Genomic DNA, 54,238 nt, shown 5'->3' on the forward strand with positions numbered 1-54,238 from the left:
AAGACCATCGCAATGGAAGACGGTCTGCGCTTCGCTATCCGTGAAGGCGGTCGTACCGTCGGCGCCGGCGTCGTAGCCAAAATCATCGAGTAATCACTCGACCGATTGAAAAAAACCCCCGCTCAGCGGGGGTTTTTTTTATTGGGTTGACACTAAATAGGGGCGTCTATAGAATCACGCCTCCTTTTAGCGGGCGTAGTGCGTCCGTTGGGAACAGCCTGGAGTCTGAAATCCAATGCAAAATCAGCAAATCCGAATCAGGTTGAAGGCTTTCGACCATCGCCTGATCGACCAATCCACCCAGGAAATCGTGGAAACCGCGAAACGTACTGGTGCACAAGTGCGTGGTCCAATTCCACTGCCTACCCGCAAAGAGCGTTTCACCGTTCTGGTCTCCCCGCACGTCAACAAAGACGCGCGTGACCAGTACGAGATTCGCACTCATAAGCGTGTTCTGGACATCGTCCAGCCGACGGATAAAACCGTTGACGCGCTGATGAAGCTTGATCTGGCGGCAGGTGTGGAAGTGCAGATCAGCCTCGGCTAAGACTTCGGTCTTGTCGTGTAACGCTCTGAAATGGGCGGCCATAGCGGGTGAAAGCCCCGTACACTCATGAGGTTTACAACATGACTATTGGTGTAGTCGGTCGCAAGTGCGGTATGACCCGCATTTTCACCGAAGAAGGTGTCTCCATTCCGGTCACGGTCATTGAGATCGAGCCGAATCGCGTCACCCAGTTCAAAACTGAAGAAACCGATGGCTACCGTGCAGTGCAAGTCACTGTCGGCGAGCGTCGTGCTTCGCGTGTGACTGCCGCTCAGGCAGGTCACTTCGCCAAGGCCAACGTTGCCGCTGGTCGCGGTGTCTGGGAGTTCCGCCTTGAAGAAGGCGAGTTCCAGGCTGGCGACTCGATCAAAGCTGAACTCTTCACTGCAGGCCAGCTGGTAGACGTTACTGGTCAGTCCAAAGGTAAAGGCTTTGCCGGTACCATCAAGCGCTGGAACTTCCGTGGCCAGGACAACACCCACGGTAACTCCGTGTCGCACCGTGTCCCAGGCTCCATCGGCCAGTGCCAGACTCCTGGTCGTGTGTTCAAGGGCAAGAAAATGTCCGGTCACATGGGCGCCGAGCGCGTGACTGTTCAGTCCCTGGAAGTAGTTCGCGTAGACGCTGAGCGCAACCTGCTGCTGGTCAAGGGTGCCGTTCCTGGCGCTACTGGCGGCGACGTGGTTGTACGTCCAGCTGTCAAGGCTCGCGGTTAAGGGGAAACTGACATGCAACTTAATGTAAATGACGCTCAGGCGATCGAAGTTTCCGAACTGACTTTCGGTGGCGAATTCAACGAGACGCTGGTACACCAAGCAGTCGTGGCCTACATGGCTGGCGGCCGTCAGGGCACCAAGCAGCAAAAGACCCGTTCCGACGTGGCTGGTGGCGGTAAGCGCCCATGGCGTCAGAAGGGTACTGGCCGTGCTCGTGCTGGTACCACTCGTGGTCCGATCTGGCGTGGCGGTGGTGTAACCTTCGCAGCTCGTCCTCAGGATCACTCGCAGAAGCTCAACAAGAAGATGTATCGCGCAGCTCTGCGCTCCATCCTCGCTGAGCTGGTGCGTAGCGACCGTCTGGTCGTGGTTCAGGACTTCGCTGTTGAAGCACCGAAAACCAAAGATCTGCTGAACAAGCTGAACGGCATGGGTCTGAGCGACGTTCTGATCGTTTCGGACGCTGTTGATCAGAACCTGTACCTGGCTGCTCGTAACCTGCCGCACGTCGATGTACGTGACGTTCAAGGTTCCGACCCGGTCAGTCTGATCGCATACGAGAAAGTGTTGATCACTGTCTCGGCCGTGAAGAAATTCGAGGAGCTGCTGGGATGAACCAGGAACGCGTATTTAAAGTCCTCCTTGGCCCGCACGTTTCCGAGAAGGCTACCGTTCTGGCTGAGAAAAAAGGCCAGTTCGTATTCAAGGTTGCTACTGACGCAACCAAGCTGGAAATCAAGAAAGCTGTCGAAGGCCTGTTCAACGTAAAAGTTGAAAACGTGTCGACTGTTAACGTTCTGGGTAAAACCAAGCGTACCGCACGTGGTCTGGGCAAGCGTAATGACTGGAAGAAGGCGATCGTCTCCCTTCAGCCAGGCCAAGATCTCGATTTCAGCAGCAGTGCTGAGTAAGGAAGGGGTGCATCATGGCAATCGTTAAATGCAAACCGACTTCCCCTGGCCGCCGTTTCGTGGTCAAGGTGGTCAACCAGGAGCTGCATAAAGGCGCTCCTCACGCACCGCTGCTCGAGAAGAAATCGAAGTCTGGTGGTCGTAACAACAATGGCCGCATCACCACTCGTCACGTTGGTGGTGGTCATAAGCAGCATTACCGTCTGGTCGACTTCCGTCGCAACGACAAAGATGGCATCCCAGCCACTGTCGAGCGTATCGAATACGATCCAAACCGTACTGCTCACATCGCCCTGCTGTGCTACGCAGACGGTGAGCGTCGCTACATCATCGCCCCTAAAGGCGTAAGTGCTGGCGACCAGCTGATCGCAGGTGCTCTGGCCCCAATCAAGGCCGGTAACTCCCTGCAGCTGCGCAACATCCCAGTAGGTAGCACCATTCACGGCATCGAACTGAAGCCGGGTAAAGGTGCTCAGATCGCTCGTTCCGCTGGTGCTTCGGCTCAGCTGATCGCTCGTGAAGGCGTCTACGTGACTCTGCGTCTGCGTTCCGGTGAGATGCGTAAAGTACTGGCTGAGTGCCGTGCGACCCTGGGCGAAGTCTCGAACTCCGAGCACAGCCTGCGCTCGCTGGGTAAAGCTGGTGCCAAACGCTGGCGCGGCGTTCGCCCAACCGTTCGTGGTGTTGCCATGAACCCGGTTGACCACCCACATGGTGGTGGTGAAGGTCGTACCTCCGGTGGTCGTCATCCGGTATCGCCATGGGGCTTCCCAACCAAGGGTGCTAAAACCCGTGGTAATAAGCGTACCGACAACATGATCGTCCGTCGTCGCAAGTAACTAGAGGGATACGACAGTGCCACGTTCTCTGAAAAAAGGTCCTTTTATCGATCTTCACCTGCTGAAGAAGGTCGAAGTGGCGGTGGAGAAGAATGATCGCAAGCCAGTTAAAACCTGGTCGCGTCGTTCGATGATCCTGCCACAAATGGTCGGTCTGACCATCGCGGTTCACAACGGTCGCCAGCATGTTCCAGTTCTCGTGAACGAAGACATGGTCGGCCACAAACTGGGCGAGTTCGCCGGTACCCGCACCTATCGCGGGCACGTGGCTGACAAGAAAGCCAAGCGTTAAGGGGTAAGGAAATGGAAGTAGCCGCTAAGTTGTCGGGCGCTCGCATCTCCGCCCAGAAAGCCCGCTTGGTCGCCGACCAGATCCGCGGGAAGAAGGTGGGCGAAGCGCTCAACCTGTTGGCCTTCAGCAGCAAAAAAGCCGCTGAAATCATGAAGAAAGTCCTCGAGTCGGCCGTTGCCAACGCCGAACACAACGAAGGCGCAGACGTTGATGACCTGAAGGTCTCCACCGTCTTCGTCAACGAAGGGCGTTCGCTGAAGCGCATCATGCCACGTGCCAAAGGCCGTGCTGATCGCATCGTCAAGCGGTCTTGCCATATCACTGTCAAGGTTGCGGACAAGTAACGGAGTCGATCAGATGGGTCAGAAAGTACATCCCACTGGCATTCGCCTGGGAATCGTCAAGGAGCACACCTCCGTCTGGTACGCAGACGGTGCTACTTACGCAGATTACCTCTTGAAGGATCTGAAAACGCGTGAGTACCTCCAAGACAAACTAAAAAGCGCGTCCGTAAGCCGTATCGATATTCATCGTCCGGCTCAAACTGCACGCATCACCATCCACACCGCTCGTCCCGGTATCGTTATCGGTAAGAAAGGTGAGGATGTCGAGAAGCTGCGTCAGGACCTGACCAAGCAGATGGGTGTGCCTGTGCACATCAACATCGAAGAGATCCGCAAGCCGGAACTCGACGCTATGCTGGTTGCGCAGAGCGTAGCTCAGCAGCTGGAACGCCGCGTAATGTTCCGTCGCGCCATGAAGCGCGCCGTACAGAACGCCATGCGTATTGGTGCCAAGGGCATCAAGATCCAGGTGAGCGGTCGTCTCGGCGGTGCTGAGATTGCTCGTACCGAGTGGTATCGCGAAGGTCGTGTGCCTCTGCACACCCTGCGTGCCGATATCGACTACAACACCTACGAAGCTCACACCACTTACGGTGTGATCGGTGTGAAGGTTTGGATCTTCAAAGGCGAAGTTATTGGTGGTCGCCAAGAAGAACTGAAACCACAAGCACCAGCGCCTCGTAAAAAAGCTGCTAAGTAAGGGGTACGCCAAATGTTGCAACCAAAGCGTACAAAATTCCGCAAGCAGATGACCGGCCACAACCGTGGTCTGGCACTGCGCGGTAGCAAAGTCAGCTTCGGCGAATTCGCCCTGAAAGCTGTTGCTCGCGGTCGCCTCACCGCCCGCCAGATCGAGTCGGCACGTCGTGCTCTGACCCGTCACGTTAAGCGTGGCGGCAAGATCTGGATCCGTGTCTTCCCGGACAAGCCGATCTCCAAGAAGCCTCTCGAGGTTCGTATGGGTAAAGGTAAGGGTTCCGTGGAATACTGGGTTGCCCAGATCCAGCCAGGCAAAGTCCTGTACGAGATCGAGGGTGTTTCTGAAGAGCTGGCGCGCGAAGCTTTCGCCCTGGCTGCTGCAAAGCTGCCTCTCGCCACCTCCTTTGTTAAGCGGACGGTGATGTGATGAAAGCGAATGAACTTCGTGAAAAATCTGCACAGCAACTGAATGAGCAACTGCTCGGCTTGCTGCGCGACCAGTTCAATCTGCGTATGCAGAAGGCAACTGGCCAGTTGGGGCAGTCGCACCTGCTCTCGCAAGTTAAGCGTGACATCGCTCGCGTGAAAACTGTGCTTAACCAGCAGGCAGGTAAGTGATCATGGCTGAAGCTGAAAAAACCGTCCGTACGCTGACTGGCCGTGTCGTCAGCGACAAAATGGACAAGACCATCACCGTTCTGATCGAGCGTCGCGTCAAGCACCCGATCTACGGTAAATACGTTAAGCGTTCGACTAAGCTGCACGCGCACGACGAATCCAACCAGTGCAAAATCGGCGACAAGGTTTCCATCCGTGAAACCCGTCCGCTGGCCAAGACCAAGTCCTGGGCACTGGTTGAAGTCCTCGAACGCGCTGTTGAAGTCTAAGGGCTAGGGGTCGGAGAAATTTTATGATTCAGACTCAATCCATGCTCGATGTGGCCGATAACAGCGGCGCTCGTCGCGTCATGTGCATCAAGGTGCTCGGCGGTTCGCACCGCCGTTACGCCGGCATCGGTGACATCATCAAAGTAACCGTCAAGGAAGCAATTCCGCGCGGTAAGGTCAAAAAAGGCCAGGTGATGACCGCTGTTGTCGTCCGTACCCGTCACGGTGTACGTCGCGCTGACGGTTCCATCATTCGTTTCGACGGCAACGCTGCTGTTCTGCTGAACACCAAGCAAGAGCCGATCGGCACTCGCATCTTCGGGCCAGTGACCCGTGAGCTTCGTACTGAGAAGTTCATGAAGATCGTCTCGCTCGCCCCTGAAGTGCTGTAAGGAGATCCGACATGCAAAAGATTCGTCGTGACGACGAGATCATCGTGATCGCCGGCAAAGACAAAGGTAAGCGCGGTAAGGTGCTGAAGGTTCTCGCTGACGACCGTCTGGTCATCGGTGGTGTGAACCTGGTCAAGCGTCATACCAAGCCTAACCCGATGGCGGGCGTTCAGGGCGGTATCGTCGAAAAAGAAGCGCCTCTGCACGCTTCCAACGTTGCCATCTTCAATGGCGAAACCAACAAGGCTGACCGCGTTGGTTTCAAAGTAGAAGACGGTAAGAAAATTCGTGTCTTCAAGTCGACCCAAAAAGCGGTTGATGCTTGAACACTGCTAGGTAGAAGACCATGGCACGACTGAAAGAGATTTACCGGAACGAGATCGCTCCTAAGCTTAAGGAAGAACTTAAGCTGTCGAACGTGATGGAAGTTCCGCGCGTTACCAAGATCACCCTGAACATGGGTCTGGGCGAAGCGATCGGCGACAAGAAAGTCATCGAGCACGCTGTTGCTGACCTGGAAAAGATCACCGGTCAAAAGCCGGTTGTGACTTTCGCTCGTAAATCCATCGCGGGCTTCAAAGTCCGTGAAGGATGGCCGATCGGCGTCAAGGTGACCCTGCGTCGCGAAAAGATGTACGAATTCCTGGACCGCCTGCTGGCGATCTCCCTGCCTCGGGTCCGCGACTTCCGCGGCCTGAATGCCAAGTCCTTCGATGGTCGTGGCAACTACAGCATGGGCGTGAAAGAGCAGATCATCTTCCCGGAAATCGATTACGACAAGATCGATGCTCTGCGCGGTTTGGACATCACCCTGACCACCACTGCTCGTTCGGATGACGAAGGCCGCGCTCTGCTGCGTGCATTCAAATTCCCGTTCCGCAACTGATTGGAGTAGGAAAATGGCCAAGAAGAGCATGAAAAACCGCGAGCTGAAGCGTCAGCTCACGGTAGCCAAGTTCGCCAAAAAGCGTGCTGAGCTGAAAGCGACCATCGTCAACCTGAACGCCTCTCCTGAAGAGCGTTTCGCTGCCGTTGTCGCTCTGCAGAAGCAGCCACGTGATGCCAGCGCTGCGCGTCTGCGCAACCGTTGCCGCCTGACCGGTCGTCCTCACGGTGTATACCGTAAGTTCGGCTTGGGCCGTAACATGCTGCGTCAAGCTGCAATGCGCGGTGACGTACCGGGTCTGGTCAAGGCCTCCTGGTAATCGCTGCAGGTGTGACTCTGGCGGAAGGGGAGTAATCTTCCGACCGCCGGTGTTCTCGCCAACAAACAAGCCCCTTCATGGGGCTTGTTTCGTTTCTGTCTTGTGTCTAGAATGACCGGCTCACCTGAGCCCGGGTTTTTACCCTGCCCGCTTGGGTGGTTGTGATAGCCGCAAGGCTAATAATTCTTGTATCAGGAGCATCTAGCCCATGAGTATGCAGGACCCGTTAGCGGACATGCTAACTCGCATCCGTAATGCCCAGATGGCTGAAAAGTCCGTCGTAAGCATGCCTTCCTCCACTCTGAAGGTCGCGGTTGCCAAAGTTCTGAAAGACGAAGGTTACATCGCTGGCTACCAGGTTACTGGTGAGGCCAAGCCGTCCCTGTCGATCGAACTCAAGTACTTCGAAGGCCGTCCGGTCATCGAGGAACTGAAGCGTTCCAGCCGTCCTGGCCTGCGCCAGTACAAGTCCGTCACAGACCTGCCGAAAGTTCGTGGCGGCCTGGGCGTGTCTATCGTCTCCACCAACAAAGGTGTGATGACTGACCGCGCTGCGCGCGCTGCCGGTGTCGGCGGCGAAGTTCTGTGCACAGTGTTCTAAGGGGAGATAGGCATGTCTCGCGTCGCTAAGAACCCCGTTAAGCTGCCAGCTGGTGTCGAAGTCAAATTCGCCGGTCAGCAGCTTTCGGTGAAGGGTGCCAAAGGCACTCTCGAACTGAACGTTCACTCGTCTGTTGAAGTTACCGAAGAGTCCGGCGAACTGCGTTTCGTCGCTCGCAACGGTGATCAGCAAGCTCGCGCCATGGCCGGTACTACCCGTGCTCTGGTCAACAACATGGTCCAGGGCGTAAGCCAAGGCTTTGAGCGCAAGCTCCAGCTGGTCGGTGTTGGTTACAAGGCACAGGCTAAAGGCACCGTCCTGAACCTGGCTCTGGGCTTCTCGCATCCAGTAGACTACGAACTGCCAGCCGGTATCACTGCTGAAACTCCCAGCCAAACCGACATCCTGATCAAGGGTATCGACAAGCAGCTGGTAGGTCAGGTGGCCGCTGAAATCCGCGACTTCCGTCCGCCAGAGCCTTACAAAGGCAAGGGTGTGCGTTACGCGGACGAAGTAGTCCGTCGTAAAGAAGCCAAGAAGAAGTAGGGCCTAGCAAATGACCGACAAAAAAGTTACTCGACTGCGTCGCGCTCGCAAAGCACGTCTCAAGATGCACGAACTCGAAGTCGTGCGCCTGTGCGTGTTCCGCTCCTCGCAGCACATCTACGCCCAGGTCATTTCGGCCGACGGCAGCAAGGTTTTGGCAAGCGCCTCGACCTTGGACAAAGACCTGCGTGATGGCGCCACTGGCAACATCGACGCGGCCACTAAGGTTGGCAAGCTGGTAGCTGAGCGTGCGAAAGCCGCCGGTGTATCTCAAGTTGCCTTTGACCGTTCCGGCTTCAAGTACCATGGCCGCGTCAAAGCGCTGGCTGATGCTGCTCGTGAAGGCGGGCTGGAGTTCTAAGTTATGGCAAATAACGATCAAAAGCGCGACGAAGGCTACATCGAGAAGCTGGTTCAAGTTAACCGCGTAGCTAAAACCGTTAAAGGCGGCCGTATCTTCACCTTCACCGCGCTGACCGTGGTTGGTGACGGTAAAGGTCGCGTCGGCTTCGGCCGTGGCAAATCGCGCGAAGTACCTGCCGCGATTCAGAAAGCCATGGAAGCTGCTCGTCGCAACATGATCCAGGTTGACCTGAAGGGCACCACCCTGCAGTACGCCACCAAGGCCGCCCACGGCGCCTCGAAGGTTTACATGCAGCCTGCTTCGGAAGGTACCGGTATCATCGCCGGCGGCGCCATGCGTGCTGTCCTGGAAGTTGCTGGTGTTCAGAACGTCCTGGCCAAGTGCTACGGTTCGACCAACCCAGTGAACGTGGTTTACGCCACCTTCAAGGGTCTGAAAGCCATGCAATCTCCTGAGTCCATTGCTGCCAAGCGCGGCAAGAGCGTTGAGGAGATCTTCTGATCATGGCAACCGTAAAAGTAACGCTGATCAAGAGCGTCTCGGGCCGTATCCCTAACCACAAACTGTGCGTTAAAGGTCTGGGTCTGCGTCGCATCGGTCACACTGTAGAAGTCCAGGATACTCCCGAGAACCGCGGGATGATCAACAAGGCTTACTACATGCTGCGCGTCGAGGGTTAATCGATGAAACTCAATGATCTGAGTCCAGCGCCGGGTTCCCGTCGCGAAAAGCATCGTCCGGGTCGTGGTATCGGTAGCGGTCTGGGTAAGACCGGCGGCCGTGGCCACAAAGGTCAGACCTCCCGTTCGGGTGGTTCGATCGCTCCGGGCTTCGAAGGCGGTCAACAGCCGCTGCACCGTCGCCTGCCGAAATTCGGCTTCGTTTCTCTGAAAGCCATGGACCGCGCAGAAGTGCGTCTGTCCGAGCTGGCCAAAGTGGAAGGTGACGTGATCTCCGTGCAATCCCTGAAGGATGCCAACGTGATCAACCAGCACATTCAGCGTGTGAAAATCATGCTGTCTGGCGAAGTTACTCGCGCAGTCACCATCAAGGGTATCGCAGCCACCAAGGGTGCGCGTGCGGCTATCGAAGCAGCTGGCGGCAAATTCGAGGAATAAATGGCTAAGCAAGGTGCTCTCTCTTCGCTCGGTAAGGGCGGGATGTCGGAACTCTGGGCTCGTCTGCGCTTTCTGTTCATGGCGATCATCGTCTATCGGATAGGTGCGCATATCCCGGTTCCAGGCATCAATCCGGACCGTCTGGCGGATCTGTTTCGGCAGAATGAGGGGACCATTCTTAGCTTGTTCAACATGTTTTCCGGTGGCGCGCTTGAGCGCATGAGCATTTTTGCATTGGGGATCATGCCGTACATCTCGGCATCGATCATCATGCAGCTGATGACGGCGGTCAGCCCGCAACTGGAGCAGTTGAAGAAGGAAGGTGAAGCTGGCCGTCGCAAGATCAGCCAGTACACCCGCTACGGCACCGTTATTCTGGCGCTGGTTCAAGCTATTGGCATGTCCATTGGCCTGGCCAACCAGGGCGTGGCGTTTTCTGCGGGCCTTGGCTTCCATGTCGTCGCGGTTTCCACGTTCGTGGCAGGCGCGATGTTCATGATGTGGCTGGGTGAGCAGATCACCGAGCGCGGTGTGGGCAACGGTATCTCGATGTTGATCTTCGCAGGTATCGTTGCCGGTCTTCCGAGAGCAATCGGGCAGTCTTTCGAGTCTGCGCGCACAGGCGATATCAACATCTTCGCCCTGGTCGCTATCGGTTTGCTGGCAGTAGCGATTATCGGTTTTGTGGTGTTCATTGAGCGTGGTCAGCGTCGTATCGCCGTTCACTACGCCAAGCGTCAGCAGGGCCGCAAGGTCTTTGCAGCGCAGACCAGCCACTTGCCGCTGAAAGTGAACATGGCGGGGGTTATCCCGGCCATTTTCGCGAGCAGCATTCTGCTGTTCCCGGCTTCGCTGGGTGCCTGGGTCGATCAGTCCGAAGGTATGGGCTGGCTGCAGGACATCTCGCAGTCGATCGCTCCTGGTCAGCCGTTGAATATTCTGCTGTTTAGTGCAGGGATCATTTTCTTCTGCTTCTTCTACACAGCGTTGATGTTCAACCCGAAAGACGTAGCGGAAAACCTGAAGAAGTCCGGTGCCTTTATTCCGGGTATCCGTCCTGGTGAGCAGTCGGCGCGCTATATTGATGGCGTTCTGACTCGTCTGACCATGTTCGGTGCTCTTTACATGATGGCCGTCTGCCTTCTGCCCCAGTTCCTGGTGGTGGCAGCAAATGTGCCGTTCTACCTTGGCGGGACCTCGTTGCTGATTGTGGTAGTGGTTGTGATGGACTTCATGTCCCAAGTACAATCGCACCTCGTTTCGCACCAGTACGAATCCCTGATGAAGAAAGCCAACCTGAAAGGCTACGGTGGCAGCGGTTTGCTGCGCTGATACGCCCCTAAGGTTCGAGGAGTCGGTAATGAAAGTTCGTGCATCGGTGAAAAAGCTGTGCCGCAACTGCAAGATCATCCGTCGCGAAGGCGTCGTGCGAGTGATCTGCAGCGCGGAACCGCGTCACAAACAGCGCCAAGGCTGAGTGTGATCTGCGTTTCAAACCCAGCAGCTAGTGTGCTGCTGGGTTGATTATTCGTTTCTACAGCGATATTATCTCGCGCCCTATTTCTTGGCTTCCGGGGCGTAGGTAGCTGTCAATTGGAGTCCCACTGAATGGCCCGTATTGCAGGCGTCAACATTCCAGATAACAAGCATACTGTTATCTCGCTGACCTACATCTATGGTGTCGGTCGCACAACTGCACAGAAGATCTGTGCAGATGCTGGTGTAAATCCAGCCGCTAAGATCAAGGATCTGAGCGACGAGCAAATCGAAACCCTGCGTGGCGAAGTTGCGAAGTTCACCACCGAAGGTGACCTGCGTCGTGACGTCAACATGAAGATCAAGCGCTTGATGGACCTGGGTTGCTACCGCGGCCTGCGTCATCGTAAAGGTCTGCCGGTTCGCGGTCAGCGCACCAAGACCAACGCACGCACCCGTAAGGGCCCGCGTAAGCCGATCCGCAAGTAATCGCCCAGGAATATAGACATGGCAAAACCTGCTGCTCGTCCTCGTAAGAAAGTCAAAAAGACAGTGGTTGATGGCATCGCCCACATCCATGCGTCTTTCAACAACACCATCGTGACCATCACCGACCGTCAGGGCAATGCTTTGTCCTGGGCGACCTCCGGTGGCTCGGGTTTCCGTGGTTCGCGCAAATCCACCCCGTTCGCAGCTCAGATCGCTGCTGAGCGTGCTGGTCAAGCTGCGCTGGAATACGGTCTTAAGAACCTCGACGTAAACGTCAAGGGTCCAGGTCCAGGTCGTGAGTCCGCCGTTCGTGCATTGAACAGCTGCGGCTACAAGATCGCCAGCATCACCGACGTGACGCCAATCCCGCACAACGGGTGCCGTCCGCCGAAGAAGCGCCGCGTGTAATCAGGAGACAGAAGAATGGCACGTTACATTGGTCCAAAATGCAAACTGTCTCGTCGTGAAGGCACCGACCTGTTCCTGAAGAGCGGCGTTCGCGCTCTGGAATCGAAGTGCAACATCGAAGCAGCCCCAGGTATCCACGGCCAGCGCCGTGGCCGTCAGTCCGACTACGGTACCCAGCTGCGCGAGAAACAAAAAGTTCGTCGTATCTACGGTGTTCTGGAGCGTCAGTTCCGCGGTTACTACCAGGCTGCTGCCTCGAAAAAAGGCGCAACCGGTGAGAACCTGCTGCAACTGCTCGAGTGCCGTCTGGATAACGTCGTCTACCGTATGGGCTTCGGCTCGACTCGTTCCGAGTCCCGTCAGCTGGTTTCGCACAAAGCGATCAGCGTCAACGGTAAGACTGTAAACATTCCATCCTACCAAGTTCGTCCGGGTGACGTGGTCGCGGTTCGCGAGAAGTCGTCGAACCAGCTGCGCATTGTTCAAGCCCTTGAACTGTGCGCCCAGCGTGGCCGCGTTGAGTGGGTAGACGTAGATTCCGCTAAGAAGTCGGGCGTTTTCAAGAACGTTCCTGCTCGCGGCGACCTGTCTGCCGACATCAACGAAAACCTGATTGTCGAGCTCTACTCCAAGTAAGGGCTAGAAAATAGGTGCATCCATGCAGATTTCGGTAAATGAGTTCCTGACTCCCCGCCATATTGATGTGCAGGTAGTCAGTCCGACCCGCGCCAAGATCACGCTCGAGCCTCTCGAGCGTGGCTTCGGCCATACCCTGGGCAACGCGCTGCGCCGCATCTTGTTGTCCTCCATGCCTGGCTGTGCAGTAGTCGAGGCCGAGATCGATGGCGTACTCCATGAGTACTCCGCGATCGAAGGTGTACAGGAAGACGTAATTGAAATCCTGTTGAACCTTAAAGGTCTGGCTATCAAACTGCACGGTCGTGACGAAGTTACGCTGACCTTGTCGAAAAAGGGTTCGGGGGTGGTTACCGCTGCCGATATTCAGCTGGATCACGATGTCGAGATCGTCAACCCCGATCACGTAATCGCGAACCTGGCGTCCAACGGCGCCCTGAACATGAAGCTCACTGTAGCTCGTGGTCGCGGTTACGAGCCGGCTGACTCCCGTCAAACCGACGAAGACGAAAGCCGTAGCATTGGCCGTCTGCAGCTGGACGCTTCGTTCAGCCCGGTGCGTCGTATCGCCTATGTGGTCGAGAACGCCCGTGTTGAACAGCGTACCAACCTGGACAAGCTGGTCATTGATCTGGAAACCAACGGCACCCTGGACCCTGAAGAGGCTATCCGCCGCGCTGCGACCATCCTGCAACAGCAGCTGGCCGCGTTCGTCGACCTCAAAGGTGACAGCGAGCCTGTCGTAGTCGAGCAGGAAGACGAGATCGATCCGATCCTGCTACGTCCGGTTGACGACCTGGAACTGACTGTACGTTCGGCCAACTGCCTCAAGGCGGAGAACATCTACTACATCGGCGACCTGATTCAGCGTACCGAAGTAGAGCTGTTGAAGACTCCTAACCTGGGCAAGAAGTCCCTGACTGAAATCAAGGACGTGCTGGCCTCTCGTGGTCTGTCTCTCGGCATGCGCCTCGACAACTGGCCGCCTGCAAGTCTTAAGAAAGACGACAAGGCGACCGCCTGATCGTCGTAATCACCGAACGTAGTGTTTGGTAAGGAATGAATCATGCGTCATCGTAAAAGTGGACGTCACCTGAGCCGTACCAGCTCTCACCGCAAAGCTATGTTCCAGAACATGGCTGTGTCGCTGATCGAGCACGAGCTGATCAAAACCACCCTGCCGAAAGCCAAGGAACTGCGCCGCGTTGCCGAGCCGCTGATCACCCTGGCCAAGGAAGACAGCGTTGCTAACCGCCGTCTGGCCTTCGACCGTACCCGTTCGAAGTCTGCTGTTGGCAAACTGTTCAACGATCTGGGCAAGCGTTACGCCACCCGTCAGGGCGGCTACCTGCGCATCCTGAAGTGCGGTTTCCGCGCTGGCGACAACGCGCCTATGGCGTACGTCGAGCTGGTTGATCGTCCGGTCGGTGGTGCTGTAGAAGCTGCCGAGTAAGACGTTCCGTCTGCTACAAAAAACCGGGCCTAGTGCCCGGTTTTTTGTTTCTGCAGGTATTGTTTATTTCTATTGATACAAGTCATGTAATGAATTTGTTCTGAAAAAGCCGTTCGTCGATACTCCTATCCAAGCCGATTAGCCGGCAGTCCAAGACCGATATGGAGAGCCCATGAGCAAGATTCTCACCACCGCCAGCGGTGCACCCGTAGCTGACAATCAGAATTCCCGCTCTGCTGGCCCGCGCGGCCCGCTGTTGCTCGACGATTTCCACCTGATCGAGAAGCTCGCTCATTTCAATCGGGAGAACATCCCTGAGCGTCGTGTACACGCCAAGGGCTCGGGAGCCTACGGCACCTTTACTGTCACCCAGGACATCACTCGATATACCAAGGCCAAGCTGTTCGACACGATTGGTAAGCAGACTGAAACCTTCCTGCGCTTTTCCACCGTCGGTGGCGAGCGCGGTTCGGCAGACACCGAGCGTGATCCTCGTGGCTTTGCGGTAAAGTTTTACACCGAGGAAGGCAACTGGGACATCGTGGGTAACAACACCCCAGTTTTCTTCATCCGTGACCCGCTCAAGTTCCCGGACTTTATCCACACCCAGAAGCGCCAGCCGCAAACCAACCTGAAAGACGCCCAGATGATGTGGGACTTCTGGTCGCACTCGCCTGAGGCGCTGCACCAGGTCACCATTCTGTTCTCCGATCGCGGAATTCCGGATGGCTACCGTCACATGCACGGCTTCGGCAGCCACACCTACAGCCTGATCAGCGCTATTGGCGAGCGTACTTGGGTCAAATGGCACTTCAAGACCCAGCAAGGCATCAAGAACCTTACCCCCGCTGATGCTGCGCGCCTGGCCGGTACAGACCCTGACTACGCCCAACGCGACCTGTTCGAGGCGATCGAACGCGCAGACTACCCGCGTTGGACCGTGTGCATTCAGGTCATGACTGAAGAGGAGGCGGCCAGTCGCGACGAAAATCCGTTCGATGTGACCAAGACCTGGTCGCAGAAGGACTATCCGTTGATCGAGGTAGGTGTCCTGGAGCTCAATCGCAATCCGCTGAACTATTTCGCCGAAGTGGAGCAGGCAGCGTTTGGTCCGAGCAACATGGTGCCGGGGGTGGGGCTGTCGCCAGATCGCATGCTGCAGGGCCGCGTCTTCGCCTATGCCGATGCGCACCGTTACCGCGTGGGCACAAACCACCAGCAGTTGCCCGTCAACGCGCCACGCTGCCCGGTCAATAGTTACCAGCGTGATGGATCGATGGCTCTCGGTAGTTATGGCAGTGCGCCCAATTACGAGCCCAATAGCTATGGCGACGCGCCTAAGCAGTCGCCTGGCCATGGCGAACCTGCACTGGCTCTCAAGGGAGCGGCTGATCGCTACGATCACCGTGAGGACAACGACTACTACAGCCACGCCGGTGCACTGTTCCGTTTGATGAGCGATGAGCAAAAGGCACTGCTGATCAGCAACATCGCAGGAACAATGGCAGGCGTCACTCAAGATGTCATCCAACGTCAGTTGCAGTACTTCTTCAGGGCTGATCCAGCTTACGGTGAAGGCATCGCCAAGGCACTGGGCGTGAATCTCGCTTAACTCGAAGTGATAAGAAGAACCGCCCTCATTTGGGCGGTTTTTCAATGAATATCACTACTGTTTGCCCGATTTTTTGCTCCTGATTGCGCATTTTTCAGTGACCGCAAGCAATTCCTGGTTCAAACTATGTCTCATTAGACGTATCCACACGGAGAATCAGGGCGATGCAAGGTCACCCGGACGTAATCAATTATCTCGTCACGTTGCTGAAGGGCGAACTGGCCGCACGCGATCAGTACTTCATTCACTCGCGCATGTACGAAGACTGGGGCCTGTCCAAGCTCTACGAACGCATCAACCATGAGATGGAAGAGGAAACCCAGCACGCCGATGCGCTTATGCGGCGTATCCTCATGCTCGAAGGCACCCCCGATATGCGCGCGGATGATCTGGAAGTGGGCAGTACAGTGCCGGAAATGATCGAAGCGGACCTCAAGCTCGAGTACAAGGTTCGTGCGGCCCTGTGCAAGGGCATCGAGCTGTGCGAGCTTCACAAGGATTACATCAGTCGCGATATCCTGCGTGCCCAGCTGGCCGATACCGAAGAGGATCACACCTACTGGCTTGAGAAGCAGCAGGGCCTGATCAAGGCCATCGGTCTGGAAAACTACCTGCAGTCGCAGATGTAAGTTATCCACAGATAAAAAAGAGCCCCTGGCACCATCGGTACCAGGGGCTTTTTCATGCACAGGCAGATCAGGCCCGGTCACGCTCCAGAAGCGGTTTGAGATAGTGTCCTGTGTATGACTGCTTCATCTTGGCCAGCTCCTCCGGGGTGCCGCTGGCAATAATTTGCCCACCCTTTGAACCACCCTCCGGGCCCAGGTCAACCAACCAGTCCGCGGTCTTGATCACATCGAGGTTGTGTTCGATAACCACCACGGTATTGCCGTGGTCGCGCAGGCGGTGCAAAACATCCAGCAACTGCTGGATATCAGCGAAGTGCAGGCCCGTCGTTGGCTCGTCAAGGATGTACAGCGTTTTGCCGGTATCGCGCTTGGACAGCTCGCGTGAGAGCTTGACCCTTTGCGCTTCACCGCCCGACAGTGTGGTCGCCGACTGCCCCAGTTTGATGTAAGACAGGCCTACATCCATCAGGGTTTGCAGCTTGCGCGCCAGTGCCGGCACCGCATCGAAGAATTCGCGCGCATCCTCGATGGTCATTTCCAGGACCTCGTGGATATTCTTGCCCTTGTATTTGATCTCCAGGGTTTCGCGGTTGTAGCGCTTGCTCTTGCACACGTCGCACGGCACGTAGATATCCGGCAGGAAGTGCATTTCCACCTTGATCAGCCCATCGCCTTGGCACGCCTCGCAACGCCCGCCCTTGACGTTGAATGAGAAACGCCCTGGGCCGTAGCCGCGCGACCGCGATTCCGGTACGCCGGAAAACAGCTCGCGAATCGGGGTAAAGATGCCGGTATAGGTCGCCGGGTTCGAACGCGGTGTGCGGCCGATCGGGCTCTGGTCGATATCGACAACCTTGTCCAGGTGCTGCAGGCCATCCATGTTGCTGTGCGGGGCGGCTTCAAGGCTGCTCGCACCATTGAGGGCGGTAGCGGCGAGTGGGTACAGCGTGTTGTTGATCAGCGTCGACTTGCCCGAGCCGGATACGCCAGTCACGCAGGTCAGCAGGCCGATCGGAATTTCCAGATCAACGTTCTGCAGGTTGTTGCCACGCGCACCCTTGAGCTTGAGGGACAGCTTTTTGTCGCGGGGTGTGCGTTTGGCCGGGACAGCGATTTTCTTGCGGCCAGACAGGTACTTCCCGGTCAGCGAGTCGGGATGCGCCATGACTTCTTGCGGGGTGCCCTCGGCGACGATCTGACCACCGTGTACGCCGGCACCTGGGCCGATGTCCACCACGTAGTCGGCCAGGCGAATGGCGTCTTCATCGTGCTCGACCACGATCACGGTGTTACCCAGATCACGCAGGTGGTTGAGGGTGGCGAGCAGGCGGTCGTTGTCGCGTTGATGAAGACCGATGGACGGTTCATCAAGGATATACATCACCCCGACCAGCCCCGCACCAATCTGGCTCGCAAGGCGGATCCGCTGCGCTTCGCCGCCGGACAAGGTGTCGGCACTGCGATCCAGGGTGAGGTAGTCCAAGCCAACGTTGACCAGAAACTGTAGGCGTTCGCAGATTTCCTTGAGGATCTTTGCAGCAATTTCACCACGACGCCCAGTCAAGGTCAGCTCGCCGAAGTAGCTGCAGGCTTCTCCGATAGGCAGGTTGGTCACCGCTGGCAGGGTTTTTTCGCCTACCCAGACATGACGCGCTTCCCGGCGCAGGCGGGTGCCGCGGCAGTCGGGGCAGGGCTGAGTGCCGAGAAACTTGGCCAGCTCCTCACGCACCGTGGCCGACTCAGTCTCGCGGTAACGCCGCTCGAGGTTGGGCACGATCCCTTCGAACGGATGCGAACGCTTGACGATATCGCCACGGTCGTTCAGGTATTTGAAGTCGACGCTCTGCTTGCCGCTGCCTTGCAGGATCACTTTCTGGTGTTCGGCCGACAGCTCGCCAAACGGCTCCTCCAGGCTGAACCCGTAATGCGCTGCCAGCGAGCCAAGCATCTGGAAGTAATAGACGTTGCGCCGATCCCAGCCGCGGATAGCACCCTCGGCCAGTGTCAGCTCGCTGTTGACCAGACGCTTGATATCGAAAAATTGCTTCACCCCCAGGCCATCGCAGGTCGGGCAGGCGCCAGCCGGGTTGTTGAAGGAGAACAGCTTGGGCTCCAGCTCGCTGATCGCATGGCCGCAGACCGGGCAGGCGAAGCGGGCGGAGAAGATCGTCTCTTCGCCTTCTTCATCGTCCATCGGTGCAACCAGGGCGATGCCGTCGGCCAGCTTGAGTGCGGTCTCGAATGACTCGGCAAGGCGTTGTTGCAGGTCGGCGCGGACCTTGAAGCGGTCCACTACTACATCGATGCTGTGCTTCTTCTGCTTGTCCAGCTTGGGCAGTTCGTCGAGTTCGTAGAGCTTGCCGTTGACGCGGGCCCGAACGAAGCCCTGGGCACGCAGTTCGTCGAACACTGCCAGGTGCTCGCCCTTGCGCTCACGGATCACCGGTGCCAGCAGCATCAGCTTGCTGCCTTCCGGGCGCTCCAGGACCAGGTCGACCATCTGGCTGATGGTCTGCGCCTCCAGCGGAATGTCGTGGTCCGGGCAGCGCGGAGTACCCACGCGAGCATAAAGCAGGCGTAGATAGTCGTAGATTTCGGTGATGGTACCTACCGTCGAACGCGGATTGTGCGAAGTCGACTTCTGCTCGATTGAGATAGCTGGCGACAGGCCTTCGATGGTGTCGACGTCAGGTTTTTCCATCATCGACAGGAATTGCCGGGCGTAGGCCGACAGCGATTCCACATAGCGGCGCTGACCCTCGGCGTACAAGGTATCGAATGCTAGGGAAGACTTCCCGGATCCGGACAAACCGGTGATCACGATCAGCTTGTCCCGCGGCAGGGTCAGGTCGATGTTCTTCAGGTTGTGGGTACGTGCCCCACGAATCAGGATCTTGTCCACTGCGGCCTCGCTTGGCGGGCATAAACAAGGAAGTATACGGCGCGCTGCCAGTACGCGGCAAAGCGTCGCGTAGATGCCGTCAAGCTGTCGGACTGATAGAATCGCCGCCGGTTCACACGAGGTTAATCCATGCACGACACCCACAACGAGCGCATGAGTGGCAGCGAAACGCGCGCCGCTGGCGGCCTGGCCCTGGTCTTTGCCTTTCGTATGCTGGGCATGTTCATGGTCTTGCCGGTGCTGGCCACTTACGGCATGGACCTGGCCGGCGCCACCCCCGCGCTGATCGGCCTGGCCATCGGTGCCTATGGGCTGACCCAGGCGTTTTTTCAGATCCCTTTCGGGATGATTTCCGACCGCATCGGGCGACGTCCGGTGATCTACCTGGGGCTGGTGATCTTCGCCTTGGGTAGTGTGCTGGCGGCTCAAGCCGACTCCATCTGGGGCGTGATTGCGGGGCGCATTCTGCAGGGCGCCGGGGCAATTTCTGCCGCAGTCATGGCGCTGCTGTCCGACCTGACCCGCGAGCAGCACCGTACCAAGGCCATGGCCATGATCGGCATGAGCATCGGATTGTCCTTCGCGGTGGCGATGGTCGTCGGCCCGCTTCTCACCAGCGCCTTCGGCCTGTCAGGATTGTTCCTCGCCACGGCAGGACTTGCCCTGGTCGGTATTTTGCTGGTCGCTTTCGTCGTGCCCAACACCCACAGCACTTTGCAGCACCGCGAGTCGGGTGTGGCGCGCCAGGCACTCGGCCCAACCCTGCGCCATCCGGACCTTCTGCGCCTGGATACCGGCATCTTCATCCTCCACGCGATCCTCATGGCGAGCTTCGTCGCGCTGCCTCTGGCCTTCGTCGAGCGCGGCGGCTTGCCTAAGGAAGAGCATTGGTGGGTATACCTGACCGCGCTGTTCATCTCATTTTTTGCAATGGTCCCGTTCATCATCTACGGCGAAAAAAAGCGCAAGATGAAACGCGTATTGGCCGGAGCGGTCAGTGTGTTGCTGCTGGTGGAGGTGTTCTTCTGGCAGTGGGCTGACAACTTGCGCGGACTGGTGATTGGCACCGTGGTATTCTTTACTGCATTCAACCTGCTGGAGGCATCGCTGCCGTCGCTGGTTAGCAAGGTGTCGCCTGCCGGCGGCAAGGGAACGGCGATGGGGGTGTATTCCACCAGCCAGTTCCTTGGCGCTGCGCTGGGTGGAATCCTTGGTGGCTGGCTGTTCCAGCACGGTGGGCTGAACACGGTGTTCCTCGGTTGCGCGGTGCTGTGTGCCGTATGGCTGGTGGTCGCGTTGCGCATGAACGAGCCGCCTTATGTGACCAGCCTGCGCATGCCACTGACGCCTGAGGCAGTCCGGGAAGCCGGCCTGACCGAGCGCCTGATGGCCGTGCCGGGTGTGACCGACGCCGTTGTGGTGGCAGAAGAAGCTGCCATCTATATCAAACTGGATACGAAAATTTTGGACCGTGCGACCCTCGAGCGTCTGGTGAACCCAGCCTCATCGGCGTGCGAAGCCTAGGAGAACGTTATGGCCCGTGGGGTTAACAAAGTCATTCTGGTCGGCACCTGTGGCCAGGATCCCGAAGTCCGCTACCTGCCCAACGGTAACGCCGTGACCAACCTGAGCCTGGCTACCAGCGAGCAGTGGACCGACAAGCAGTCGGGCCAAAAGGTCGAGCGTACCGAGTGGCACCGTGTGTCGATGTTCGGCAAGGTTGCTGAAATCGCTGGCGAATACCTGCGCAAGGGTTCGCAGGTGTACATCGAAGGCAAGCTGCAGACCCGCGAGTGGGAAAAAGACGGCATCAAGCGTTACACCACCGAAATCATCGTCGACATGCAGGGCACCATGCAGCTGCTCGGTGGCCGTCCGCAGAACCAGCAAGGTGGCGGCGACCAGTACAACCAGGGTGGTGGTAACAACTACAACCAGGGTGGCCAGCAGCAACAGTACAACCAGGCTCCACCGCGTCAGCAGGCCCCGCGCCCGCAACAGGCCCAGCAGCGCCCAGCGCCGCAACAGCCCGCGCCGCAGCCGGCTGCTGACTTTGACAGCTTTGATGACGATATTCCGTTCTGATAAAAACGGTCAGGCGTAGCGCTACACCCGAAACCCAGGGCATTTGCCCTGGGTTTTTTCATATGTGAGTTCAGGCACCGCTATCCAGCGCCGCTTGGGCAAATTGCGCGTCCAGCTCAGGCGTTGCGCCGCTGATACCGATACCACCGATGTGTTCGCCGTTCGCGTCCAGGATCGGCAGGCCGCCACCCAGCAGCGTGAAACCTGGCAGTGACGCGTATGGGTTTGCTGGCAGCGCAGCGCTTCGCTCTGCGAGAGAGCTGGACGAAAGCGGGAAGCGGGCGGAGGTCGATGCCTTGAGTTGTGCCAGTTTTATGCTGCCGCTGCTGGCTCCGTCCATACGGTGGAAGTGCTTGAGGTTGCCATGGTTGTCGACAATGCTGATGACGATGGCAAACCCCTGAGCGCGGGCTGCTCGCTCCGCGGCAGCGGCCATTATTCGAGCAGCCTCGGCAGTGATGGCTGACGCTGGTGTGGGTTTTAGAGCTTCAGCCAGCGACGGTGCTGCCAGTAACAGCGAAAACATGAAGAGTGTGACACGGCCGTAGTTCGTATTCATGTGAGCACCATCCCTAGGTTTTTTTGCGAACCTAGCAAGCGATTGGCGCTCTTGGATGTAGTCCGTTTCCGAAAATGATGTGCGGTCACTGGATGGCAGCTGACGGCCCAATCGCCGACAAGCGAGCGATAAGGCCCGTGAGGTCAATGCAGCCTGTTCTTGGCCATCTCGATATCGTTCATCAGCACTTTTGCCAGGGCGCTCAGATAGTCCGCCGCGCCCAGCAACTTGTGATCATCCTCCATATCCCTTCACGCACGAGATGCCCCATGTAGCCCAGCAGCACCTAGACCTGTTCGTACGCATCGTCGATGGAAACACCAGGTTTGCACACGTAGGAGGTCAATCGGTGGGTTGCCCACATCGATCTCAGAGTTCCGTGCGTCCAGGCCCCGACGCCGGCAAGCAGGCCACAGGGTACGCGCATTGTCGAAACACTGGCGCAAGCCCTGTGGGTGCAGGTTTACCCGCGAAGAAACCAGCGCCGGCCTCAAGGCCTGCGTTCGAAGTTCTTCGCCGCTGCCGCCGCCAGGTCCGGTGGCAGGAAGTCCTTGTCCGGGTTGTAGTCCGCCTTCAGGTATCGCTTGAGGTCCACCAGGTCCTGTGGGCTCAAGGTGCCGGCCGCCTGCTTCAGGCTCAAGTTGTCGAGAATGTAGTCGTACCGGCTGTTGTTGTAGTCGCGAACCGAGGTGTACAGCTGGCGCTGGGCATCGAGCACGTCGACGATATTGCGGGTGCCGACTTGATAACCGATCTCGGTAGCTTCCAGCGCGCTCTGGTTGGAAATGATCGACTGCTTGCGCGCTTGCACCTGCTCCACATCGGTATTCACGGCACGATGCAGGTTGCGCGTGTTCTCCACCACTTGGCGGCGCAGGCTCTCGCGTTGTTGCTCGCTCTGGCTAAGGCGCTGGTATGCCTCGCGTACCTGCGAGCTGGTCAGGCCGCCGCTGTAGATTGGAATGTTCAGTTGCAGGCCGATGCTGGTCTGCTCCACGTCACCGCTATAGCGCACGCCCAACTGCGAAGGGTTGGTGAAGCCCAGGCTGTCGTTGTCGCCTTTCTGGTACTTGGCTACCGCATCCAGGGTCGGGGCGTGGCCGGCTTTGCGCTGGCGCAGGGTTTCTTCGGCGGCATCGACTGCGTAGTTGGTTGCCAGCAGGTTGAGGTTCTGCCGCCCAGCAGTCTCGACCCAGGCCTTGGCATCGTTGGGCGTGGGCACCTGTATCGGCAAGGTATGAACAACGCCCTGGATCGACGTGTATTCGCGGTTGGTGAGGGTCACCAAGGCCTCGAAGGCATCCTGCACCTGGCGTTCGGCAATGATCCGGTTGGCCCGGGCGGTGTCATAGCTGGCCTGGGACTGCAGCACGTCGGTCTTGTCGGACAGGCCGACATCGAAACGTTCGTTGGACTGATCGAGTTGGCGCTTGAAGGCCGATTCTTCGGCCTTGGTGGCTGCAAGGTTATCCTGGGCCCGCAGCACGGCAAAATAGCTTTGCGCGGTCTGCAGGATCAGATTCTGTTCGGTGGCGGACAACTCCAGCGCTGCCTGCTCATTGACAGCTTCGGCGGCCTGCAACTGGAACCAGCGATCGGCACGGAAGACAGGTTGCGCCAGGGTGGCGCTCCAGGCGTTGCCGCTTCGGTTGGAGGTGATCGAGGGTTCGTCGAGCTTGGTGCGGGTGTTCATCATTTCGGCACCTGCCGACAGGTTGGGCAGCAGGCCGGCGCGGGCCTGGGGCACCACCTCGCGGCGCGCGCCATAATCGGCGCGAGCGGCGGCAAGATCGGCGTTGTTGTCGACCGCTTCCTGGTAGACGCTGACCAGGTCAGTCTTGACCGTCATGGGCACATCCGCTGCCCAGGCCACTCCGTTGGACGCACAAGACACGGCAATCGCCAGTGAGAGTTTGCGCAGCATAGAGGCAATCCTTGTACGAAATTTAATTACTGAACTGTTGAGTATCGAGCGATGGGGCAGTGTAGTGCCATGCGCAATTGGCAACAATCGTTGGCTGTGCCTTTCATCATCCCCCCGTTTTACACGCTTGGCTTTGCCGGCCACTCCAGTCTAGACTGCGCACGTTCTTGTCGGGGTGCCTTGAAGCAAAGGCTGAGATCGCATAGGTGCGGATCCCGTTGAACCTGATCAGGTTAGCGCCTGCGTAGGGAACAAGATTGCTCACCTTCCCGGGGAGCCTCTTGTGCCAGGTCCGGGAATGTCGCAGCTGCAAGCAGCTCAAGGCACCCCATGTATCCGGCACTGCATACCCGCCAAGGGGTGCGTCCGCGTATTTCAGGTTCTCCCCGACATTCCACCGCTAGGAAGCTGTCTGGAGCCTGTGATGAGCAAACAAGAAAAAACGATCAACCTCAGCGAGTCGGCGCAAGTCGATCAGCAGTCCGTGCAACCCTTCCCGCGTTCGCGCAAGATCTATGTCGAGGGCTCGCGCCCGGACATCCGCGTGCCGATGCGCGAAATCAGCCTGCACGACACCCCCACCGACTTCGGCGGCGAAGCCAACGCGCCGGTTCTGGTCTACGACACTTCCGGCCCCTACACCGATCCCGACGTCATCATCGATGTGCGAAAAGGCCTGGCCGATGTGCGTTCGGCCTGGATCGACGCCCGTGGCGATACCGAGCGCCTGGGTGGGCTGAGCTCGAACTTCGGCCAGCAGCGCCTGAACGACGCCGAACTGGCCAAGCTGCGCTTCAACCATGTGCGCAACCCGCGCCGTGCCAAGGCTGGCGCCAACGTCTCGCAGATGCACTACGCCCGCCAAGGCATCATTACCGCCGAGATGGAATACGTCGCCATCCGCGAGAACATGAAGCTGCAGGAGGCCCGCGCTGCTGGCTTGCTCAAGCAGCAGCACGCCGGCCACAGCTTCGGCGCCAACATCCCCAAAGAGATCACCGCCGAATTCGTGCGCGAGGAAATCGCCCGCGGCCGCGCGATCATCCCGGCCAACATCAACCACACGGAACTGGAGCCGATGATCATCGGCCGCAACTTCCTGGTGAAGATCAACGGCAACATCGGCAACAGCGCCCTGGGCTCCTCGATCGAGGAGGAAGTGGCCAAGCTGACCTGGGGTATTCGCTGGGGCTCAGACACGGTCATGGACCTTTCGACCGGCAAGCACATCCACGAAACTCGTGAGTGGATCATCCGCAACTCGCCGGTACCTATCGGTACCGTGCCGATCTACCAGGCCCTGGAAAAGGTCGGAGGGGTTGCCGAGGACCTGACCTGGGAGCTGTTCCGCGACACGCTGATCGAGCAGGCTGAGCAGGGCGTGGACTACTTCACCATCCATGCTGGCGTGCTGCTGCGCTACGTGCCGCTGACCGCCAAGCGGGTCACCGGTATCGTCAGCCGCGGGGGGTCGATCATGGCCAAGTGGTGCCTGGCGCATCACCAGGAGAACTTCCTGTACACGCATTTCGATGAGATCTGCGAAATCATGAAGGCCTACGACGTGAGCTTCTCTCTCGGTGACGGCCTGCGCCCAGGCTCGATTGCAGATGCCAACGACGCGGCGCAGTTCGGTGAGCTGGAAACACTTGGCGAACTGACCAAGATCGCCTGGAAGCACGACGTGCAGTGCATGATCGAAGGCCCTGGCCATGTGCCGATGCAACTGATCAAGGAGAACATGGACAAGCAGCTGGAATGCTGCGACGAAGCGCCGTTCTACACCCTCGGCCCTCTGACCACCGACATTGCGCCTGGTTACGACCACATCACCTCGGGCATCGGCGCGGCCATGATCGGCTGGTTCGGCTGCGCCATGCTGTGCTACGTCACCCCCAAGGAGCACCTGGGCCTGCCGAACAAGGATGACGTCAAGACCGGCATCATCACTTACAAGATCGCCGCGCATGCTGCCGACCTTGCCAAAGGCCACCCGGGCGCGCAGATCCGTGACAATGCCCTGTCCAAGGCGCGTTTCGAGTTCCGCTGGGAGGACCAGTTCAACCTGGGCCTGGACCCTGACACCGCGCGTGCCTTCCACGACGAAACCCTGCCGAAGGAATCGGCCAAGGTCGCGCACTTCTGCTCGATGTGCGGGCCGAAGTTCTGCTCGATGAAAATCACCCAGGAAGTACGGGAATACGCCGCCAACCTGCGCATCGATGCGGTGGATGTATCGGTTGAGGAGGGGATGCGCGAGCAGGCCGAACGGTTCCGCCAGGAAGGCAGCCAGCTGTACCACAAGGTGTAAGCCGCAGCGCTGATCTGTTGCAGGAGCGGCCTTGCCGGTGCGCCGCTCCTGCAACGACCGTGTCGATTTGTTTTCTTTTGTCGAGTAACAACAATGACAACTCCCAGCCATTTTTCCCCCGACCACCCGGTCCCCACCAGCCAACGCCCGTTCGGTGGTCGCGACCTGTTCTCGCTCTGGTTTTCCCTCGGCATCGGCCTGATGGTCCTGCAGGTGGGCGCGATGCTCGCTCCCGGCCTGGGCCTGGCCGGCGCGGTGCTGGCCATCGCCTTGGGCACCGGCGTGGGCGTGCTGCTGCTTGGGGCGGCAGGCGTGATTGGCAGCGACACGGGCCTTTGCGCCATGGCCACCCTGCGCCTGAGCCTGGGCAGCCACGGCGCGCGCCTGCCGGCGCTGCTCAACCTGCTGCAACTGGTCGGTTGGGGCGCGTTCGAAATCATTGTCATGCGTGACGCCGCCAGCCTGCTTGGCGCGCGCACCTTCGGTGAAGGCAGCCTGTGGAACAGCCCGATGTTCTGGACTCTCTGCTTCGGTGGCTTGGCCACGCTGCTCGCTGTCAGCGGGCCGCTGGCATTCGTGCGCAAGGTACTGCGCAAATGGGGGATCTGGCTGTTGTTGGGCGCTTGCCTGTGGCTGACCTGGAACCTGTTCGCCAAGGCGGACCTGGGCGAGCTGTGGCAGCGCAGCGGAGATGGGTCGATGTCGCTGGCTGTGGGCTTCGACATCGTCATCGCCATGCCGCTGTCCTGGTTGCCGTTGATCGCTGACTACTCACGTTTTGCCCGCAGCGCGAGGCGAGTGTTCGGCGGGACCGTGCTCGGTTACTTCATCGGCAATACCTGGCTGATGAGCCTTGGCGTGGCCTACACTCTTGCCTTTGCGCCGAGCGGTGAAGTCAATGCGCTGCTGCTGGCCCTGGCCGGTGCCGGGCTGGGCATTCCGTTGCTGCTGATTTTGCTGGACGAGTCGGAGAAGGCCTTCGCCGATATCCACTCGGCTGCGGTATCGACCGGTCTGCTGGTACGCCTGAAGGTCGAGTACCTGGCGTTGGGCATCGGTGTGCTATGCACCCTGATTGCCCTGCTGGCGCCGCTGGCCCAGTACGAAAACTTCCTGCTGCTGATCGGCTCGGTGTTCGCGCCGCTGTTCGGTGTGGTGCTGACGGACCACTTCGTGATCCGCCGCCGCCGCCTTCCAGCACAAATTGATGGTTTGCACTGGCAGGCGCTGCTGGCCTGGGCTGTGGGCGTGGTGGTCTATCACAGCATCGCTGCGCAAGCGCCTGAGTTGGGCGCTACCCTGCCGGCGTTGCTGCTGGCAGGTGGGCTGCATGCGTTACTGAGCCTCAGCCGCGGCCGGGGAACAGTTCAGGCTTGAGCACGCCGTTCAGGCGTGGGTAAGGGAGCTTCAGTTCCACGTGGCCCATGGAATAGGGCGCGATGGTATAGACCTCATATTTGACCACCACTGCGCCGTATGTCAGAGCGATGTGCGGCGACTTCTTGAACGGCCAGGTCTTGACGAACTCGGCATCCTTGTCCATGCCCACGCTGATCAGCCAGGCGCGGTGCGATTCTTCGACCGTTTTCCAGAAGGTATCTTCCTGGCCCGGGACCAGCATGTCTTGCAGGGTCAGTACCTTGTCCAGCTTGCGCGAATAGTTGATGAAGCCCCGGCCTGGCATGCCATGGGCGCCGCCGCTGTCGAGGTAGCTGGACAGCTCGATGATCACCAGCCCGTCATGCTGTTCTCGTACCTTGGCTTGCAGGTAGCTGCTGTTGCGTTTGTCGGCGGTGGCCAGGTATTGCTGCTCATACGCCTGCAAAGTGCTTGGCGCGGTGCCATGCTGGTTGTCTTCGGTCAGTTGCAGCAGGCGTTTTTCGACGATGCCGTCGAGCTTGGGCAGGTCCGGGAAGTGAATGGTGTCAATGTTCACCAGTGGGCAGTCACTCTCGCTGCAACCTGGCTTTACGTGCTCCCAGGCGTCGCGCTTTACCTCCAGCGGGGCACGGTAATTCGGCGCGAACAGGCTCTGGCAGGCACCGAGGGCCAAGGCCAGCACAGCCACGGCAGTCAGTTTGACAAGTGTCATGATGATCCTTGCAATACAGGGAAAAGTCGGCCTTTGACCGCCTGCGCGGCCTTCAGTTCGCCACTAAGCTAACAGAGAGAAGAGCCGCTGTCCCGACTGCGCGAACGGTTACCGGAAAGGGGTGAAACAGGCAGGCGTGCAGAGTAGGATGGCGCGAAGCAGTATTTGAGGTAATGAGGATTTCCATGTCAGACGCGTTGAATTCAGTGCCCAAGGGCTTCGACATCATCGAACGGGCCAATTGCTTCCAGGGCTTCTACAAGCTCGACAAGCTTCGCCTGCGCCATGAGCTGTTTGCCGGCGGCATGGGCCGCGAGATCAGCCGCGAACTGTTCGTGCGTCATGATGCCGTTTGCGTGCTGCCTTACGATCCACTGCGCGATGAAGTAGTGTTGATCGAGCAGTTTCGCGTCGGCGCGCTGGATAAAGTCGACAATCCCTGGCTGATCGAGATGGTCGCCGGCCTGATCGACAAGGATGAACAGCCTGAAGAGGTCGCTCATCGTGAAGCCGAAGAAGAAGCCGGTCTGACCTTCAGCGCCCTGTGGCCGATGACCCGTTATTTCCCCTCGCCCGGTGGCAGTGATGAATACGTGCACCTGTTCCTTGGCCGCTGCAGCAGCGAAGGCGCCGGGGGGCTGCACGGCCTGGAAGAAGAGGGCGAGGATATCCGCGTGCGGGTCTGGTCGTTCGAAGATGCCTTGCAGGCTGTGCGCGATGGGCGTATCTGCAATGCGGCGACGATCATTGGCCTGCAATGGCTGGCGCTCAACAGAGATGAAGTACGAGGTATGTGGAAGTGAACCTGCTGCGTGAGCGTTATCGGGTCGATCTGGCCGGGCTGCAGGCAGCCTGCGAAGCCAACTACGCCCGGCTCATGCGCCTGCTGCCCGACATGCGTACCACCCAGAGTTCGCGCCGTATCGGCATGACCCAGGGCGACCAGATGCTCGGCGTGCTGGTGCTCGATGTGGTGCTGGCCTGTCCCTACACCACCACCCTGCGGGTGCGCCAGGAGCACAGCCTGCCTTGGCTGCCGGTGCCCCACCTGGAGGTGCAGGTGTACCACGATGCGCGCATGGCCGAAGTGGTCAGCGCCGAGCATACCCGGCGCCTGCGCAGCATCTATCCGTATCCCAACCAGTCCATGCACCAGCCGGATGAAAAGGCCCAGCTCAATCTGTTTCTCGGGGAATGGCTGAGCCACTGCCTGGCGTGTGGTCACGAGCTGGCAAGTGTGCGCTGAAATGTGATGCCGGTCGGTTTCGACTATTTGCTCGCAACCAATCCAACGCCATAATTCGTGCTGAATTCCCCGAGGAGACGGCCGGTGCCGCACCCAGACCCCTCTCAGGCACCCGTATGCGTGGTGCAATTGACTGACGCTCACCTGTTCGCTGACCCTGCGGGCACGCTGCTGGGGCTGCGCACGCGCGACAGCCTGCGCCATGTGATCGCCCAGGTGCGCCGCGAACAGCCGTGTATCGATTTGCTGCTGTGCACCGGTGATCTTTCGCAGGATGGCAGTGTTGCCTCGTATCAGGCGTTTCGTGATCTGACGGGTGACTTCGACGTGCCGGCGCGCTGGTTGCCGGGTAATCATGATGAAGCCAGGGTCATGGCCGAGGTGGCGCCGGAGCTGGTACAGGCGGTAACCGATATCGGCGCCTGGCGTATCATCATGCTCAATTCGGCGGTGCAGGGTGCGACCCATGGGCAGCTTGAGCCGTCACAGCTGTCGCTGCTCGATGATGCGCTCTTGTCGGCAGGTGGGCGCCATTGCCTGGTCTGCTGCCACCATCAACCTGTGGATATCGGCTGCGCCTGGATCGCACCGATCGGTTTGCGCAATGCAGACGAATTATTGCGCCGGCTTGAGGGTTATCCACAGGTGAAGGCGCTGCTTTGGGGGCATATTCATCAGGAGTGGGATGAGCTGCGTGGCGGTTTGCGCCTGCTGGCCACGCCATCGACCTGCATACAGTTCGCCGCTCGCAGCGAAGACTTCAAGGTGAGCGAGGAGCAGCCAGGTTACCGGTGGTTGCGCCTGCATGCCGACGGGCGGCTGGAGACCGGGGTGCGGCGGGCCACGGACTTCGAGGTGAAACTCGATTTTGATAGCCCTGGCTATTGACCCCAAGGGGCCCGTGCAGCCCAAAAATTGTTGCGAAAACCCCGCCGCTGCGCCAAAACACGGCGAACACGCTACACTGCGCATCCCTGCGCCCCCACCATCGGGCGCGAAGCCAAAGATTCCGGGGGCAGCATGTCGGGTTACATCCTCTATATCCATGGCTTGAACAGCTCACCGCTCTCCACCAAGGCGCGTCAGCTCGAAGCTGTGATGCAGCAGCTAGGCCTGTCAGGCCGGTTGCGCGTACCCGCCTTGCACCATCACCCGCGCCAGGCCATTGCGCAGCTCGAAGCTGCCATCGCCGAGCTGGGGGCGCCCCTGCTGGTCGGCAGTTCGCTCGGCGGCTACTATGCCACCCATCTGGCCGAGCGCCATGGCCTCAATGCCCTGCTGATCAACCCGGCGGTCACTCCGCACAAGCTGTTCGACGGCTACCTGGGCACCCAGCGTAACCACTACAGCGGCGAAACCTGGGAACTGACCCACGACCATGTTCAAGCCCTTGCTGAACTGGAAGTGCCGGCCCCAACGGACGCCAGCCGCTATCAAGTGTGGCTGCAGACCGCCGATGAAACCCTGGACTATCGTCACGCCGAGCGTTATTACCGGGCATGCGCGTTGCGTATCCAGGCCGGTGGCGACCATGGCTACCAGGGTTTTGCCGAGCAGATACCAGCCCTGCTTGCCTTCGCCGGAGTTGCCCGGGGGCAGTATGCGGCGCTCGATTTTTCTGTATTTTGATTTTTTCGCATTCACCAGACTGACGACGAGAACCCATGGCCAATCCCAGCGCTAGCGCCTATAACGCAGACGCCATCGAAGTCCTCTCGGGCCTTGACCCGGTCCGTAAACGGCCGGGCATGTACACCGATACCAGCCGGCCCAACCACCTGGCCCAGGAAGTCATCGACAACAGTGTCGACGAAGCCCTGGCTGGCCACGCCCGTTCGGTGCAGGTCATCCTCCATGCCGACCACTCGCTGGAGGTCAGCGACGATGGCCGCGGCATGCCGGTGGATATCCATCCGGAAGAGGGCGTATCGGGGGTCGAGCTGATCCTCACCAAGCTGCACGCCGGCGGCAAGTTCTCCAACAAGAACTACCAGTTCTCCGGGGGCCTGCACGGTGTCGGCATCTCGGTGGTCAATGCTCTGTCGACCCAGGTGCGCGTGCGCGTCAAGCGTGACGGCAATGAATACCAGATGACCTTCGCCGATGGCTTCAAGGCCAGCGAGCTGGAAGTGGTCGGTACGGTCGGCAAGCGCAACACCGGAACCAGTGTGTATTTCAGCCCCGACCCGAAGTATTTCGATTCACCCAAGTTTTCCATCAGTCGCCTCAAGCACGTGCTCAAGGCCAAGGCTGTACTGTGCCCGGGTCTGTTGGTCAGCTTCGAGGACAAGGCCAGCGGCGAGAAGGTCGAGTGGCACTACGAGGATGGCCTGCGTTCCTACCTGGTCGACTCTGTCAGCGAGTTCCAACGCCTGCCCGACGAGCCCTTCTGCGGCAGCCTGGCCGGCAACAAGGAAGCCGTGGACTGGGCCTTGCTGTGGCTGCCCGAAGGCGGTGACAGTGTTCAGGAAAGCTACGTCAACCTGATCCCCACCGCCCAGGGCGGTACCCACGTCAACGGCCTGCGTCAGGGCCTGCTCGATGCCATGCGAGAATTCTGCGAGTTCCGCAACCTGTTGCCGCGTGGGGTCAAGCTGGCGCCCGAAGACGTTTGGGAGCGCATCACTTTCGTGCTCTCGATGAAAATGCAGGAGCCACAGTTCTCTGGGCAGACCAAAGAGCGTCTGTCGTCCCGCGAGGCCGCAGCCTTTGTATCGGGCGTGGTCAAGGACGCGTTCAGCCTGTGGCTCAATGCACACCCCGAGCTGGGCATGCAGCTGGCGGAACTGGCCATTAGCAACGCTGGCCGCCGCCTCAAAGCCAGCAAGAAAGTCGAGCGTAAGCGCGTCACTCAGGGCCCTGCGCTGCCGGGCAAGCTGGCCGACTGCGCAGGCCAGGACCCAATGCGTGCCGAGCTGTTTCTGGTTGAGGGTGACTCGGCCGGTGGCTCTGCCAAGCAGGCACGCGACAAGGAATTCCAGGCGATCCTGCCGCTGCGCGGCAAGATCCTCAATACCTGGGAAGTGGACGGTGGAGAGGTGCTTGCCAGCCAAGAAGTGCACAACATCGCCGTCGCCATCGGTGTCGATCCGGGCGCTGCCGACCTGTCGCAGCTGCGCTACGGCAAGATCTGCATCCTCGCCGACGCCGACTCCGACGGCCTGCACATCGCTACCCTGCTGTGCGCGCTGTTCGTCCAGCACTTCCGTCCGTTGGTCGAAGCAGGCCACGTTTATGTCGCCATGCCACCGCTGTACCGTATCGACCTGGGCAAGGAAATCTACTACGCCCTGGACGAGGCTGAACGCGACGGTATTCTCGACCGCCTGGTGGCCGAGAAAAAACGTGGCAAGCCACAGGTCACCCGCTTCAAGGGGCTGGGTGAGATGAACCCGCCGCAATTGCGCGAAACTACCATGGACCCGAACACCCGGCGCCTGGTCCAGTTGACCCTGGATGACCTGCAGGGTACTACCGAAATCATGGATATGCTGTTGGCCAAGAAACGGGCGGGCGATCGCAAGAATTGGCTGGAGACCAAAGGTAATCTGGCCGAGGTTCTGGTTTGATTCGTCTGTTTTTCGCGGTTTTCCTTTCGCTGGTCGCTCTGCCAAGCCTGGCAGGCGACTGGCCGGAGCTGAAGCTGGTATCCGAGCATCCGATTGACGGCATGCGCGGCGGCAATCTTTCCGGGCTGGCTTTTTGTCGAGGAGCGCTGTGGGGTGTCTCGGACCGTGATGATGACCGTATCTACCGCTTCGACCAGCACAATGAGGTGTGGCGCGCCCAGCCTTTGACTTTTTCCCCGCCCCCGGTACCGGAGAGCGGGCTGCCCTGGGGGCTGAAGTCGCGCAACTGGGCGGTGTCGTACATTCGTGGCGGCCAGTTTGATTACGAAGGCATCACTTGCGATCAGGCCGGTAACATCTATCTGGTCAGCGAAGCGCATGTGGCCGTGCTGCAACTGCCGATCCTAGGCGCGCCTGCCTGGCTCAGGGTTGACCCGGCGATGATGCGCCAGGCCCGGGCCAGTGGCATGCTGCTGAACTTCAATGCCCTGTTCGAAGGCCTGGCGATCAACCCGGCCGGTGACCGCCTATGGCTTGCGGCCGAGCGTGAGCGCCGCGGCTTGGTAAAGATAGAGCGCCAGCAGTCGGTATGGACGTGCGGACGCACTTGCGTACTGCTCAGTGAAGCCGGGGTCGAGATGCAACCGCCTCAAATGCCCAATGCCCGTGCGCTTTCGCGGGACTTTGCTGACCTGGCCTGGTTCGAGGGCAAGCTGTTCACCCTCGAACGTAATGCATACCGTGTGTGCCGACGCCATGCCGACAGCGGTGAGGTCGAGCGCTGCTGGTCGTTCGCTGCCGATGCTCTGGTGCCCGAGCGACGCTATGATCAGCCGTTCGGCCTGGCCGAAGCGCTGGTCATCGATACCAAGGGCGCATGGATCGGTCTTGACAACAACAACGCTGACCGCGCCGATGGTGAAAGCCGGCCGGTCGTCTGGCGCTTCGCCGCGCCGCAGGGCGGTTGGAGCGCCACACCATGAGCCAGCCACCGGGCAAGCGTGCGGGCAGGGTACTGATGATCGTCGCCTGGGCGGCGGCGATGTTCCTGGCTACGCGCTTTTTCGGTGAATGGGAGGCGCGCGAGCGCAACCCCAATACCCAGGTGCAGTCCGAGCACGGCGAAGGCTTCATCGAAGTGCGCCTGCTGGGCAATGGCCAGGGCCACTTCGTGGCAGATGGCGCGATCAACGGCAAGGCTGTGCATTTCATGCTCGATACCGGGGCCACCGACGTGGCGATCCCCGAGGCGCTGGCCCGTGACCTGAGCCTGCAACGTGGCAGCCCGGTCATCCTCAGCACCGCCAACGGTCGCACCGAAGGTTACCGCACGCGACTGGACAGCCTGCAACTGGGGGAAATCCGCCTGCAGGGCGTGCGCGCCCTGGTGGTGCCGGGGCTGGATGGGCAGACGGTGCTGCTCGGCATGAGCGCTCTGAAACAACTTGAATTTACCCAGCGCGGCGGCACCATGCTGCTGCGCCAGAACCTGAAATGACGAGGCCCGCATGAGCGACTCACTGGAACTCAGCCTCGACGGCGTTGAACGCCGTTCGCTGGCTGACTTCACCGAACAGGCCTACCTCAACTATTCCATGTACGTGATCATGGACCGGGCCTTGCCGCACATCGGCGACGGCCTCAAGCCTGTGCAACGACGCATCGTCTATGCCATGAGCGAGTTGGGGCTCGACGCCGATGCCAAGCACAAGAAGTCGGCGCGTACCGTCGGCGACGTGCTCGGTAAATTCCACCCCCACGGCGATTCGGCCTGCTACGAAGCCATGGTGCTGATGGCGCAGCCGTTCAGCTACCGCTACACGCTGGTCGATGGCCAGGGTAACTGGGGTGCGCCGGACGATCCGAAGTCGTTCGCGGCGATGCGTTACACCGAAGCGCGCCTGTCGCGCTACTCCGAGGTGCTGCTCAGTGAGCTGGGCCAGGGTACCGTGGACTGGGTGCCCAACTTCGACGGTACCCTGCAGGAGCCTGCAGTATTGCCGGCACGGCTGCCGAACATCCTGCTAAACGGCACCACCGGTATTGCCGTCGGCATGGCCACCGACGTGCCGCCACATAACCTGCGCGAAGTGGCCAGTGCCTGTGTGCGCCTGCTCGACGAGCCCAAGGCCACCCTTGAGCAACTGTGTGAACACATCCAGGGGCCCGACTACCCGACCGAAGCCGAAATCATCACGCCGCGTGCCGAGATCCTCAAGATCTACGAAAGCGGCCGCGGTTCGATCCGTATGCGCGCCGTATACCGGGTCGAGGACGGCGACATTGTCGTCACTGCGTTGCCACACCAGGTCTCCGGGGCCAAGGTGCTCGAGCAGATCGCCGCGCAGATGCAGGCGAAGAAGCTGCCGATGGTCGCTGACCTTCGTGACGAGTCGGACCATGAAAACCCCTGCCGTATCGTGATCATCCCGCGCTCTAACCGCGTAGATGCCGATGAACTGATGCAGCACCTGTTCGCCACTACCGAGCTGGAAAGCAGCTACCGGGTCAACGTCAACATCATCGGCCTGGATGGCCGGCCGCAGCTCAAGAACCTGCGAGCTTTGCTCCTGGAGTGGCTGCAGTACCGTATCGGTACCGTTCGTCGCCGCCTGCAGCATCGCCTGGAGAAGGTCGAGAGGCGCCTGCACCTGTTGGAAGGCTTGCTCACTGCATTCCTCAACCTCGATGAAGTCATACACATCATCCGTACCGAGGAGCATCCCAAGCAGGCATTGATAGCTCGTTTCGACCTCACCGAAATCCAGGCCGACTACATCCTCGAGACGCGCCTGCGCCAGCTGGCCCGTCTGGAGGAGATGAAAATCCGCGGTGAGCAGGACGAATTGCTCAAGGAGCAGGCCAAGCTGCTGGCCCTGCTCGGCAGCGATGCCAAGCTACGCAAGCTGGTGCGCAGCGAACTGATCAAGGATGCGGAGACTTACGGCGACGACCGCCGGTCGCCGATCGTCGCACGCGCCGAAGCCAAGGCGCTTTCGGAAAACGAGTTGATGCCGACTGAGCCTGTCACCGTAGTGCTGTCGGAAAAAGGCTGGGTGCGTTGCGCCAAAGGCCACGATATCGATGCAACCGGCCTGTCGTACAAGGCGGGGGATGGCTTCAAGGCTGCAGCAGCGGGGCGTTCCAACCAGTTTGCCGTGCTCATCGACTCCACCGGGCGCAGCTACTCGGTGGCTGCGCATACCTTGCCATCAGCGCGTGGTCAGGGCGAGCCGCTGACCGGTCGCCTGACGCCGCCGCCGGGCGCTACTTTCGAGTGCGTGCTGTTGCCGGACGATGATGCGCTGTACGTGGTGGCATCGGATGCCGGTTACGGCTTTGTAGTCAAAGGTGAGGATTTGCAGGCCAAGAACAAGGCCGGCAAGGGGCTGCTGAGTTTGCCTAACGGCGCCAAGGTCATTAGCCCGCGCCCGGTGGCCAACCGTGAGCAGGACTGGCTGGCGGCAGTGACCACCGAAGGTCGCTTGCTGGTGTTCAAGGTCGCTGACCTGCCACAGCTGGGCAAAGGCAAGGGCAACAAGATCATCGGTGTGCCCGGTGATCGTGTCGCCAGCCGTGAAGAATATGTTACAGATCTTGCGGTAATCCCCGAGGGCGCGACCCTTGTATTGCAAGCTGGCAAGCGTACCCTGTCTTTGAAGCCGGATGACCTTGAGCATTACAAGGGCGAGCGCGGACGGCGGGGTAGCAAGCTGCCACGTGGGTTCCAGCGCGTTGACGGTTTGCAGGTGGAAGGTCCGGCGTAACCGGGTGAAATGCCTGGGGCGGCAATTTCAGCGCCGTTCCAGGCAGAAATGCTGGAGTCGGACCGACATTTCGCGGATGATAGTGCCCTTGTGGTGCCGGCGTGGCCGTGTGCCCGATTGAATCTATATCAGTATCAATGCGGTTAGCCTGGTGGCGACCGCCTGGATGGGATGAATGAAATTTCTGCGCCTTCCATTTGCGCTGTTGATGACGGGCCTGCTGGGGCTGGGCGGATGCAGCATGCATCAGCCGGTTGCCCTGTATCAGCTCGACAGCGGTGATCCTGGCCAGCCCTCGCAGAGTGCGGGCATGGCCGTGGTGCTCGGCCCAGTGTCGGTCGCCGATTACCTGCAGCGCGAAACCTTTTTGCAGCGCCAGGCTGATGGCAGCTTGAGTTCGGCGACGGATGGTCGTTGGGCCGGTAGCCTGTCGGCAGACATCGACCAACTGTTGGTGCGTCAGCTGGCCTGGCGCCTGGACAGCCAACGGGTGGTTCTGGCACCGGCCAGCAGTGGCTTCTCGCCTGACGTACAGGTCTTGCTGTCTATCACCCGTCTGGACTCGGGCAAGAACCAGCCAGCTATCCTCGACGCCCAATGGCGTTTACTGGACCGTCGCGGCAATGTGCGCGACAACCGTATCGTTCACCTCGAGCAGCCGCACGAAGGTAGCGAGTCGTCGCAGGTGCAGGCTCAGGGGCAGTTGTTGCAGAAGCTGGCAGAGCAGTTGAGCGCTGCCGTAAAACCCTTGGCCAACCAGCCAGCGATTGCTGAAGAGTCGCGCAAGAAACCTGCAGCACCGGTTCAGGTCAAGAAGACACCGGAGAAGTCGAAGATCCCCATGGCTTCGCCTATTCGGACCGATATGGAAGTTTATCGGTTCTGATGTTTGCCCCAGATACAGAAAAGCCCGCACATGTGCGGGCTTTTTTGTGGGTGTCAGAGCAGGGCGCTCGGTATCAGGCCCTGCGCTCGTGCATCCGCGCCAACTGTCGCTCCAGCATCGAGGGGTAAGGCTCCATCAAGCGTTCGACACAGCAGGCGCCTTCAGGGCTGGCAATCGGACGAATCCGCGCACGCTGGCGAATCAGCGAGTCATCACTGATCTGCCGCTCCACCAGCAGCAGGTTACGGCTGTGCTGGGAGAGAGCCAGGGCGTCCTGGGCTTTTTCGGTCATTAGCAGGTCTACCTGTTCCAGCCCCTGCAGGTCATCACCCAAGGCCAGGCCCAGTTGCAGTTGCAAGGTGATGCCACTGTCGGCTACCTCGATCTGCAGGGCGTGGCCGAGTGCGCGCAGCAGCTCGCCGCAGCAGATTGCGTTAGTCAGGTAATCCTCGCCGCAGTCGCGGCTGTGGAACAGCACCAGAGTGCTACCGTCGTTGAGCGTGTGGGTCTCGCCATCGTACAGCGACGCGGCCTGCTCCAGGCAGTCGCGGTAGCGTTCCAGCAGCTCGGTCAGGCGGGTGCGTGGCAGCCGGCGCAGTTGCTCCTGCGAGCCCAGCTGAACGGCCAGCACCGCAGTGCTCTGCGGCTCGTCGGATTCGACTACGGCTGCCTTCGGCGCGCTTTCTTCATGGTCCAGCAGGCCGGCAAAGGCTTCATCGTCGTCTTCATCGTCTACTTGGGCGGCAGCCTTGGCCCGTGGCGCGGCTTTGACCGGCGCAGGGGCATCGTGCAGGTCGTCGAAGTCGTCTTCATCTTCGTATTCCTCCGGCTCCGGCTCTGGAGGCGGCGGTGGGGCCAGGCGGGCATGCAACTGACGGGCAATATCGCCGATCTCATCCTGACGATCGATTGCCGGGGTGTAGGGGTGCGGGTCACGCAGCCATACGCGCAGTTGTAGCAGCGGCAGGGTGATGTGGCGGCCTTGGCGCAGGCTCAGACTCAGTGCCAGGGCCAGCAGGATCGCGGCCAGGATGCCCATGCTCTGCAGGCTGATCAGCATCGGCTGTTGGAACTGGCTCATGTCCAGGCTGATGCGCAGCTGCCCGGCCGTTACGTCCTGGAAGGTGATCTTGGTCTGGTACAGGCCTTCGGCCTCACCCAGCAGGCTGTTGCGTGGGCGCTGCCCGGCTTCTGCCAGGATGCGGTTATCCACGCTATAGATAGCCGCGTGGGCCACCAGCGGGTTCTTCACCAAATTGCCCAGCAGCACGTTGAGGCTGAGGATGTCGTTGGACACCAGCAGCTCGGTCGCTGATGTGGCTGTCTGGGTGGTCAGGCTCTGGCCAAGGGCGTCAGCCTGCTCGTGCATGGCCTGCTTGAACTGCAGACCCATCACGCAGGCATAGATCACCAGCGCCAGCGCCACCAAGAAAATGTTGGTGCTGGCGATGCGCAGTGCCAGGGGAACGCGACGTTGGCGCAGGGCACGGAAGATCATGAGGAAGAAATTGTCTGGTTTGACGGGCGTGGGCCGGTTCACAGAGCGCGGCTCTTAATGGCATGAAAGTGCGCGCAGTATAGCGACCCGAGTTTTGTCGGCAAAGTATCGTTGGCGCCCGATGGTCACGGAAAATCGGTAGAATGCGCATTTTTCATCGAAGTCGGAGCCAGGTTGTGCGCGAAATCGTTCTGATCAACATCACCGGTGAGGACCGTCCGGGTCTCACTGCCGCCATCACCGGCGTCCTGCTCCAGGGCGGTGTGAACATTCTCGACATCGGCCTGGCTGTCATGCACGGCACCCTGTCGTTCGGCATTCTGGTCGATATTCCGGACAACGAAGTGGCCACCAGCCTGTTGCAGAGCGTGCAGTCCAAAGCCCATGAGCTGAACCTGCAGGCCCGCTACACGCCGATTTCCGAGTCTGACTACCAGCATTGGGCCGATGGCCAGGGCGAGGCCCGCTACATCGCTACGGTCCTCAGCCGCAAGATCACCCCGGAGCAACTGCAGCGTGTCAGCGCGGTCATCAGCGAGTACGGCCTGACCATCGAGCGTATTGAGCGTTTGTCTGCGCGTGTTGCGCTGGGCGCGCAGAGTGAAAAGGGCAAAGCTGCTCTGGAAATTTCCGTGCGCGGCGAGCCAAGCGATGCCCAGGCACTGCGTGCCGACTTCTTTGCATTGTCCGAAGCGCTGAATATCGATATCGCCTTCCAGAAGGATGATCTGTTCCGTCGCAACCGCCGCCTGGCAGTGTTTGACATGGATTCGACCCTGATCGAGGCCGAAGTCATCGACGAGCTGGCCAAGGCTGCAGGTGTCGGTGAGCAGGTGGCGGCGATAACCGAACGGGCAATGCGCGGCGAACTGGACTTTCGCGCCAGCTTCAAGGAGCGCATGGCGCTGCTTAAAGGCCTGGATGTTGGTGTGCTGGACCAGATCGGTGCTTCACTGCGCCTCACCGAAGGTGCCGAGAACCTGTTCGCCGAGCTCAAGCGTATGGGCTACAAAACCGCGATCCTCTCGGGTGGCTTCACCTATTTTGCCAAGCAGGTGCAGGCGCGCCTGGGCATCGATTATGTGTTCGCCAACGAGCTGGAAGTGGTTGATGGCAAGGTGACCGGCGTGGCAGTAGAGCCCATCGTCGATGCCCAGCGCAAGGCAGAGCTGCTGCAGCAGTTGGCGAGCGAAGAGGGCCTGCAACTGGAGCAGACCATTGCCGTAGGTGACGGTGCCAACGACCTGCCGATGCTGTCGCTGGCCGGCCTGGGCGTCGCCTTCCGCGCCAAGCCACTGGTGCGTCAGTCGGCCAAGCAGGCCATTTCGACCCTGGGGCTGGACGGCGTGCTCTATCTGCTGGGGCTGCGCGACCGCGACGCGCGGGGCTGACTCAAGCCTCGCTGACAAAAAGGCCCTGCATGACTTCAATCATGCAGGGCCTTTTTCATTTTTCCAGAATCAAGCCTGCACGGGAACTGCCAACAGCTCACCCATGCGCGTTGCCGAACCGGCACCCAGGGTTTCAGCCCACTTCACCTGCTCCGGCCCAAACAGCACGATAGCTGTGGAGCCCAGCTTGAAGCGGCCCAGTTCCGCACCCTTCTCCAGATGGATCGGCGCACGGCTGCCTTCGTCATAGCGGAAGGTCTTGAGTTCGCGTTTGGGCGGGGTAACCAGGCCGGCCCATACGGTCTCGATCGAGGCAACGATCATCGCCCCCACCAGCACGACGGCCATTGGCCCGCGCTCGGTGTCGAACAGACACACTACACGCTCGTTGCGGGCAAACAGCTCGGGGACGTTTTCTGCGGTGGTCTGGTTGACCGAGAACAGGCGACCCGGCACATAGACCATTTCGCGCAAGGTACCGGCCAGCGGCATGTGCACGCGATGGTAGTCCTTTGGCGACAGGTAGATGGTAGCGAACTCACCGCCCATGAACGGGGCGGCCAGCGCCGGGTCGCCGCCGAGCAGCTCCAGAGCGCTGAAACTGTGGCCCTTTGCCTGGAAGATGCGGCCGTGCTCGATCGGCCCCAGCTGGCTTACAGCGCCATCAGCCGGACAGAGGATTGCCCCCGGGGTTTCGTCGAGCGGGCGTGCATCTGGCTTGAGGGCACGGGTGAAGAATGCATTGAAGTGTTCGTAGGCGGTGAGGTCTTCGACCAGTGCCTCGTTCATGTTCACCTGGTAGCGCTTGGCGAACCAGGCGGTGAAGGCATTCTTGAACCAGCGTGCGCGGCACTCGGCGACGCAGCCGGCGAGCCGCGACAGCAGATGGTGCGGCAGCAGGTACTGGCTGATGATGAACAGACGGGATTTCATGCAGGTTCCTTAAACTTCTACAGGCGTGTCCGGATGGTTGCCCCATTCGCTCCACGAGCCGGCATAGGCCTTGACGCGTGGGTAGCCTAGGGCTTTGGCCACCAGGTAAGTAAAACCGGAGCGGCGGTGGGACTGGCAATGGGTGATCACCTCCTTGTCGGGGGTGATGCCCAGTTGCTGGAGGACTTGGGCGATGTCCTGGCGGATGCGCAGGTGGTCGTTGAGGTCCATGCCCGCCGTCCACTCGAAGTTGATCGCGCCGGGTATATGGCCACCTTTGGCTGCCAGGACCTTTTCACCGGAGAATTCTTGTGGGGCGCGGGCATCCCAGATCACCAGGTCATCGGCGCCCAGGCGGCTTTGCAGGTATTCGCGAGTGGCCGTCGGTTCGCTGTGCAATTGCAGGCGTACCGGTGCGGTGGCGGGCGCGGGTGCCTCCGTCGAGAGCTTGTCCGCCGGCCAGGCCTGGATGCCGCCATTGAGGTAATGGCAGGCCTTGTGGCCGATGACGTCGAGCAGCCAGATGAAGCGCCCGGCCCAGCCGCCACCCTCATCGTCGTACACCACGTAGACCGCATCATCCCGGTGGCCGAGTTCGCCGAACAGTTTTTCCAGGTCGCCAATAGCCGGCAAAAGCCCCGGCGCGGGCGGCAGGCCCAGTTGGGTGCGCTTGCCTTCGACAAAGCGGGCGCCCGGGATATGACCGCTGACATAGCGGTTGGCGCTGCTCAGGTCGACCAGGATCAGCTGGGGGGAAGCCAGGCGCGCAAGCAGGTCCGCAGGCTCGATCACCAGCGGTAGTCCGGCAAAATCAGTCATCCACGGTCTCCAGTGTGGAAAGAGGGGCGATTGTAGCGCAAGGGTCAGGCATTGCGGTTGGCAAACACCGCAAGGGCGCGCTCGATACATTGCGCGGTTTTGCCGAACGCCTGGACACTGACATCGGCCAGCGGTTTGCCGCCTTGGTCGGCCACCGCCAGCATCAGTACCTGGTTGTTGACTGCCAGCGAGCGCAGCAACAGGTGTTCGCTACGGAAGAACGCGCGCAATGGGGGTGGCAGCAGTGCCGCGAACTGGGCATGGTTGTCTGGCGACAGGCGCAACTGTGCAGCCTGCCCGACCAGTTTCTGCAACAGCTTGCTCTGCGTTACGGGCAAGGCGATTGCTGCAGCCTCCTTGGGCAAGCCGGCAGTCTGTTGTACGCGCAGGTAATCACTGGCCCTGTCCAGGGTCAGCAGCATGATGCGCTGCATGCCGCAGGCCAACAGTGCTTCGCGGGCCTGGGTAGCCAGATGCACGGCATTGGTGAACGGGCTGGGCTGTGCCAGCAGCTCCTGGCACAGCTTGCGCCAATGGCCGAGCGCCTCGCTGGAGGGCGGTGGCGGCGTCAGCATGTCCGGGTGCGGGCGACGCTGTTCCCAAGGCCAGATCAAGGCCTCGGCAGGGTGGAACAAGGCATGCTTGGCGTGCCGGCGGGCACTGGCGGCGGCCTGCTGGTGAACTTGCTGTTGCACGTCCTCCAGTGAGGTTTGCAGGTACAGTGCGGTGAGCAGTTGCCAGCGCAGCAGGTGCGGGTTGTCCCAGCCAACCTGTGCCGCAAGGGCCAGGTTGTTGGCCAGCAGCACGGTATTGGCCGGCTGGTTGAACCAGCGGCTCAGTGCCGGCGCCTCGTCCAGGCGGTGCTGTTGGCTGAGCAGGTCCTCGTCGCGTGCGATGCTCAGTATCTGCCCCAGTTGCTCACGCTCTTCGAGCAGCATGCGGTAACCCTGGGTTACCCATTGCGACAGGCGCCAGTGTTCAGCCATGGCTTGGCACAGTGCCAGGATGCGCACGCCAAACAGCTCCTGCTCGACCTCTTCAGCCTCTTCGCCCTTGTGGATCACCCGCAGTTCCCACGCATCCAGCAGCTTGGGGTAGGCCAAGGCCATCGGCCATAGGGGCGAGAGGAACAGCAGGCTACCCCAGTGAATTTCCTGCCACAGCCGCGCAAGTCGGCTGGCGAACAGGCCGCTGGCCTGCTGCGACGCATGCTGGCTGATCAGCAGGAACTGTCGCAGTACCGGCGGTATGTCGTCGTCCGGCAGCGCTGGCAGGCGGGTAAGCAACTCCCTGCTGCGCGCCAGGCCCAGCCTGTTGAGGGCGATTTCCAGGCTTTCGGCGGGCTCTGCCTGGCTGGCGTTGGCGGGATGATTGGCCTCGCGCATCACCGACAGCACCAGGGCCGGGCTGTCCTGCATCAGTTCGGCGATATCGCGAAGCGAACGGCGGCTATCGTTGATAGCGCTCATGACCCGGTCGTAACTCTGCTTCGGCACCGGTACACGAATACCGTCAAGCAGCTTTACCCAGGCCTCTAGCGTACGCGGATTCTGAGTGGGCACCTTGGATTCCATTGGCATTTTGACATCAGTCCGAACTGGCTTTTCGCTTTGAGTGGCTATAGTCTGGCGCAGTTCTGCCGATAAGTAGAAGAAGAGTTTTAAAGCTCCCGTCCCTCATCCTGACCACGACAGCAAGTGCTTTGAACCTATGGCTAAAATTATCGGCATCATCGTCGTATTCGCGAGCGTGCTCGGCGGATATGTGCTCTCCCACGGCAAGATCGCGGCACTGATCCAGCCGTTCGAAGTGCTGATCATCGGCGGTGCAGCCTTTGGCGCCTTCATGCAGGCCAACCCCGGTTACATGACCATGCATGTAATCAAGAAGTCGCTGAAAATGTTCGGCACGCGCTTTACCCATACTTTCTACCTGGAAGTGCTGGGCCTGGTGTACGAAATCCTCAACAAGAGTCGTCGCGAAGGCATGATGGCGATCGAGAGCGATATCGAAGACGCCGCAGCCAGCCCGATCTTTGCCAAATACCCAGCGGTGCTGGGTGATGAACGCATGACTGCCTTCATCTGCGACTACCTGCGCATCATGTCCACCGGCAACATGGCACCCCACGAGCTCGAAGGCTTGTTCGACATGGAGCTGCTCAGCATGAAGGAAGAGCTCGAGCACCCGTCGCACGCGGTCAACGGCATTGCCGACGGCATGCCCGGTTTCGGTATCGTCGCTGCGGTACTGGGCATCGTGGTGACCATGGCGTCGCTGGGTGAAGGCGACCAGGCTTCGATCGGCCTGCACGTCGGCGCGGCTCTGGTCGGTACCTTCTTCGGTATCCTTGCAGCCTATGGTTTCTTCGGCCCGCTGGCCAAGTGCCTGGAGCACGATGCCAAGGAAGAGCTCAACCTTTATGAGTCGATCAAGGCTTCGCTGGTCGCTTCCGCCTCTGGCATGCCACCTTCGCTGGCCGTTGAATTCGGACGCAAGGTGCTTTATCCGAAGCATCGCCCGAGCTTTGCCGAGCTGGAACAAGCAGTTCGCGGTCGCTGAGTCATGGAAAACAATCAGCCGATAATCATCAAGCGCGTCAAGCGCTACGGTGGTGGCCACCATGGCGGCGCCTGGAAGATCGCTTTCGCTGACTTCGCTACGGCGATGATGGCGTTCTTCCTGGTGTTGTGGCTGCTGTCCACCGCCACGCCCGAGCAGAAGATCGCCATTGCCGGCTACTTCAAGGACCCGATCGGTTTCTCCGAGAGCGGTACGCCTTATGTGATCGACCTTGGCGGCTCGCCCCAGCTTGCGCCGGAAAAGACCATCAACCCGGAAGAGAAGTCCGAGCCTACGCCCGATACCAGCATCCAGTTGGACAAGGACCAGGTCGAGACCATGGCTGAACAGGTTGAGCGAGAACGCCTCGAACTGCTGTTGCAGGAGCTGCAGAACAAGGTCGAGGAAAACCCGCAGCTGCAGAAGTTCAAGGACCAGATTCTCTTCGAGATCACTCAGGACGGCTTGCGCATCCAGATCATGGATGCCGAGAACCGGCCGATGTTCGACATCGGTAGCGCCCGCCTGCAGCCGTATTTCGAGGACATTCTGCTGGCCATGGCCGACACCATCAAGGCGGTGCCGAACAAGATAAGTGTCAGTGGCCACACCGATGCCAAGCCTTATTCGGGCAGCAGCGAGTTCGGCAACTGGGAGCTGTCGGCCAATCGCGCCAATGCCGCACGGCGTGCGCTGGTTGCCGGTGGCTATCCGGATGACCAGGTCGCGCGGGTGGTGGGTTATGCCTCGTCTTCGCTGTTCGATCGCAAAGACCCGTTCAACCCGGTAAACCGCCGTATCGACATCATCGTCCTGACCAAGAAGGCCCAGCGCAACATTGAGGGTGAGCAGGGTACGTCGCCTGCACAGCCAAGCCAGCCAGCGCCGCCTGCCAGCGCGGCGCCTGATGCTTCGGCGGCACCTGCTGCGCAGGATGCACCGATGCAGCCGCGTGAACTGCGCCAGAAGCTGAACATCTTCGAGGAAGGCACCTTGAGGATGGACGAGCCCAAGGACCAGTGACGCAGGGGCCGCCCAGCGGCCCCTATGCATCAGAACCCTCGCCGGATCTTGGCCTTCAGATCCGCATGAAAGAAGTCAGCATTGTCCCTGTCGGCACAGCTTCCGCGACCCGGCGGCAGCGTCATGGCACGGGTGAATGTGCACTCATCGTGATAGGCCCGCACAAACAAGTCGATGTGCCTGCGCTCACGCATTACCGGCCATCTGCCAAAACACTCAGGTAGAGTGCCGCCGTTTCTTTGATAAAAGCTTACACGTCGGCTGCTCATGACTGCAGCCCCCAGCAGCCAGGGTGTCCACCAGTCGGCGGCGGCCCATTCGGACAGAAGGCCAATCCAGTGGGTTGCATCGCTCATGTTTCGGCAGAAGCTGCCATACAGATCTTCGCGGGTCTGCCCTTGACAGTCGAACAGGACCAACTGCGCAGGAATGCTTTCGAGCAGCAGGCGTTCATTGAGGATAAAGGCGTCAAGCCGCTCTTCGTGGCGGTAAGTGATTAAAACCGGCATCGCGGTTGCCCTCCCTGATAGGAAGTCATGACCATCAGGGAAAGCTGCAGGCGGGGCAATAGATGACGGCAAAACCGGAAGAGTCCTACGCGCCCTGGTAATATTTCCTACTAATCAGTAGCTGTCTTCCGGCAGGCTGGCAATGATCGAGCGGTAGCTGTTCATGCGCTGCTGCTTTATACGGCCGTCTTCCAGTGCCTCGAGCAGCGCACAGCCTGGCTCGCGATCATGCTTGCAATCGCGAAAGCGGCAGGTGCCGAACAGGTCGCGGAACTCGATGAAGCCATCTTCCACATCATCACGACTGACATGGCCAAGGCCGAACTCTCGGATGCCTGGCGAGTCGATCAGGTCGCCGCCATTGGGGAAGTGGTAAAGGCGCGCGGTGGTGGTGGTGTGGGTGCCTTGGCCCGACCATTCGGACAGGTCACCGACCCGGGTGTCGGCAGCAGGCAGCAGGCTGTTGACCAGAGAAGATTTGCCCACACCCGACTGGCCGACGAACACGCTGATATGGCCGTCCAGCATTTGCTGCAGGCGCTGCATGCCGTCGCCATGGTGGGCGGAAACCTCCAGCAACGGGTAGCCTAGGTCGCGGTATACCTCGAGCAAGGCATGCAGGGCCGGGCCGTTCTCGTCGTTGATCAGGTCGGCTTTGTTCAGCAGCAGCAGTGGGCGGATGCCCGCGTGCTCGGCAGCGACCAGGTAACGGTCGATAAGATTCGGGTGCGGCTCGGGCGCTGGTGCGAAGACGATCACGATGAGGTCGACGTTGGCGGCAACCGGCTTGAGCTGACCGTGATTGTTGGGCCGGCACAGCTCGGTGCTGCGCGGCATCTGCGCGACGATTACGCCAATGCCCTGGTTGCCGGCACGCCAGACCACGCGGTCACCGGTGACCAGCGCCGGCAGGTTAGCGCGCAGGTGGCAGCGGAATACCTGGCCTGCAAACTCGCCGTCCTGGGCCTCCACCTCGACCTGCACACCGAAGTGAGCGATCACCAGACCCAGTTGCTCCGGCCCCAGGTCGCCACCTTCCAGCTCCTGCAGCGCATGCTGCTCGCGTTTGGCGGCGCGAGCGGCGCGTTCGTTCTGGATCTTTTCGATACGCCAGTTTTGGCGGCGATTGAGTTGGCGTTTGGCCATTATTGTTCCGTGCGAGTTGCGTGAGAGAGCCGTAGTGGGGCATTGAAAGCGGCAGGCAGTTTAGCACGACGGGTGGCGGACCATTCTGGTTACCTTTGCGCCGGGAATGCGCGGGGCTATGCCGCTAGGCTAATATGACGGCCTATACGAGGAGCCCTTCATGCAGAACCCACAGAACCTGATCTGGATCGATCTGGAAATGACCGGCCTGGATCCGGACAGCGACGTCATCATCGAGATGGCCACCATCGTCACCGACAGCGAGCTGAACACGCTGGCCGAAGGGCCGGTGATAGCCATCCACCACAGTGACGAAGTGCTGGCGCGCATGGATGAGTGGAATACCCGCACCCATGGTGGCTCGGGGCTGACCCAGCGTGTACGCGAAAGCAAGGTCAGCATGGCCGAGGCCGAAGCGCAGACCATCGCCTTCCTGGAACAATGGGTTCCCAAAGGCAAGTCGCCAATCTGTGGCAACAGCATCTGCCAGGACCGCCGCTTCCTCTATCGCCATATGCGCAGCCTGGAAAACTACTTCCACTACCGCAACCTTGATGTCTCCACCGTGAAGGAGCTTGCTGCGCGCTGGGCACCGGACGTGCGGGACAGCTTCAAGAAGGGCAGCACCCACTTGGCGCTGGACGATATCCGCGAGTCTATCGCCGAACTGCGCCACTACCGTACGCACTTCATCAAGGTGTGAGTCGAACAAGGGCGCATAGAATGTGCGTGCGCCCTCTTTTGGTGCCTTGGGCAACTGGTTAGACTGCGCGCCTTTCCCGCACGGACCCGCGCCATGTTGTTGATGCTCTACCTTATCGCCATCACCGCCGAAGCCATGACCGGCGCCCTGTCTGCCGGGCGCCGGGGCATGGACTGGTTTGGCGTGGTACTGATCGCCTGTGTGACTGCCCTGGGTGGTGGCTCTGTGCGTGATGTTCTGCTCGGGCATTACCCACTGACCTGGGTGAAGCATCCGGAATACCTGGTGCTCACCAGCTTTGCCGCGCTGCTGACGATTTTCATCGCACCGATGATGCGCCGCCTGCGGTCACTGTTTCTGGTGCTGGATGCCTTGGGGCTGGTGGCCTTCACCCTGATTGGCTGCATGACTGCGCTTGAGATGGGGCAGGGCATGTTGGTGGCGTCGATCAGCGGTGTCATTACAGGGGTATTCGGCGGGATCCTTCGGGATATTTTCTGTAACGACATCCCGCTGGTGTTCCGGCGTGAACTGTATGCCAGCGTGTCTTTTGCCGCGGCGTGGTTTTACCTGGGCTGTGTGTATTTCAAGGTGCCGGCAGAGCAGGCCATGCTGCTGACCTTGTTTGGTGGGTTCCTGGTGCGGCTATTGGCGATCCGCTTCCATTGGGAAATGCCGAAGTTTCACTACAACGACCAGCAGTGAAACCTCAGGGGCTCCTTGGCGGCCCCTGCTATGGAATGCCATGCCGCGCCAGCGCCCACTCCACATGCTCACGCACCAGCTCCGACGGGTCTTCCCGGCGGGCCTTCAAGGCTTCCAGCACCGGAATCGTCGACGGTGCATTGCCCAGGCCCACCGCCAGGTTGCGTAGCCAGCGCTCATACCCGGCGCGCCGCAAAGGCCCACCCTCGGTCTTGCGTAGAAAAGTCTTTTCATCCCACAGGAACATCTCGGCCAGCTCGGCATTCTCCAGGCCATGCCTGGGCTGGAAGTCGTTTTCCTGGGTTGGACGTGCAAAACGATTCCACGGGCAGACGATCTGGCAGTCATCGCAACCGAACACCCGATTGCCCATCATCGAGCGCAGCTCCACGGGGATGGCGCCCTTCAACTCGATGGTCAGGTAAGAAATGCAGCGCCTGGCATCCAGCACATAGGGCCCGACAAAGGCCTTGGTCGGGCAGATGTCCAGGCACGCCTGGCAGCGTCCGCAATGCTCGCTTGTATGCGCCTCGTCCACCGGCAGCGGCAAGTCGACAAACAGCTCGGCCAGGAAAAAGTAGCTCCCAGCCTTGCGATTGAGTAGCAGGGTGTTCTTGCCGATCCATCCCAGGCCTGCCTGTTCGGCGATGGCCTTTTCCAGTACCGGGGCGCTGTCTACGAACGCCCGGTAGCCGAACGGACCGATGTCTTCCTGGATGCGATCGGCCAGGTGCTGCACGCGTTTGCGCACCAGCTTGTGGTAATCGCGGCCTAGGGCGTAGCGTGATACGTAAGCTTTTTCAGGCTGGGCCAGGCGTTGCGCCATCTGCGTGTCGCCGGGCAGGTAGTCCATGCGCAGCGAAATCACTCGTACGGTGCCTGGGATCAACTGGTCGGGGTGGGCGCGCTTGCCATCGTGGGCGGCCAGGTATTCCATCTCGCCCTGGTAGCCGGCGTCGAGCCAGCGCTGCAGGTGCTGTTCGTGCTCGCCAAGGTCCACACCGGCGATGCCGACGTGGGCAAAACCGAGTTCACGGCCCCAATTTTTGATCGATTGGGCCAGGGCGGCGAGGTCAAGTGTGCAAGCGGACATGGATGGGCAAGGCAATACAGGCTCAGGTGCGTATAATTCTGCCAGACATTGGAGCCTTTGACCCCATGCCGCAGACCAAACACCAAAGCCATGCCCCGCTACTGCTAAGCAGCGTGACCGTCACGCGCCTGCCCGCCAGGCATCCGCACGCCCACAAAGGTGACTTCGGCCACGTGCTGGTGGTGGGCGGCGACCTCGGTACCGGTGGCGCAGTGCTGCTGAGCGCCGAAGCCGCGCTGCGCTGCGGCGCCGGGCTGGTCAGCGTGGCGACTCGCCCCGATCACGTGGCCGCAAGCCTTGCCCGCTTGCCCGAAACCATGTGCCTGGGGGTCGAGTCGGCCAACCAGCTGATGGGGGTATTGGAGCGCGCTTCGGTGCTGGTGGTCGGTCCAGGGCTGGGCCAGGCCGCCTGGGGGCGCAGCCTGCTGTCGGCTGTTGCCAATGCCGAGCGGCCGCAGGTATGGGATGCCGATGCACTCAACCTGCTGGCGCGCACGCCTCTGGCATTGCCCAGTGGCAGCATTCTTACCCCGCATCCTGGGGAGGCCGCACGTTTGCTGGGCATTTCCACCGAGGCTGTGCAGGCCGATCGCCCAGGCGCCGCTCGCAAGCTGGCGCGCCGCTATGCCAGTGTTTGTGTGCTCAAGGGGGCCGGTACTCTGGTCGCGGATCCGGCGGGGCAGTTGGCGCTGTGTCAGCGCGGGCATCCGGCAATGGCGGGGGCGGGCTTGGGTGACGTGCTGACGGGTGTGCTGGCCGCATTATTGGCCCAAGGGCTGGATGCCTGGCGCGCCGCAGGTCTTGGGGTGTGGTTGCACGCGTGTGCCGGCGAGCGGTTGGGTGTGAAAGGTAGAGGCCTGGCAGCCAGTGATCTGGCGCCGGTCATTCGTGAGTTGTTGGAGGAGCATTCTGCGTGTCTGGCATAACCCTGTTTCTGGCCGATGAAGAGGCCACGGTCAAATTCGGTGCATCACTGGCCGAGGTGACCGGCGGTCGCGGCATCATCTTTCTTGAGGGCGACCTGGGTGCGGGCAAGACTACGCTGTCCCGTGGCCTTATTCGTGGCTTGGGCCATACTGGTGCAGTGAAAAGCCCGACCTTCACCGTGGTTGAACCCTATGAGATCGGTGACGTACGCGCCTTCCATTTCGACCTGTATCGCCTGGTCGATCCGGAGGAACTGGAATTCATGGGCATTCGCGACTACTTCGAGGGTGACCCGCTGTGCCTGTTCGAGTGGCCAGAAAAGGGTGCGGGCGTTTTGCCAAAGCCTGACCTGACCATTACCATAAGCCCCCAAGCGGGCGGACGCTCGCTGATCCTTTCGCCGCAGGGGGCTCGCGGCGAGGCCTGGTGCACTGCGCTGGCCAAACACTATAAACAGTAAGTGGGGTAGGTATGCGCATACGCGCACTGGTCGCTGTCGTTGGTCTGCTGCTGACAGCGGTGACTGTTGACGCTCTGGCCGTCACTCAAGTCAAGAGCATGCGCCTGTGGCGCGCGCCGGACAACACGCGGCTGGTCTTCGACCTGTCTGGCCCCGTGCAGCATAGCGTCTTCACCCTCAGCGCACCCGATCGCCTGGTCATCGATATCAATGGCGCGACGCTGGGCGCGCCGTTGAACGTTTCCACCTCGAACACGCCGATCAGCAGCGTGCGCTCCGCCCAACGTACGCCTACCGATCTGCGCGTGGTGGTCGACCTGAAAAAGTCGGTCACGCCCAAAAGCTTCACCCTGGCACCCAACGCCCAGTACGGCAACCGTCTGGTGGTCGACCTGTATGACCAGGAAGCCGATGCCATCGCCGCCACGGCGCCTGCTGCACCGCCAACTCCTGTGCAAACCCCGGCGACCACCCCAGCGGTGCCGGTAAGCCCGGCCCAGCCGGCGATCAAACTGCCACCTGTACCCAGCGGCAAGCGCGACATCGTGGTCGCCATCGACGCCGGTCATGGCGGTGAGGATCCGGGTGCGTCGGGGTCGCGTGGCCAGCATGAGAAAGACATCGTGCTGCAAATCGCCAAGGAACTGCAGCGTCAGATCAATACCGAGAAGGGCTACCGTGCCGAACTGACCCGCACCGGTGACTACTTCATTCCGCTGCGCAAACGTACCGAGATTGCCCGCAAGAAAGGTGCTGACCTGTTCATCTCGATCCACGCTGACGCTGCACCGTCGCGGGCCGCCTTTGGCGCCTCGGTGTTCGCCCTGTCCGACCGTGGCGCCACTTCCGAGACCGCCCGCTGGCTGGCCGACGCGGAAAACCGCTCCGACCTGATCGGTGGTGCTGGTAACGTCAGCCTCGACGACAAAGACCGCATGCTCGCAGGCGTGTTGCTCGACTTGTCGATGACCGCAACGCTCAGTTCCAGCCTCAACGTCGGGCAAAAAGTGCTGGGCAACATGGGGCGCATCACTTCGCTGCACAAGCAGCGCGTGGAGCAAGCTGGTTTCATGGTACTGAAGTCGCCTGACATCCCGTCGATCCTGGTCGAAACCGGGTTCATCTCCAACAACAACGAAGCCGCCAAACTGGCAACGCGCAGCCATCAGCAGGCATTGGCCCGCTCGATCCATACCGGTGTGCGCCAATACTTCCAGCAGAACCCGCCGCCTGGTACTTACATCGCCTGGATGCGCGATAGCGGCAAGATCGCCCAAGGGCCACGTGAACACACGGTACGCCCGGGCGAGACCCTGGCGATGCTTGCCGTGCGCTATCAGGTCAGCGTGGCTAGCCTGCGCAGCACCAACAGCCTCAAGAGCGATGAGCTGAAGGTCGGCCAGCACCTCAATATTCCCTCAACGACCCTGGCCTCGCAGCAATGAGTGGTGGTTCGCGCATCCAGCTGCTCAGTCCGCGGCTGGCCAACCAGATTGCCGCCGGTGAGGTGGTCGAACGCCCGGCTTCGGTGGCCAAGGAGTTGCTGGAGAACAGTCTCGATTCCGGCGCCCGGCGCATCGATGTCGAAGTGGAGCAGGGCGGCGTCAAGTTGTTGCGGGTGCGCGACGACGGCAGCGGTATTTCCGCCGACGACCTGCCATTGGCCCTGGCCCGACACGCGACCAGCAAGATCCGCGAACTGGAAGACCTCGAAGGTGTGCTGAGCCTGGGCTTTCGTGGCGAGGCCCTGGCCTCCATCAGCTCGGTGGCGCGCCTGACCCTGACGTCGCGTACCGCCAGTGCTAGCGAAGCCTGGCAGGTCGAGACCGAAGGTCGCGACATGACCCCGCGTGTGCAGCCTGCTGCGCATCCTGTCGGCACCTCGGTGGAAGTACGTGACCTGTTCTTCAATACCCCGGCCCGTCGCAAGTTTCTCAAGGCCGAGAAGACCGAATTCGATCACCTGCAGGAAGTCATCCGGCGCCTGGCCCTGGCCCGCTTCGATGTGGCCTTCCACCTGCGGCACAACGGCAAGAGCATCCTCAGCCTGCACGAAGCGCATGACGAAACGGCCCGTGCGCGGCGTGTTGGCGCCATTTGTGGCGGGGGCTTCATGGAGCAGGCGCTGCCGATCGATGTCGAGCGTAACGGCCTGCGCCTGTGGGGCTGGGTCGGCCTGCCGACCTTCTCGCGCAGCCAGGCAGACCTTCAGTACTTCTTCGTCAACGGCCGTGCGGTGCGCGACAAGCTGGTAGCCCATGCGGTGCGCCAGGCCTACCGCGACGTGCTTTTCAATGGCCGGCACCCGACGTTCGTACTGTTCCTTGAGCTTGAGCCCAACGGCGTCGACGTCAACGTGCATCCGACCAAGCACGAAGTGCGTTTCCGTGAGGGGCGTTCGGTTCACGATTTTCTCTATGGCACGCTGCACCGTGCCCTGGCCGACGTGCGTCCGGAAGACCATCTGGCGTCGGCGCCTGCTGCCGCTGCCGAGATCACGCGCCCGACGGGGCAACAGGCGGGCGAATTCGGCCCGCAAGGCGAGATGCGCCTGGCCTCGCCGGTGCTCGAACAGCCCCAGGTGCCCCAGCATTCGATTTCCAACGGTGGCAGTGGTGCAGGCTACCAGTACCAGTACTCCCCCCGCCCATCACAGCCGTTGCCCGCTGCCGAGACCCAGGCGGTCTACCGCGAGTTCTACAAGCCGCTGAACGATGACGCTGCTGCGCCTGCGACGTTGCCGCAGAGCCAGGGCGACATCCCGCCCTTGGGGTTCGCCCTGGCCCAGCTCAAAGGCATCTACATTCTCGCCGAGAATGCTGCCGGCCTGGTGCTGGTCGACATGCACGCAGCTCACGAGCGGATCATGTATGAACGGCTCAAGGTGGCGATGGCCAGCGAGGGTCTGAGTGGCCAGCCGCTGCTTGTGCCCGAGTCACTGGCGCTGAGCCAGCGCGAGGCCGA

At 60.3% G+C, this 54,238-nt stretch carries 64 protein-coding genes and 1 riboswitch (1 of these 65 cut by a window edge); of the genes, 53 read left to right on the forward strand and 11 right to left on the reverse strand.

Translation table 11 applies throughout. From position 1 onward, the window contains the following. From ACW4TB_RS24645 to bfr, 31 genes are all read left to right on the forward strand, one after another. Window positions 1-93: EF-Tu C-terminal domain-related protein (locus ACW4TB_RS24645; protein WP_449118062.1), on the forward strand; the 93-nt coding region annotated here is incomplete at its 5' end. A gap of 142 nt (window positions 94-235) precedes the next feature. Next, window positions 236-547: a 30S ribosomal protein S10 gene (rpsJ, locus tag ACW4TB_RS24650; RefSeq protein ID WP_003186070.1), complete on the forward strand. Its 312-nt coding sequence runs from the start codon at window positions 236-238 to the stop codon at window positions 545-547. An 80-nt stretch (window positions 548-627) separates the two neighbouring features. Then, a complete protein-coding gene (gene rplC / locus ACW4TB_RS24655) occupies window positions 628-1,263 on the forward strand; it encodes a 50S ribosomal protein L3 (RefSeq protein WP_012316519.1) in 636 nt (211 codons plus the stop codon). Window positions 1,264-1,275: 12 nt separating this feature from the next. Then, complete coding sequence (rplD, locus tag ACW4TB_RS24660) at window positions 1,276-1,878, forward strand: 50S ribosomal protein L4 (protein ID WP_003255485.1); 603 nt, start codon at window positions 1,276-1,278, stop codon at window positions 1,876-1,878. Then, entirely contained in the window at window positions 1,875-2,174 is a 300-nt protein-coding gene (gene rplW, locus ACW4TB_RS24665) for a 50S ribosomal protein L23 (protein WP_003255484.1), read from the forward strand. Before rplD ends, rplW begins: the two co-directional genes overlap by 4 nt. 14 nt (window positions 2,175-2,188) lie before the next feature. Further along, a complete protein-coding gene (gene rplB, locus ACW4TB_RS24670) occupies window positions 2,189-3,013 on the forward strand; it encodes a 50S ribosomal protein L2 (protein ID WP_012316518.1) in 825 nt (274 codons plus the stop codon). 16 nt (window positions 3,014-3,029) lie between these two features. Next, window positions 3,030-3,305 carry a 30S ribosomal protein S19 gene (gene rpsS, locus ACW4TB_RS24675; protein ID WP_003255482.1) on the forward strand — a complete coding sequence of 92 codons (276 nt, stop codon included), beginning with the start codon at window positions 3,030-3,032 and terminating at the stop codon, window positions 3,303-3,305. Window positions 3,306-3,316: 11 nt separating this feature from the next. Next, entirely contained in the window at window positions 3,317-3,649 is a 333-nt protein-coding gene (gene rplV, locus ACW4TB_RS24680; protein WP_003103908.1) for a 50S ribosomal protein L22, read from the forward strand. A 13-nt stretch (window positions 3,650-3,662) separates the two neighbouring features. Beyond that, the gene (gene rpsC, locus ACW4TB_RS24685) at window positions 3,663-4,349 is read left to right on the forward strand and encodes a 30S ribosomal protein S3 (RefSeq protein ID WP_003255481.1); all 687 of its coding nucleotides are present in this window, start codon (window positions 3,663-3,665) and stop codon (window positions 4,347-4,349) included. Window positions 4,350-4,361: 12 nt separating this feature from the next. Then, window positions 4,362-4,775, forward strand: a complete 414-nt coding sequence (gene rplP, locus ACW4TB_RS24690; RefSeq protein ID WP_003255479.1) for a 50S ribosomal protein L16 — start codon at window positions 4,362-4,364, stop codon at window positions 4,773-4,775. After that, window positions 4,775-4,966, forward strand: a complete 192-nt coding sequence (gene rpmC, locus ACW4TB_RS24695) for a 50S ribosomal protein L29 (RefSeq protein WP_002555481.1) — start codon at window positions 4,775-4,777, stop codon at window positions 4,964-4,966. The genes rplP and rpmC overlap by 1 nt, the downstream gene beginning before the upstream one ends. A 2-nt stretch (window positions 4,967-4,968) precedes the next feature. Further along, entirely contained in the window at window positions 4,969-5,235 is a 267-nt protein-coding gene (rpsQ, locus tag ACW4TB_RS24700) for a 30S ribosomal protein S17 (RefSeq protein ID WP_008089812.1), read from the forward strand. A 23-nt stretch (window positions 5,236-5,258) separates the two neighbouring features. Further along, the gene (rplN, locus tag ACW4TB_RS24705) at window positions 5,259-5,627 is read left to right on the forward strand and encodes a 50S ribosomal protein L14 (RefSeq protein ID WP_008089810.1); all 369 of its coding nucleotides are present in this window, start codon (window positions 5,259-5,261) and stop codon (window positions 5,625-5,627) included. An 11-nt stretch (window positions 5,628-5,638) separates the two neighbouring features. Beyond that, window positions 5,639-5,953, forward strand: coding sequence for a 50S ribosomal protein L24 (rplX, locus tag ACW4TB_RS24710; protein ID WP_003255476.1), 315 nt, complete (start codon window positions 5,639-5,641; stop codon window positions 5,951-5,953). A gap of 20 nt (window positions 5,954-5,973) precedes the next feature. Continuing rightward, complete coding sequence (gene rplE, locus ACW4TB_RS24715) at window positions 5,974-6,513, forward strand: 50S ribosomal protein L5 (RefSeq protein WP_012316517.1); 540 nt, start codon at window positions 5,974-5,976, stop codon at window positions 6,511-6,513. A gap of 13 nt (window positions 6,514-6,526) precedes the next feature. Next, window positions 6,527-6,832, forward strand: coding sequence for a 30S ribosomal protein S14 (gene rpsN, locus ACW4TB_RS24720; RefSeq protein ID WP_012316516.1), 306 nt, complete (start codon window positions 6,527-6,529; stop codon window positions 6,830-6,832). A gap of 208 nt (window positions 6,833-7,040) precedes the next feature. Beyond that, complete coding sequence (gene rpsH / locus ACW4TB_RS24725) at window positions 7,041-7,433, forward strand: 30S ribosomal protein S8 (RefSeq protein WP_008089805.1); 393 nt, start codon at window positions 7,041-7,043, stop codon at window positions 7,431-7,433. Between the two features lie 12 nt (window positions 7,434-7,445). Further along, a complete protein-coding gene (gene rplF, locus ACW4TB_RS24730; protein WP_009681972.1) occupies window positions 7,446-7,979 on the forward strand; it encodes a 50S ribosomal protein L6 in 534 nt (177 codons plus the stop codon). A gap of 10 nt (window positions 7,980-7,989) precedes the next feature. Then, window positions 7,990-8,340, forward strand: a complete 351-nt coding sequence (gene rplR / locus ACW4TB_RS24735) for a 50S ribosomal protein L18 (protein WP_008089801.1) — start codon at window positions 7,990-7,992, stop codon at window positions 8,338-8,340. 3 nt (window positions 8,341-8,343) lie between these two features. Further along, on the forward strand, window positions 8,344-8,844 hold the full coding sequence (gene rpsE / locus ACW4TB_RS24740) for a 30S ribosomal protein S5 (protein WP_003255465.1): 501 nt from the start codon (window positions 8,344-8,346) through the stop codon (window positions 8,842-8,844). After that, the gene (gene rpmD, locus ACW4TB_RS24745) at window positions 8,844-9,023 is read left to right on the forward strand and encodes a 50S ribosomal protein L30 (RefSeq protein ID WP_455843103.1); all 180 of its coding nucleotides are present in this window, start codon (window positions 8,844-8,846) and stop codon (window positions 9,021-9,023) included. Before rpsE ends, rpmD begins: the two co-directional genes overlap by 1 nt. 3 nt (window positions 9,024-9,026) lie before the next feature. Next, window positions 9,027-9,461: a 50S ribosomal protein L15 gene (rplO, locus tag ACW4TB_RS24750; RefSeq protein ID WP_003255461.1), complete on the forward strand. Its 435-nt coding sequence runs from the start codon at window positions 9,027-9,029 to the stop codon at window positions 9,459-9,461. Continuing rightward, entirely contained in the window at window positions 9,462-10,793 is a 1,332-nt protein-coding gene (gene secY, locus ACW4TB_RS24755; protein ID WP_455828611.1) for a preprotein translocase subunit SecY, read from the forward strand. It abuts the gene before it with no gap. Between the two features lie 28 nt (window positions 10,794-10,821). Continuing rightward, on the forward strand, window positions 10,822-10,938 hold the full coding sequence (rpmJ, locus tag ACW4TB_RS24760) for a 50S ribosomal protein L36 (protein ID WP_002555468.1): 117 nt from the start codon (window positions 10,822-10,824) through the stop codon (window positions 10,936-10,938). Window positions 10,939-11,069: 131 nt separating this feature from the next. Continuing rightward, window positions 11,070-11,426 carry a 30S ribosomal protein S13 gene (gene rpsM, locus ACW4TB_RS24765; protein WP_012316515.1) on the forward strand — a complete coding sequence of 119 codons (357 nt, stop codon included), beginning with the start codon at window positions 11,070-11,072 and terminating at the stop codon, window positions 11,424-11,426. 18 nt (window positions 11,427-11,444) lie between these two features. After that, window positions 11,445-11,834: a 30S ribosomal protein S11 gene (gene rpsK / locus ACW4TB_RS24770; protein WP_003255454.1), complete on the forward strand. Its 390-nt coding sequence runs from the start codon at window positions 11,445-11,447 to the stop codon at window positions 11,832-11,834. Window positions 11,835-11,849: 15 nt separating this feature from the next. Continuing rightward, window positions 11,850-12,470: a 30S ribosomal protein S4 gene (gene rpsD / locus ACW4TB_RS24775; protein WP_012316514.1), complete on the forward strand. Its 621-nt coding sequence runs from the start codon at window positions 11,850-11,852 to the stop codon at window positions 12,468-12,470. 22 nt (window positions 12,471-12,492) lie between these two features. Continuing rightward, window positions 12,493-13,494, forward strand: a complete 1,002-nt coding sequence (locus tag ACW4TB_RS24780) for a DNA-directed RNA polymerase subunit alpha (RefSeq protein ID WP_003255452.1) — start codon at window positions 12,493-12,495, stop codon at window positions 13,492-13,494. Window positions 13,495-13,536: 42 nt separating this feature from the next. Further along, window positions 13,537-13,923 carry a 50S ribosomal protein L17 gene (gene rplQ / locus ACW4TB_RS24785; protein WP_003255451.1) on the forward strand — a complete coding sequence of 129 codons (387 nt, stop codon included), beginning with the start codon at window positions 13,537-13,539 and terminating at the stop codon, window positions 13,921-13,923. 172 nt (window positions 13,924-14,095) lie between these two features. Continuing rightward, window positions 14,096-15,535: a catalase gene (locus ACW4TB_RS24790; protein ID WP_012316513.1), complete on the forward strand. Its 1,440-nt coding sequence runs from the start codon at window positions 14,096-14,098 to the stop codon at window positions 15,533-15,535. A 164-nt stretch (window positions 15,536-15,699) separates the two neighbouring features. Beyond that, complete coding sequence (gene bfr, locus ACW4TB_RS24795; RefSeq protein ID WP_012316512.1) at window positions 15,700-16,164, forward strand: bacterioferritin; 465 nt, start codon at window positions 15,700-15,702, stop codon at window positions 16,162-16,164. Window positions 16,165-16,231: 67 nt separating this feature from the next. Here the strand turns inward: bfr and uvrA are convergent, their stop codons facing one another. Continuing rightward, window positions 16,232-19,066, reverse strand: coding sequence for an excinuclease ABC subunit UvrA (uvrA, locus tag ACW4TB_RS24800; protein ID WP_279933571.1), 2,835 nt, complete (start codon window positions 19,064-19,066; stop codon window positions 16,232-16,234). A 129-nt stretch (window positions 19,067-19,195) separates the two neighbouring features. Between uvrA and ACW4TB_RS24805 the strand changes: the two genes are divergently transcribed. After that, the gene (locus ACW4TB_RS24805) at window positions 19,196-20,590 is read left to right on the forward strand and encodes an MFS transporter (RefSeq protein ID WP_012316510.1); all 1,395 of its coding nucleotides are present in this window, start codon (window positions 19,196-19,198) and stop codon (window positions 20,588-20,590) included. Between the two features lie 9 nt (window positions 20,591-20,599). Then, a complete protein-coding gene (locus tag ACW4TB_RS24810) occupies window positions 20,600-21,151 on the forward strand; it encodes a single-stranded DNA-binding protein (RefSeq protein ID WP_012316509.1) in 552 nt (183 codons plus the stop codon). A gap of 70 nt (window positions 21,152-21,221) precedes the next feature. Here the strand turns inward: ACW4TB_RS24810 and ACW4TB_RS24815 are convergent, their stop codons facing one another. Both ACW4TB_RS24815 and ACW4TB_RS24820 read right to left on the reverse strand, forming a co-directional pair. After that, the gene (locus ACW4TB_RS24815) at window positions 21,222-21,710 is read right to left on the reverse strand and encodes a GlcG/HbpS family heme-binding protein (RefSeq protein WP_080516500.1); all 489 of its coding nucleotides are present in this window, start codon (window positions 21,708-21,710) and stop codon (window positions 21,222-21,224) included. Between the two features lie 490 nt (window positions 21,711-22,200). Then, complete coding sequence (locus ACW4TB_RS24820; RefSeq protein WP_115273751.1) at window positions 22,201-23,634, reverse strand: TolC family outer membrane protein; 1,434 nt, start codon at window positions 23,632-23,634, stop codon at window positions 22,201-22,203. A gap of 161 nt (window positions 23,635-23,795) precedes the next feature. Beyond that, window positions 23,796-23,902: riboswitch (TPP riboswitch) on the forward strand. 156 nt (window positions 23,903-24,058) lie between these two features. Here ACW4TB_RS24820 and thiC point away from each other — a divergent pair. Both thiC and cytX read left to right on the forward strand, forming a co-directional pair. Continuing rightward, a complete protein-coding gene (gene thiC / locus ACW4TB_RS24825) occupies window positions 24,059-25,945 on the forward strand; it encodes a phosphomethylpyrimidine synthase ThiC (RefSeq protein WP_012316506.1) in 1,887 nt (628 codons plus the stop codon). Between the two features lie 93 nt (window positions 25,946-26,038). Then, window positions 26,039-27,322, forward strand: coding sequence for a putative hydroxymethylpyrimidine transporter CytX (cytX, locus tag ACW4TB_RS24830; RefSeq protein WP_012316505.1), 1,284 nt, complete (start codon window positions 26,039-26,041; stop codon window positions 27,320-27,322). Here the strand turns inward: cytX and ACW4TB_RS24835 are convergent. Continuing rightward, complete coding sequence (locus ACW4TB_RS24835; protein ID WP_012316504.1) at window positions 27,291-28,037, reverse strand: RsiV family protein; 747 nt, start codon at window positions 28,035-28,037, stop codon at window positions 27,291-27,293. The genes cytX and ACW4TB_RS24835 overlap by 32 nt on opposite strands. A gap of 185 nt (window positions 28,038-28,222) precedes the next feature. On the opposite strand from ACW4TB_RS24835, the gene ACW4TB_RS24840 reads away from it, so the two are divergent. From ACW4TB_RS24840 to ACW4TB_RS24880, 9 genes are all read left to right on the forward strand, one after another. Further along, window positions 28,223-28,840: an NUDIX domain-containing protein gene (locus tag ACW4TB_RS24840; RefSeq protein ID WP_012316503.1), complete on the forward strand. Its 618-nt coding sequence runs from the start codon at window positions 28,223-28,225 to the stop codon at window positions 28,838-28,840. Next, the gene (locus tag ACW4TB_RS24845; RefSeq protein ID WP_012316502.1) at window positions 28,837-29,283 is read left to right on the forward strand and encodes a DUF1249 domain-containing protein; all 447 of its coding nucleotides are present in this window, start codon (window positions 28,837-28,839) and stop codon (window positions 29,281-29,283) included. The genes ACW4TB_RS24840 and ACW4TB_RS24845 overlap by 4 nt, the downstream gene beginning before the upstream one ends. Before the next feature lie 84 nt (window positions 29,284-29,367). Further along, on the forward strand, window positions 29,368-30,171 hold the full coding sequence (cpdA, locus tag ACW4TB_RS24850; RefSeq protein WP_279933563.1) for a 3',5'-cyclic-AMP phosphodiesterase: 804 nt from the start codon (window positions 29,368-29,370) through the stop codon (window positions 30,169-30,171). 132 nt (window positions 30,172-30,303) lie between these two features. Further along, window positions 30,304-30,912 (forward strand): YqiA/YcfP family alpha/beta fold hydrolase, encoded by a 609-nt coding sequence (locus tag ACW4TB_RS24855; protein WP_012316500.1) that lies wholly within the window; start codon window positions 30,304-30,306, stop codon window positions 30,910-30,912. Window positions 30,913-30,947: 35 nt separating this feature from the next. Next, window positions 30,948-32,852 (forward strand): DNA topoisomerase IV subunit B, encoded by a 1,905-nt coding sequence (gene parE, locus ACW4TB_RS24860; RefSeq protein ID WP_012316499.1) that lies wholly within the window; start codon window positions 30,948-30,950, stop codon window positions 32,850-32,852. Next, on the forward strand, window positions 32,849-33,835 hold the full coding sequence (locus ACW4TB_RS24865) for an esterase-like activity of phytase family protein (RefSeq protein WP_012316498.1): 987 nt from the start codon (window positions 32,849-32,851) through the stop codon (window positions 33,833-33,835). The genes parE and ACW4TB_RS24865 overlap by 4 nt, the downstream gene beginning before the upstream one ends. Next, window positions 33,832-34,350, forward strand: coding sequence for a retropepsin-like aspartic protease family protein (locus ACW4TB_RS24870; protein ID WP_012316497.1), 519 nt, complete (start codon window positions 33,832-33,834; stop codon window positions 34,348-34,350). Before ACW4TB_RS24865 ends, ACW4TB_RS24870 begins: the two co-directional genes overlap by 4 nt. Before the next feature lie 10 nt (window positions 34,351-34,360). Then, window positions 34,361-36,619, forward strand: coding sequence for a DNA topoisomerase IV subunit A (parC, locus tag ACW4TB_RS24875; RefSeq protein ID WP_012316496.1), 2,259 nt, complete (start codon window positions 34,361-34,363; stop codon window positions 36,617-36,619). Between the two features lie 175 nt (window positions 36,620-36,794). After that, window positions 36,795-37,505 carry a PqiC family protein gene (locus tag ACW4TB_RS24880; protein ID WP_012316495.1) on the forward strand — a complete coding sequence of 237 codons (711 nt, stop codon included), beginning with the start codon at window positions 36,795-36,797 and terminating at the stop codon, window positions 37,503-37,505. A 73-nt stretch (window positions 37,506-37,578) separates the two neighbouring features. Here ACW4TB_RS24880 and ACW4TB_RS24885 read toward each other — a convergent pair whose 3' ends face one another. Then, on the reverse strand, window positions 37,579-39,045 hold the full coding sequence (locus ACW4TB_RS24885; RefSeq protein WP_012316494.1) for an AhpA/YtjB family protein: 1,467 nt from the start codon (window positions 39,043-39,045) through the stop codon (window positions 37,579-37,581). A 134-nt stretch (window positions 39,046-39,179) separates the two neighbouring features. On the opposite strand from ACW4TB_RS24885, the gene serB reads away from it, so the two are divergent. Next, complete coding sequence (serB, locus tag ACW4TB_RS24890) at window positions 39,180-40,394, forward strand: phosphoserine phosphatase SerB (RefSeq protein ID WP_012316493.1); 1,215 nt, start codon at window positions 39,180-39,182, stop codon at window positions 40,392-40,394. Between the two features lie 69 nt (window positions 40,395-40,463). Here the strand turns inward: serB and asd are convergent, their stop codons facing one another. The 3 genes from asd to ACW4TB_RS24905 are packed head-to-tail and all read right to left on the reverse strand — an operon-like array spanning window position 40,464 to window position 43,708. Further along, the gene (asd, locus tag ACW4TB_RS24895; RefSeq protein ID WP_012316492.1) at window positions 40,464-41,327 is read right to left on the reverse strand and encodes an archaetidylserine decarboxylase; all 864 of its coding nucleotides are present in this window, start codon (window positions 41,325-41,327) and stop codon (window positions 40,464-40,466) included. 9 nt (window positions 41,328-41,336) lie between these two features. Beyond that, entirely contained in the window at window positions 41,337-42,146 is an 810-nt protein-coding gene (locus tag ACW4TB_RS24900; protein WP_012316491.1) for a rhodanese-like domain-containing protein, read from the reverse strand. A 44-nt stretch (window positions 42,147-42,190) separates the two neighbouring features. After that, a complete protein-coding gene (locus ACW4TB_RS24905; RefSeq protein ID WP_455843101.1) occupies window positions 42,191-43,708 on the reverse strand; it encodes an HDOD domain-containing protein in 1,518 nt (505 codons plus the stop codon). 148 nt (window positions 43,709-43,856) lie between these two features. On the opposite strand from ACW4TB_RS24905, the gene motA reads away from it, so the two are divergent. Together motA and motB are read left to right on the forward strand one after the other, a co-directional pair. After that, entirely contained in the window at window positions 43,857-44,708 is an 852-nt protein-coding gene (gene motA / locus ACW4TB_RS24910) for a flagellar motor stator protein MotA (RefSeq protein WP_012316489.1), read from the forward strand. Window positions 44,709-44,711: 3 nt separating this feature from the next. Further along, complete coding sequence (gene motB / locus ACW4TB_RS24915; RefSeq protein ID WP_254466660.1) at window positions 44,712-45,731, forward strand: flagellar motor protein MotB; 1,020 nt, start codon at window positions 44,712-44,714, stop codon at window positions 45,729-45,731. Window positions 45,732-45,760: 29 nt separating this feature from the next. Here motB and ACW4TB_RS24920 read toward each other — a convergent pair whose 3' ends face one another. Together ACW4TB_RS24920 and rsgA are read right to left on the reverse strand one after the other, a co-directional pair. Further along, window positions 45,761-46,240: a hypothetical protein gene (locus ACW4TB_RS24920; RefSeq protein ID WP_012316487.1), complete on the reverse strand. Its 480-nt coding sequence runs from the start codon at window positions 46,238-46,240 to the stop codon at window positions 45,761-45,763. Between the two features lie 114 nt (window positions 46,241-46,354). Beyond that, entirely contained in the window at window positions 46,355-47,386 is a 1,032-nt protein-coding gene (rsgA, locus tag ACW4TB_RS24925; protein ID WP_012316486.1) for a small ribosomal subunit biogenesis GTPase RsgA, read from the reverse strand. Between the two features lie 160 nt (window positions 47,387-47,546). On the opposite strand from rsgA, the gene orn reads away from it, so the two are divergent. Both orn and ACW4TB_RS24935 read left to right on the forward strand, forming a co-directional pair. Further along, window positions 47,547-48,089, forward strand: coding sequence for an oligoribonuclease (orn, locus tag ACW4TB_RS24930; RefSeq protein WP_012316485.1), 543 nt, complete (start codon window positions 47,547-47,549; stop codon window positions 48,087-48,089). Window positions 48,090-48,182: 93 nt separating this feature from the next. Further along, window positions 48,183-48,794: a trimeric intracellular cation channel family protein gene (locus ACW4TB_RS24935; RefSeq protein ID WP_003249516.1), complete on the forward strand. Its 612-nt coding sequence runs from the start codon at window positions 48,183-48,185 to the stop codon at window positions 48,792-48,794. A 28-nt stretch (window positions 48,795-48,822) separates the two neighbouring features. Here ACW4TB_RS24935 and queG read toward each other — a convergent pair whose 3' ends face one another. Beyond that, window positions 48,823-49,887: a tRNA epoxyqueuosine(34) reductase QueG gene (gene queG / locus ACW4TB_RS24940; RefSeq protein WP_012316484.1), complete on the reverse strand. Its 1,065-nt coding sequence runs from the start codon at window positions 49,885-49,887 to the stop codon at window positions 48,823-48,825. A 65-nt stretch (window positions 49,888-49,952) separates the two neighbouring features. Here queG and ACW4TB_RS24945 point away from each other — a divergent pair, with 65 nt between their 5' ends. The 4 genes in view from ACW4TB_RS24945 to mutL are tightly spaced (at most 11 nt apart) and all read left to right on the forward strand, a layout consistent with a single transcriptional unit that may run on beyond the window. Then, window positions 49,953-50,813, forward strand: coding sequence for an NAD(P)H-hydrate dehydratase (locus ACW4TB_RS24945; protein WP_254466658.1), 861 nt, complete (start codon window positions 49,953-49,955; stop codon window positions 50,811-50,813). Further along, window positions 50,801-51,274, forward strand: coding sequence for a tRNA (adenosine(37)-N6)-threonylcarbamoyltransferase complex ATPase subunit type 1 TsaE (gene tsaE / locus ACW4TB_RS24950; protein ID WP_012316482.1), 474 nt, complete (start codon window positions 50,801-50,803; stop codon window positions 51,272-51,274). Before ACW4TB_RS24945 ends, tsaE begins: the two co-directional genes overlap by 13 nt. Window positions 51,275-51,285: 11 nt before the next feature. Beyond that, window positions 51,286-52,719 carry an N-acetylmuramoyl-L-alanine amidase gene (locus ACW4TB_RS24955; protein WP_012316481.1) on the forward strand — a complete coding sequence of 478 codons (1,434 nt, stop codon included), beginning with the start codon at window positions 51,286-51,288 and terminating at the stop codon, window positions 52,717-52,719. Continuing rightward, window positions 52,716-54,238 carry the 5' portion of a DNA mismatch repair endonuclease MutL gene (gene mutL, locus ACW4TB_RS24960; protein WP_279933548.1) on the forward strand. The gene runs 379 nt beyond the window's last position, so 1,523 of the gene's 1,902 nt are visible here — the first part of the coding sequence; it begins with the start codon at window positions 52,716-52,718; its stop codon lies off the right edge, out of view. Before ACW4TB_RS24955 ends, mutL begins: the two co-directional genes overlap by 4 nt.

The sequence above is a fragment of the Lelliottia jeotgali genome (assembly GCF_977070485.1).

Excerpts from the sequence above, each read along its gene's own strand:
- rpsJ (WP_003186070.1), top strand. The coding sequence starts at position 236 with ATGCAAAATCAGCAAATCCGAATCAGGTTGAAGGCTTTCGACCATCGC.
- rplC (WP_012316519.1), top strand. The coding sequence starts at position 628 with ATGACTATTGGTGTAGTCGGTCGCAAGTGCGGTATGACCCGCATTTTC.
- rplD (WP_003255485.1), top strand. The coding sequence starts at position 1,276 with ATGCAACTTAATGTAAATGACGCTCAGGCGATCGAAGTTTCCGAACTG.
- rplW (WP_003255484.1), top strand. The coding sequence starts at position 1,875 with ATGAACCAGGAACGCGTATTTAAAGTCCTCCTTGGCCCGCACGTTTCC.
- rplB (WP_012316518.1), top strand. The coding sequence starts at position 2,189 with ATGGCAATCGTTAAATGCAAACCGACTTCCCCTGGCCGCCGTTTCGTG.
- rplV (WP_003103908.1), top strand. The coding sequence starts at position 3,317 with ATGGAAGTAGCCGCTAAGTTGTCGGGCGCTCGCATCTCCGCCCAGAAA.
- rpsC (WP_003255481.1), top strand. The coding sequence starts at position 3,663 with ATGGGTCAGAAAGTACATCCCACTGGCATTCGCCTGGGAATCGTCAAG.
- rplP (WP_003255479.1), top strand. The coding sequence starts at position 4,362 with ATGTTGCAACCAAAGCGTACAAAATTCCGCAAGCAGATGACCGGCCAC.
- rpmC (WP_002555481.1), top strand. The coding sequence starts at position 4,775 with ATGAAAGCGAATGAACTTCGTGAAAAATCTGCACAGCAACTGAATGAG.
- rpsQ (WP_008089812.1), top strand. The coding sequence starts at position 4,969 with ATGGCTGAAGCTGAAAAAACCGTCCGTACGCTGACTGGCCGTGTCGTC.
- rplN (WP_008089810.1), top strand. The coding sequence starts at position 5,259 with ATGATTCAGACTCAATCCATGCTCGATGTGGCCGATAACAGCGGCGCT.
- rplX (WP_003255476.1), top strand. The coding sequence starts at position 5,639 with ATGCAAAAGATTCGTCGTGACGACGAGATCATCGTGATCGCCGGCAAA.
- rplE (WP_012316517.1), top strand. The coding sequence starts at position 5,974 with ATGGCACGACTGAAAGAGATTTACCGGAACGAGATCGCTCCTAAGCTT.
- rpsN (WP_012316516.1), top strand. The coding sequence starts at position 6,527 with ATGGCCAAGAAGAGCATGAAAAACCGCGAGCTGAAGCGTCAGCTCACG.
- rpsH (WP_008089805.1), top strand. The coding sequence starts at position 7,041 with ATGAGTATGCAGGACCCGTTAGCGGACATGCTAACTCGCATCCGTAAT.
- rplF (WP_009681972.1), top strand. The coding sequence starts at position 7,446 with ATGTCTCGCGTCGCTAAGAACCCCGTTAAGCTGCCAGCTGGTGTCGAA.
- rplR (WP_008089801.1), top strand. The coding sequence starts at position 7,990 with ATGACCGACAAAAAAGTTACTCGACTGCGTCGCGCTCGCAAAGCACGT.
- rpsE (WP_003255465.1), top strand. The coding sequence starts at position 8,344 with ATGGCAAATAACGATCAAAAGCGCGACGAAGGCTACATCGAGAAGCTG.
- rplO (WP_003255461.1), top strand. The coding sequence starts at position 9,027 with ATGAAACTCAATGATCTGAGTCCAGCGCCGGGTTCCCGTCGCGAAAAG.
- secY (WP_455828611.1), top strand. The coding sequence starts at position 9,462 with ATGGCTAAGCAAGGTGCTCTCTCTTCGCTCGGTAAGGGCGGGATGTCG.
- rpmJ (WP_002555468.1), top strand. The coding sequence starts at position 10,822 with ATGAAAGTTCGTGCATCGGTGAAAAAGCTGTGCCGCAACTGCAAGATC.
- rpsM (WP_012316515.1), top strand. The coding sequence starts at position 11,070 with ATGGCCCGTATTGCAGGCGTCAACATTCCAGATAACAAGCATACTGTT.
- rpsK (WP_003255454.1), top strand. The coding sequence starts at position 11,445 with ATGGCAAAACCTGCTGCTCGTCCTCGTAAGAAAGTCAAAAAGACAGTG.
- rpsD (WP_012316514.1), top strand. The coding sequence starts at position 11,850 with ATGGCACGTTACATTGGTCCAAAATGCAAACTGTCTCGTCGTGAAGGC.
- ACW4TB_RS24780 (WP_003255452.1), top strand. The coding sequence starts at position 12,493 with ATGCAGATTTCGGTAAATGAGTTCCTGACTCCCCGCCATATTGATGTG.
- rplQ (WP_003255451.1), top strand. The coding sequence starts at position 13,537 with ATGCGTCATCGTAAAAGTGGACGTCACCTGAGCCGTACCAGCTCTCAC.
- ACW4TB_RS24790 (WP_012316513.1), top strand. The coding sequence starts at position 14,096 with ATGAGCAAGATTCTCACCACCGCCAGCGGTGCACCCGTAGCTGACAAT.
- bfr (WP_012316512.1), top strand. The coding sequence starts at position 15,700 with ATGCAAGGTCACCCGGACGTAATCAATTATCTCGTCACGTTGCTGAAG.
- ACW4TB_RS24805 (WP_012316510.1), top strand. The coding sequence starts at position 19,196 with ATGCACGACACCCACAACGAGCGCATGAGTGGCAGCGAAACGCGCGCC.
- ACW4TB_RS24810 (WP_012316509.1), top strand. The coding sequence starts at position 20,600 with ATGGCCCGTGGGGTTAACAAAGTCATTCTGGTCGGCACCTGTGGCCAG.
- ACW4TB_RS24815 (WP_080516500.1), bottom strand. The coding sequence starts at position 21,710 with ATGAATACGAACTACGGCCGTGTCACACTCTTCATGTTTTCGCTGTTA.
- ACW4TB_RS24820 (WP_115273751.1), bottom strand. The coding sequence starts at position 23,634 with ATGCTGCGCAAACTCTCACTGGCGATTGCCGTGTCTTGTGCGTCCAAC.
- thiC (WP_012316506.1), top strand. The coding sequence starts at position 24,059 with ATGAGCAAACAAGAAAAAACGATCAACCTCAGCGAGTCGGCGCAAGTC.
- cytX (WP_012316505.1), top strand. The coding sequence starts at position 26,039 with ATGACAACTCCCAGCCATTTTTCCCCCGACCACCCGGTCCCCACCAGC.
- ACW4TB_RS24835 (WP_012316504.1), bottom strand. The coding sequence starts at position 28,037 with ATGACACTTGTCAAACTGACTGCCGTGGCTGTGCTGGCCTTGGCCCTC.
- ACW4TB_RS24840 (WP_012316503.1), top strand. The coding sequence starts at position 28,223 with ATGTCAGACGCGTTGAATTCAGTGCCCAAGGGCTTCGACATCATCGAA.
- ACW4TB_RS24855 (WP_012316500.1), top strand. The coding sequence starts at position 30,304 with ATGTCGGGTTACATCCTCTATATCCATGGCTTGAACAGCTCACCGCTC.
- parE (WP_012316499.1), top strand. The coding sequence starts at position 30,948 with ATGGCCAATCCCAGCGCTAGCGCCTATAACGCAGACGCCATCGAAGTC.
- ACW4TB_RS24870 (WP_012316497.1), top strand. The coding sequence starts at position 33,832 with ATGAGCCAGCCACCGGGCAAGCGTGCGGGCAGGGTACTGATGATCGTC.
- parC (WP_012316496.1), top strand. The coding sequence starts at position 34,361 with ATGAGCGACTCACTGGAACTCAGCCTCGACGGCGTTGAACGCCGTTCG.
- ACW4TB_RS24880 (WP_012316495.1), top strand. The coding sequence starts at position 36,795 with ATGAAATTTCTGCGCCTTCCATTTGCGCTGTTGATGACGGGCCTGCTG.
- asd (WP_012316492.1), bottom strand. The coding sequence starts at position 41,327 with ATGAAATCCCGTCTGTTCATCATCAGCCAGTACCTGCTGCCGCACCAT.
- ACW4TB_RS24900 (WP_012316491.1), bottom strand. The coding sequence starts at position 42,146 with ATGACTGATTTTGCCGGACTACCGCTGGTGATCGAGCCTGCGGACCTG.
- motA (WP_012316489.1), top strand. The coding sequence starts at position 43,857 with ATGGCTAAAATTATCGGCATCATCGTCGTATTCGCGAGCGTGCTCGGC.
- motB (WP_254466660.1), top strand. The coding sequence starts at position 44,712 with ATGGAAAACAATCAGCCGATAATCATCAAGCGCGTCAAGCGCTACGGT.
- ACW4TB_RS24920 (WP_012316487.1), bottom strand. The coding sequence starts at position 46,240 with ATGCCGGTTTTAATCACTTACCGCCACGAAGAGCGGCTTGACGCCTTT.
- rsgA (WP_012316486.1), bottom strand. The coding sequence starts at position 47,386 with ATGGCCAAACGCCAACTCAATCGCCGCCAAAACTGGCGTATCGAAAAG.
- orn (WP_012316485.1), top strand. The coding sequence starts at position 47,547 with ATGCAGAACCCACAGAACCTGATCTGGATCGATCTGGAAATGACCGGC.
- ACW4TB_RS24935 (WP_003249516.1), top strand. The coding sequence starts at position 48,183 with ATGTTGTTGATGCTCTACCTTATCGCCATCACCGCCGAAGCCATGACC.
- queG (WP_012316484.1), bottom strand. The coding sequence starts at position 49,887 with ATGTCCGCTTGCACACTTGACCTCGCCGCCCTGGCCCAATCGATCAAA.
- ACW4TB_RS24945 (WP_254466658.1), top strand. The coding sequence starts at position 49,953 with ATGCCGCAGACCAAACACCAAAGCCATGCCCCGCTACTGCTAAGCAGC.
- ACW4TB_RS24955 (WP_012316481.1), top strand. The coding sequence starts at position 51,286 with ATGCGCATACGCGCACTGGTCGCTGTCGTTGGTCTGCTGCTGACAGCG.